Consider the following 57,671-nt stretch of genomic DNA (forward strand, 5'->3'; position numbering starts at 1 on the left):
CCATTAGCATCATCCCCCTCTAAATCATCATCACAATAGGCTTAATTTGTTGGTAGTCGGACACTGCATGCTGGATTTCCGCCTGCATCATGAGCTCAAATTACGTTAACACACATCGAATTTGTGTTTAAGATTCTAACATAAATAGTTTCTCTATCTTGAGTATTATTTGTGTAAGGAGAAACCAAAGGCAGATTTCCAGATTGAGCATCAGCCAAAGAACGATGGTAAGTTACAGTGTGAATATTGGAATCTTGAGTGCCTAAAATACCAGCAGTTTGCGATTCTAAATCAATAGATTGGGAAAAACCATTTCTTGCAGAACCATCAGAATTGTCATCACAAACCTCTAAATCATCTACAAAATTGGCAATTGGTACTGGGTTTACAACTAGATTAAAAGAAGTATGATCTGTAAAACAGCCAGTTGTATTATTTGTAACACGAACATAAATTGGTTGAGAATCGCGAATTGTATTTTCAAAAGGAGAAGTTAATTCGTCAATTCCTGCATTAGCATCAGTTTTAGATTCATGATAAGTTACAGTGAAATCAGTAGGATTTTGACCATTTAAAATGTCTGTTGTTTGCGATTCTAGATTAAAATATTGTACAATTCCGTTTGCAGTATCACCATCTAAAACGTCATCACATAATTCTAAATCTGGAACTATTTCAGCTGTTGGTACAGCATCAATTTGAAGATAAAATTCGCCTATTCCTTCACAATCATTATTAATTGTACTTAGAATTTTGTAAAAAATAGGGAATTGAATTCCGTTTGTAATATTGGTAACTTCGTTTTTAGTAATGTCGTTTCTAAAATTAGTAATATCAATTTCATTTAAAGAATTATCTCTATCATTTTCATTTTCATAAAAGAAAACTTCTGTATTTATTGGTGGATTTATACCATTTTCAATGGCAGTTTTGTCCAAATAAAAATTGGTGATATTATCTGTATCAGAATTGGCTGCAGTATCATTTCCATCAGCATCTAAAAAATCATCACAAACAGGAGGTTGAAGTTCGTTGTAAGAATTTCTGATAGTTTGTCCTACATTTATGGTTAATTCGCTTAATTCTGATGCACAAGAAAAATCAGAAATTACTTTTACATACACAGTTTCTGTAATATTTACTTGAACAGGATAGGAGGTAGGGTTTGCAATTAAATTTGCCCCAGCCATATCTTCATAATACTCAAAAGTAACATTAGCAGTTTCAGAAATGTTGTTTTCTGCCAAGGTTAAATTTACTGTGGTGTTTGTATCTGCAACTTCTATACACTGATTTAATTCTGGGTTTGGTTTTAAAATTGGTAAAGGATTTACAGTTAAGGTAATCGCGTTTGAAGTTTCTGTACAAGCATTACCAGTTCTGTTTAAAATTACTCTGTATTGATAATTATTATAACTTAATGGTGTATTTGTAAGCTGTAAATTATTAGAATTACTATTGTTATAAATTGCATTATCAGCAATAAGACTCCAAGTTGTGCCATCAGTAGAAACTTCCCATTGATATTGATCTGCAGTACTATTTATGGTGATAACATCTGTGTCGTTTTCACAGAAAATCACGTTTTCGAAAGGAGAAGTTATTTCTATTGGAGCATTTGTTATGTAATCTAAATTAGGACTTGTATAACCATCTGTATTGTTGATGATTTTTCCATTATCATTAACTGCAAAAGGAGTTGCGTCTAAAATTCCATCATCATTATTATCTGTAAAACCAGCTTCTGTAACATCATAACAGCTGTCATTATCAGCATCTAGTTCTACAAAATCAAAATCATTATCATTATCTGTGTTAGCAATAATATAATTTAATGAAAGTGTTTTAGCATCTGGAGTTGTTTCTAAATTATCAATTAATCCGTTTATACCAACAAGCGCGTTAGCGTTATCAATAATACCATCAAAATTGGTATCTAAATTATGTCCAGCTTCAGTAGAATCAAAAATTCCATCATTATCAGAATCTAAATCTATATAGTTTAAAATTCCATCATTATCAGAATCAATATTTAACATTCCAATAAACTTATCATCTAAACCATCTTGATTGGCATCTACCCCAGAAAGTGAACCCAATTCTAAATAGGCTTCATTAATATCAGGAATTCCATCATTATCAGAATCTAAATCGAATGCATCTTCAATATCATCATTATCTGAATCTTTTATAAAATTAGTTATTTTAAGACTACAAGACAATGAAGATTGGGTTGTGCCCTCATTATTATAATGTTCAAAAATAATTTCTTTAATATTATTAGCAAAAAAAGTGAAATCTGTGGTATTTGTTATTGTTGATGAAAAACTAAATCTTATTTCTGAGGATGAAAATTGTGTAACACCAGATTCGTAAATTCCATCAAAATTTGTGTCAATTAATAGAGAGGCATCAGTACTAATTAATGTAATATTTTTTGTGGCATCAGGCAGTCGTAAAATATAGTTTTCTTTATTGTTATTACTAGCTGTAGTTGTAGCAGCTCTCTCAAACTCAATATTAACTTTTTCAGAAAAAGTTAATGTATAACTATTAGAAGAAATAAGAGCAGGATTTACTGATGATGTAAAACTACTGTTAAAACCTCCAGAAAGTAAATTTGTTAAACCATCAGAATTACTCGACTGAAGGTTTCCTTCTATAGTAACTCCTTGCAATGCTGTGTTGCCAACTGGTTCTGGATTTGTAATATCTAGAAAATTTATGTCGGAATTTCCATTAGATTCATCAGAATTTAGAATTCCATCATTATCAATATCAACATCTAAATTATCTATTATACCATCATTATCATAATCATCTGGACAAATACTAACAGGTATTTCAATAGACTCAAAAGTAGTTCCAGTACAATCTATAGTACCAATTAAACGATATTTACCTGGTTCAGATTCTATGGGTTTGTAAGTATTGTTTGTACTTCTTACTTCCCAAGTTGAAGTAGTTTCATTATAATATTCCCATTTTATACTGTCGAATAAATCTGTGTTTGCAGATTCTAAAGTAAGGTTAGGAATGCAATTCCCTAAAGTAGAAACTGTGGTATTAAAATTAATTTCCGGAGCTGTTGGAAAACCAGAATAAAAACTACCAGAAGTTGCAGCTCCATTTACATTAAAATAAGCACAATAAAGTTCGTCACTACTATCTACAGATATATTTCCTGTTAGGTTGGTTACTTTGTAAGTTTCGTAATCTGCAATGCCATCATTGTCTATGTCTATTCCAAAAGGACCAGAAGTTGCAAAATTTGAGATCGGTAGAGAATTGATGTTTACAGTAGCATTTGCATTGGTTACAATGGTTACACCACCTGAAAATGTTACATTACCAATACTTTCTATGTTGGGTATATTGTCTACTTTTCCTCTGCTTTCGCAACTTAAAGGTGGTACAAAAAACATACCTTGGTTGGCTTCGCTTGTACTTGCACCCACTCCTTGATAAGCAAAAACAGGCTTAGAAGTTTTAACAAATAGGTTTCCATTTGATGTAAATTGATTTCCTTCTATTAAGCTATATTCACCTTTGTTTAGGGTTGTGCTTACACCATTTCCGTTAATACTAATAGTTGTATTATCTTCATGAGCCACAATAAGTACATTTTCCCAGCCATCATTTCCATCACCTTTTACAAAAATATAATCTGTACCTACTTTATCTAAACCAACAATTTGATCCATTCCATAATCTCTTCCTGTTCCATTATGAAAACTACCATTTGCAGAACCTGTGTTTACAACAATGTTTTTATCCGAAGAAATTAAAGTACCAATTAAACCATCTCTGTTTGTAATAACATCATCTGCACTTGTGGCTACAATATAACTTTCGCCTTCATTTAAAGTTACAGAAAACGGAAAAGCACCTGAATAATTTTTAATTTCTAAACCAGGTGTTATATCATCAAAAGTAACTTGAGTATTGTCTTCTGAAGCCATTACAGAAACAAAATTTAAGTAATTACTTTGCGGATTTTCATTAGTATACATACCTGCTCTAAAAGTTGTGCCTAATGCAGATGAACCTTTACTAACTAAGGCACCAGCTTGCGATCCACTACCAGCTAAAACTCGAATTGAAACGTAAATAACATCTGTTGCTTCTACTATATATCCTTTGTCTTTATGTACAGTTCCTGTTTGATTGGCATCTACAAAAAGTTGGCTATCTCCAGTAGCTATAAAAATTTCTTGTGGATTTGAGCTAGACACAATACCTGTAATATCAGTATCAGAACCAACTTGTTTTATGGTATAACTTACATCTTTATTACTTGGTGTAGATATATAAAAATATTGATTTTCAGGATTTGCATTTCCTTCTTCTGCATACGTTAAAGGTGGTATAAAATGCTTTTTACTTAATTGTGCATTTGCATCATTCAAATAAAATAAAGAAACAAAAATGACTAAAACTAAAAGTTTGGATTTCAATGAGTAATTATTTAATTAGGAATTATCTGCTAAAAATAATAAGAAATTAATAAAAAAGAATCATTCTTATTACAAACTTAGACCACAAACGTTCTAAATAGTTTAAAAAAAAATCATATACTTTTTAATGTATATGATTTTGTGTAAAATTATTAAATAAGATGTAATTCTTAATTAATGTGTTTTTTTATAATTCGGATTATAAATCTCTTTTTAATAATAATTTATAAGATAAATAAATGAATAAGAATGTCCAGAAAGAAACAATTAAAATGTTTGTAAAATCTACAGAATAACTTTTGGTAAAAGTCTCACCCATAGTATTTGCAGCAGATCTAACAGCACCTAATCTAGAAAAAGGTTCTTTAATTAAATTGGTCATAGATTCTAGAGGTAAAAACTGCATAAATTTATCTACAGTATTACTGGTGTGTTCATTTTCGTTAAACTGCCAAAAAAGATATCCTCTAAACATGTTTTCAATAATCAGCCAAACAAACATAGCTCCGATTGCAAAAGCAGAACGTTTAACTAAAATACCTAAGAATAAACCAAAAGAGAAAAAACCAACTAATTTTATAAAAAAAGCTAATAAATAATCTAAATCAGAAATAATTATGGCAAATTCATTATAATCTGAATACACTAAACCTAATACCAAAGAAACCACAAAAACAAAAACAGTAGAAACTGCTGCAAAAGCAATTACTGTATAAAATTTAGATAGTATGAATTCCTTTTTACTTAAACCATCTATTAGGTTTTGCTTTAGGGTTTTATAACTATATTCATTACTCATCATTGATACAATTACCAACAATAAAAAGAATTTTAAAATGGCAGCTACGTAAGTGTTAAAGTGCCATATATAAGGAAAATTAAAGATTCCTGCATCTGCTAAATGTAATTTAAAATTACCAAATTCAAATTTTATGGCAGCAATTAATGCAATTGATGTAAGCAAACCAAAGTAAATAATAGACAAAACTTTGCTTGCTCTATTGTACCTTAATTTATGAAATTCTATAGTAAGTAGTCTTAACATGACTTTATTTTTTTTTGATTAGTTGTTTTTTGTTAAATCCAAAAATTGTTGCTCTAAACTTGGTTTACGTTTTACTAAATGACTCAAAACAAAACCTTTATTAAATAAATCTTTATTAATTTCTGATGCTGATAAATTTTTACTTAACGTTGCAATTATTGTTTCATGATCTTTAGAAACCTTTAAAATTGAATCGTGATTTTCTAAAAATTCAATTAATTGCTCTTCTTTAGCTTCAACTTTAAGTTCTAATAAACCATTAGAGGATGTCATTTCATCTACTCTACCAGCGTATAATTTTACACCTTTTCTAATTACAACTACATGACTACAAACTTTTTCTACTTCGTCTAAAAGGTGAGAGGCTAACAAAATTGTAGTTCCATTAGCTGCAATTTTTTTAATGATTTCTCTAATTTCGTGAATTCCTTGCGGATCTAAACCATTTGTAGGTTCATCTAAAATTAATATTTCTGGGTCGTTTAACAAAGCAGATGCAATTGCCAAACGTTGTTTCATACCCAAAGAAAAAGTTTTAAACTTACTATCTCTTCTTTCAAAAAGATTTACTGTTGTTAGTTTCTCATTAATTTTTTCTGTTGATATTCCTTTTATTTTACAAATCAAAGCCAAATTCTGAGTAGCTGTCATGTAAGGATAAAAGTTAGGGCGTTCTATAATTGCACCAACTTTTTTTAAGGCTTCATGGGTAGATAGTTTTCCATCAAACCAAGAAAACTCGCCAGAAGTTCTGTTTACTACATTTAAGATTATACCTAAGGTTGTCGATTTTCCAGAGCCATTTGGACCTAGAATTCCGTAAACGTTTCCTTTTTGAATATCAAAAGAAAGATTATTTACAGCATGAACAGCTCCGTATTTTTTGTCTAAATTTTTAAGAGATAAGATTGTTTCCAAAGAAATTGATTTAGTCAGTTATAAAAAGTAAGACGACTAAAATACAATTTTGTTACGTAGAAAAACAGTTTTAAGTAGTACTAAGCAGTATTAAAATTTATGTTAAGTTTTAAATAGAGATGTATTCAATTAAATTTAACGATATTTAAATCCATAAACTTTCTGTAATTTATGATTCATAATGTCATTTGATGGAAAAACTTTCCATTTAATACCATCATTTTTTGATTTTAAAAATTTGATAAATTCTAAATATTCATTAGAATGCGCTACACTTGTAAATTTTAGTTTTTTTAATTCACCATTTATTTTATACTCAATTTTATTCTTTGTTGGGTTCTTTGAAGTAGAAATATATTCTATAGATAATAATTCAGAATATTCAATCGCAATTTTTCTATTTGTATAAAAAAAATCAATTTCAATTAATTCATCATTAAATTCAATTTCAAAAACATTTTTACGTTGATAAATTAAAATAGTAGCACAAACTGCCAAAGAAGAAAGTATTGTAATTATTTGAACTAAGATATTATCAATAGAATATAAGAAGCCAATTCCCATAGATATTATCATTATTGAAGCAAGAACAGATTGAAAAAAAGTAAAAGAAGAAGAAGAATTATATTTTTTCATTTATTGTTGTTAACAATGAACTTGATAATCAATACTCGTTAAAATCAAAATCATCAAAAATATCGAATTCATCATCATCTTCATCTTCTTCACCTTCTAATTTATCAGCAACAAATTCTTTTTCAGGTGCTTCTTCAGGAATTTCGCCAACAGTTAAAATAGTTTGTGGTAAATCGTCTCTTTTTTCTGATGAAATTTCAACTACATCAACATAAAACGTCCACATATTTAAAAAATCATAAACATAAATTAGTTTATCATTTTCTAGAGGTAAAGTTTCTTTTAAAATACAAGTTTGCATAGAAATAGCTTCGCCTGCTTCTGCCATATTAAACAACGGAATTTCATCACCTTGATTCCACTCATCATCAGTTTTATAAAAAGAGGCCATTTCTTGCCCTTCAAAACCAAAAGCAGTTGCAATTGAATTGTGTAAAACTTCTAAATTAATATGCTCATCAACCAAAATTGTTCTAATTACATCTTCTTTGGTGTCTAAGATAACTCGTATTTTGTACATATAATCGTTAAATATTGAGCTGCAAAAATACAATAAATTATGCTTATTTTTACATTCTTAATTATGCTTAAATGGATAAAGAAAAAACACTTATTACTTTAAATAATTTTAATAAAAATACTTTAATGGAAACTTTAGAAATAGAGTTTGTAGATGTGGGTTTAGATTTTGTAACTGCAAAAATGCCAGTAAATTCAAGGGTTTATCAGCCTTATGGTATTTTACATGGAGGTGCAACTGCAGCCTTAGCAGAAACTGTAGGTAGTTGTGCATCAGCTTTATTTGTAGATACAAAAACTAAAATTGTTAAAGGAATTGAGTTGAGTATTAACCACGTAAAAAGTGTTAAAGAAGGTTTTGTTTTTGGTATTGCAAAACCAATTCATAAAGGTAGAACTACACATTTATGGGAAATTAAAATTGTAGATGAAAAAGAGAACTTAATTTCTATTTGTAAACTTACCAATATTGTTTTAGACAAAAAGTAGTTGATGAGAATTTTTGATAAAGTGATACGTTATTATCACGAAAACTTACCTTTTGTAGTATATAGAAAACCCAATAAAAATACGATTTCTAGTTTTTTTATTGTTGATGATGAACTATATTTTACTAATAAATTTAAAGAATCTGGTTTTGTTTTTGCACCTTTTAATACAGATGAAAAATCCATTTTATTTCCTGTTGAAAAATCTGAATGCTTAACAGAAGAAATAGATTTAGAAATTGTTAATTCTGATGAAAACACTTTTTTTGTTGATGATAATTCCAAAGAAAATCATTTAAAGATTGTTGAAAAAACTATTGATAAAATAAAAAAATCGAATATAAAAAAGGTTGTAATTTCTAGAAAGGAGCTGGTTAATATCAGTAATTTTGATTTACTTGAAATTTATAAAAAACTTCTACAAAATTATAAAAATGCTTTTGTGTATTGTTGGTATCATCCAAAAGTTGGTTTGTGGTTTGGTGCAACACCAGAAACGCTTTTAAATATCGAAAATGATGTTTTTAAAACCATGTCTTTGGCTGGAACTCAGGTTGATAGAGGACAAGAAAAACCTCTTTGGAAAAGCAAAGAATTGGAAGAACAACAATTGGTTACCGATTTTATAGAACATCAATTGCATACAATTTCATCAAAATTAAAAATTGATAAAACTGAAACTGTAAAAGCAGGTAATTTACTCCATTTAAGAACCAGAGTAGAAGGGAAGCTTAGTGAAAAATCAGACTTAAAATCATTAATTAGAGCTTTACACCCAACACCTGCAGTTTGTGGTTTACCAAGAAATTTGGCAAAAGATTTTATTTTAGAAAACGAAAATTACGATAGAAGTTTTTATACTGGTTTTCTTGGTGAATTAAATTTGGATAAAAAATCATCACTTTTTGTGAATTTAAGATGTATGGCTATTAAAAATAAAACCGCTTCTATTTATATTGGTGGTGGAATTACAAAAGATAGTAAGGCAAAAAACGAGTGGCAAGAAACAGTTTCTAAGAGTAAAACAATGAAACGTGTGTTAAAATAAAAAACTGCAATCTTAAAAAAGATTGCAGTTTTTAAACGTGTAAATTGAATTTGAATTATATTTTTAAACTAACTAAATTTAAGAATTAACTTAAATTTTTAGTTAATTTTAAAATATTTTACTGTCTAAATATCATCAAAAGAAACATCTGTAAAACTCTGTGCAGAGTTTGTTTCTTCTGTAGTTGTGTTTTCTTCTTTTTTAAAGTCTTTTTGATGACGTTCGCTAATTACTTCATTACCTTTTTCTGTAATAATATAATCAGTTGCTTTTTTTAGCATTTCATGAAAATCAGAAAAATCTTCTTTATATAAATAAATTTTATGTTTTTGATAATGAAAAGATCCATCATCATGCGTAAATTTTTTACTTTCTGTAACAGTTAAATAATAATCGTCTGCTTTTGTAGCTCTTACATCAAAAAAATAGGTTCTTCTTCCTGCTCTTAATACTTGCGAAAAAATTTCCTCCTGTTCAACTCTCTCTGCCATAATCTTTTTTAAATAGTAGTTATTTTTTGTTTGTTATCTGTACAAATCTAACAAAATAATTAATGTAGCAATGTTAAACCTTAAAATTCTTTTTCTAAAAGTTGTTGTTCGTACAAATGTTTATAATATCCTTCTTGAGTTATAAGTTGATTGTGAGTTCCTTGTTGTATGATTTTACCATCATCTAATACAATAATTTTATCTGCATTTTTTGCTGATGAAACTCTGTGACTTATTATAAAAGTAGTTTTATTTTTAGACACTTTTTCTAAATTAGAAAGTATTTTTTCTTCTGTTTCTGTATCTACTGCTGATAAGCAATCATCAAAAATTAAAATTTTAGGATTTTTAATAATAGCTCTAGCAATAGAAACACGTTGTTTCTGTCCTCCAGAAAGTGTTACTCCACGTTCTCCTAAAATGGTATTATATCCGTTTTTAAAATCAGAAATATTACTGTGAATTACTGCATTTTTAGCAGCTTCAATAATTTCATTTTCAGTAGCATCTTCTTTCCCAAATTTAATATTATTACCAATTGTATCAGAAAACAAAAATGGATCTTGAGGTACAAAACCAATCTGGCTTCTAACATCATTTAAATTTGCTTTTTCAATTGGTTTGTCATCTAATAAAACTTCTCCTTTTGTGGTGTCATATAATCTAGAAATTAACTCAATAATTGTAGATTTACCAGAACCGGTTTTACCTAAAATAGCTAAAGTTTCACCAGAATTAACTGTAAAGTTGATATTTTTTAAAGCAGTAATATTAGTGTCATCATAAGTAAAAGTAACATCTTTAAAAGTTACTTTTCCGTAAATTTCTGTAGGTGTTTTGCTTTCGTTTTTAATTTCTGGTACTTGATCTAAGAACTCATTTATTCTTGCTTGAGATGCTTCTGCTTGTTGTACCATAGATGTAACCCAACCTACAACTGCAACTGGCCAAGTTAAAATGTTTACATACATAATAAACTCTATGATAACTCCAGATTTTATTTCGCCATTTATATATTGATTACCACCAACGTAAATTACAATTAAGTTGCTGATTCCGATTAAAAAAATCATTAAAGGAAAAAATAAAGCATTTGCTTTTTGTAGGTTGATGTTTTTTTCTTTGCTTAAATCTGAAATGGCATCAAAATCCTTAATAATTGAAGCTTCAATTCCATAAGATTTTACCACGTTTATCCCAGAAAAAAACTCTTGATTAAAAGTAGTTAGTTTCGATAAATATTGCTGAACTATTGTACTTCTTTTATGAATAACTCTACTTAAAATAAAGATAGAAATTGATAATAAAGGAAAAGGGATAAGTGTATATAAAGTAAGTTTTAAATCTACTCTAGCCATTTGTGTAAAACCGACTGCAAAAAGTACAATCATATTCATAGTGTACATTACAGCTGGCCCAACATACATTCTTACCTTACCTACATCTTCGCTAATTCTGTTCATTAAATCACCAGTTCTATTCTTTTTATAGAAATTAAGCGATAGTTTTTGGTATTGCTGATAGATTTCGTTTTTTAAATCGAATTCAATTAATCTAGAAGTTACAATAATTGTTTGCCTCATTAAAAAAGTAAAAAAACCACTTAAAAGAGCTAAACCAACAATTAAGAGCACATTCATTAACAGCGCCTCTTTAACAGTTGCTAAATCTGTAACAGAACCATTTAAATAATCTTCTACAGCGTTAAAAGATTCTTTTATTATTCTAGGTACTTGAAGCGCAAGTAGTTTAGATAAGACTGTTATTAACAATCCTGCTAAAATTCGCCATTTGTATTTAGAAAAATATTTGTTTAAATATTGTAATGCTTTCAAAAGAGAATTGAATTAAAAATAAAGCACGAATATACGAGAATCAGAAAGATATATTTTCTTAAAAAAGAATTAAAAAAGTAATGTTGAGAAACTAAATTAATACTACTTTTGCAAAGCAAATTAAAAAGCGATTTTAAGTTCTTTACAATGATTAACAGAAGACATATTCGAGTTAAAGTAATGCAATCTGTGTATGCTATACAACAATCTCATAATGACGATATTATTAGAGAAGAAAAGTTTTTAAAGCACAGTATTCTAAAAATGTACGATTTGTACGTTTTAAACTTTCAATTAATAATTGAAGTACAAAAACTAGCGGCAAAAAAAATAGCGCTTTCTAAAAAGAAAATTCTTGCTACTCAAGAAGATTTAAAGCCTAACACTAAATTTATAGACAATAAACTAATCAATCAACTTACTGAGAGTGTAAGTTTAGAGGGTTATGTTGAGTTAAATAAATTGAATAATTGGGAATTAGATGATGAATACGTAAAAATTATTTTTGATGAATTACAGAAAAGTGATTTATACAAGAAATATTTAAATACTGTTGATGATTCTTTTAAAGTAGACAAAGCTTTTGTAATCGATTTTTTTAAAGAAATTATAGCTCCTAACGAAAAGTTAGCAGAGTATTATGAAGATAAAATGATTTCTTGGGTAGATGATATACCATTTGTAAATACTTGGGTTGTTAAAACTTTAAGCAAGTGTAAGCAAGACAAAACCTTTATATTAAGTAGATTGTATAAAGATAAAGATGATGAAGAGTTTGTGTCTAAATTATTCAAAAAAACAGTTTTAAAACATAAAACTTACGAACAAGATATTACTGCAAAAACGCCAAATTGGGAAACTGATAGAATTGCAGATATAGATATGATTTTAATTAAAATGGCAATTACAGAGTTTGTAAGTTTTCCTTCAATACCAGTAAGAGTTACCATTAATGAATTTATAGAAATAGCTAAAGATTACTCAACAACTAAAAGTAGTTATTTTATAAATGGGGTTTTAGATAAAATATCTAAAGAGTTTACAAAAGACAAAAGAATTGTTAAAATAGGTAGAGGATTACTTTAAGATTAATCATTTAAACAAATATTTATTATTTTTACACAAATTTTAAGAATTATGAGAAAAATAACAATTTTATTCGCATTTATAGTTTCATCAAGTTTATATATTTCTTGTGATAAAGCAAACCCAAGTGCAAAGATTAATAAAGAAAATTTAGAAGTAGCAAAAACAAGAGATGTGGCTATTAAAAAAGGTGCAGCTTCAATTGCATTCGAAAACACAGAATTTGATTTCGGTACTGTAAATGAGGGAGAAGTTGTAGAAACTGTTTTTAAAGTTACTAACTCTGGTAAAACAGATTTAATTATTACTGATGCTAAAGTTACTTGTGGTTGTACAGTACCTGTTTGGCCTAAAAAACCTATTAAACCAGGAGAAACTGAAAACATACAAGTAAGATTTAATACAAGTGGTAAAAGAAATAGACAACAGAAAAATATTACTTTAATTACAAATACCGAAACTGGAAGAGAGATTTTAACTCTTAAAGGTATGGTAACACCAAAAGCAAAATCATAATTTAATTTTTATAATGGATTCAGGAACTTTAGCAAGTATGTTGCCATTCGTGGCAATGTTTATCGTCTTATATTTTTTTATTTTAAGACCACAAATTAACCGTCAAAAAAAGGAAAAGGCTTTTCAAGCTGAAATTAAAAAAGGAGCGAAAGTTATTACCACTAGTGGTATTCACGGTAAAATTATCGAGATAAATGCTAATGATAACACCATCACTTTAGAAACAGGGGCAGGTAAGATTAAATTTGAACGCTCTTCAATTTCTATGGAAATGAGTAAAAAACATACAGCACCAGCTAAAAAATAATATTTTATTACAATAAATAAAAGTGAGCTTTTTCTTTAATTAGAGAAAGCTCACTTTTTTGTTTACAAGCTTTTCAGTAGATTGCATTAAATTTAATTTAGGTGAAAACTTCAAAGAAAATACCAAAAACATTTATAACTTTTTTAATAATCTCATCATTAATTTGGTTATTAATTACGTTTTCTAAAGAATATAAATCCGTACTAACTTTTGCTGTAAACTATACAAATATTGCTCAAGATAAGTTATTACAAGAAACACCAATTAAAGAAATAGATATTGCAGTAAAAGCAACAGGTTTTAAGATTTTAAGATCTAAAATTAGAAATAAAATAATAGATTTAGATGCTTCTGTTTTAAAAAGGAAAAAGAATTCTAAATTTTATTTTTTACCCCAAAATCAAACGTTAAAAATTCAGAAACAATTAATCTCTGGTGTAGAATTACAAAAGATTATACAAGATACTATTTACTTAAATTTGGGTGTTTTAACCTCTAAAAAAGTGGCTTTACAACCAGAACTAGATATTAAATATCATATTGGTTATGATCTTTTGGGTGAAATTAGTTATCAACCAGATTCTATTGTTATTTCTGGACCAAAATCTCAATTAAAAAACATTAATCATCTTAAATTAAGTAAATTAGTTTTAAATGACGTTAAGGCAGATTTTAGCAAAGAAGTAAAAATATTAAATCCAGAAAAACAGAAAAAACTTAAATATAAAGTACTCAAAGCAACAATTTCTGGTAAAGTAGATAAGTTTACAGAAGGTAAATTGCAGGTGCCTTTTGATATTATAAATTTACCAGCAAATACAAACTTAACAACTTTAACAGAAAATATTGAAGTAGTTTTTGTGGTAGCTTTATCTAATTTTACAAAAGTTTCTAAAGCTTCTTTTAAAATTGAGTGTGATTATTCTATATCAGAAAAAAATAATTTAGGCTATTTAATACCTAAAGTTATTACAAAGCCAGATTTTTTAAAGAATATTAAAATTACGCCTACTAAAATTGATTTCTTAATTCAAAAATAAATGAAAATTGTTGGTTTAACTGGTGGTATTGGTAGTGGTAAAACTACAGTAGCAAATTTCTTTGCAGAAAATAAAAATGTTGCTATTTATATTGCTGATGTAGAAGCTAAAAAGTTGATGAATTCATCAGAAATCATCAAACAAAAATTAATTAAGAATTTTGGTAAAGATGCATACATTGATAATGTTTTAAATAGAAAGTTTATTGCTAACCTTGTTTTTAAAAATAAAGAAAAATTATCAGAATTAAATGCAATTGTACATCCAGAAGTAAAAAAACATTTTCAAGAGTTTATCAAAAAAAATAATGATAAAGATTATATTATCTATGAAAATGCCATTTTATTTGAAAGTAAAAGTAATTTATATTGCAATATTATTATAACTGTTTATGCAGATATAGATACTAAAATTAATAGAGTAATTTCTAGAGATTCATCTACTAAAAAAGAAGTATTAAATAGAATGCAAAATCAATGGAAAGACAATAAAAAAATAATACAATCTAACTATATTATTTTGAATAAAAATCTTGATGAAACTAAAATAAAAGTAAGCAAAATCCATCATATTTTAACAGTAAGCTTCTAAATCGTTAGTTAATTTGCAAGGTTATTGTTAAATAACTCTTAAATTCTCTTCATTTTTGTTAATCAACGTTAAAAACGCGAAGTGCAATTTTTTAATGACTTAACTTTGATTTATGGGCAAAAAAATGTTTGTGCTTATTGTTATTTTAATGAGCATTTCTTTAATAGGAATTATTGCTGTTCAGCTCTATTGGATTAACAATGCAGTAGAAAGCAGAAGAGAACAATTTAAAAACGATGTTCAGATTTCTTTGGGTAATGTTGCACAAAGAATTAATGAAAATGAAAGAGCTGCTTTAGAAAAGAAATATCAAGGTATTTTAGAAAGTACGGTTCTTGCAGATGAAGCTCAAATTAAAAATTTTCTATTTCAAGAAATAGATACAACAACAAATGAAAAGTTTACATACGGAGGTACAATTTTAGAAGAAAATTTTAAAATGCCAACTGACTTCTTAGATAATGATAGTATTATCGTTAAAAGGATTAATGTTAAAAATGATTTTTTTCAATCGAAATTAATTAAAGGTGCAGACAATCTATTTTCTACTACAGATGAAAAAAGATATTCTTTTACTAAAAGATTAAAAAGTATAGAAAAAAGTGAATTTGAAGAAATTTTTAGAAATCATAATAAATTAAAACCAATACAAAGTAGAGTTAGTAATAGAGAATTAAATGAAACAATAAAAGAAGAATTACAAAAAAGAAATATCATTTTAGATTTTAAATATGGTGTTTATAGTAATGATGGTTTAGCAACAAAATTAAAATCTGGTTATTATACAATAAATAAGGATGATAGCATTAAATATCCATTGTTTAGTGATGGAGAAGGTATCCCAGAATACTTGTTGCATATTTCGTTTCCATTAAAACACAAGCATATTTTATCTGGTATTTCTAATATATTATTACTGTCTTTATTTTTTATTTTTATAATTATTATTGCTTTTTCAAGTTCTTTGTATCAGTTAACAAAACAGAAAAAAATATCAGAAATTAAAACTGATTTTATAAATAATATGACACACGAATTTAAAACGCCAATAGCAACAATTAACTTGGCTTTAGATTCTATAAAAAACCCTAAAATTATTAGTGATAACGAAAAAGTTTTACGTTACATTAATATGATTAGAGATGAAAATAAAAGGATGCATACGCAAGTAGAAAATGTTTTGCGTATTTCTAGATTAGAAAAAAATCAATTAGATATAAGTAAAAGTGTAATTGATATTCATGATGTTATGGAAGACGCCATTAATCATGTTAGTTTATTAATCAAAGATAGAAATGGCTCTGTCAATACACATTTTGAGGCCATTGTTTCTGAAATATCTGGTAATGAATTTCATTTAACAAATGTTTTTGTTAATATTTTAGAAAACGGAATTAAATATACAGTTGGTGCACCAATAATTGATGTTTATACTGAAAGTACCAACAAGTTTTTTATAATTAAAGTAAAAGACCAAGGAATTGGAATGAGCAAAAATGTTCAAAAAAATGTTTTTGATAAATTTTATAGAGAACAAAAAGGAAATGTACATGATGTAAAAGGTCATGGTTTAGGCTTAGCCTATGTTAAAGAAATTGTAGAAAAACACCATGGTACAGTGTTTGTGGAAAGTGAAAAAGGAAAAGGAAGCATATTTACAGTGAAATTACCTTTAATTTAAAAGTTTAAAAATGGGAAGTAAAAAGATTTTATTAGTTGAGGATGATCCAAATTTTGGAACAGTCTTAAAAGATTATTTAGCGTTAAACGATTATAACGTTACGCATGCAAAAGATGGTATAGAGGGTTTAATTATGTTTAAAAACAGCGATTACGATTTATGTATTTTAGATGTAATGATGCCTCGTAAAGACGGTTTTTCTTTAGCACAAGACATTAGAGTAACAAACAAAGAAGTGCCAATTATATTCTTAACTGCAAAAACGTTAAAAGAAGATGTTTTAAAAGGTTATGCAGTAGGTGCAGATGATTATTTGAATAAACCTTTTGATTCTGAAGTATTATTGCACAAAATTAAAGCAATTTTACAAAGAAAAGAAACAGATAAATCTACTGAATCTGAACAGTTTGAGTTTGAAATTGGATCTTTTTTCTTTAACTCTAAATTACGTCATTTATCTGTTGGTAAAGATGGTGAGCCTAGTAAATTATCGCCAAAAGAAAGTAAATTGTTACGTATGTTAGCAATTCATAAAAATGATTTAATGCCAAGAGAATTAGCTCTTACAAAAATTTGGAGAGATGATAACTATTTTACTTCTAGAAGTATGGATGTTTATATTGCAAAATTACGTAAGTATTTAAAAGAAGATGAAAATGTTGAAATCTTAAATATACATGGAGAAGGGTTTAGATTGGTTGATAAATCATAGAAATTAGAATTACTTCCTCAAAATAATATAACTCAACTTAGTATTAAGTTGAGTTTTTTTGTATTTTTATAATATGGCAGAAATCATTAAAATATATAATGATAACCCAAATCAAAGAGCAATTGATAAGGTTGTAAGCATTCTAAAAAAAGGTGGTTTAATAATTTATCCTACAGATACTGTTTATGGATTAGGTTGCGATATTACCAATACAAAAGCTTTAGAAAAAATAGCCAAAATTAAAGGAGTGAAACTAGAAAAAGCCAATTTTTCTTTTGTTTGTAACGATTTAAGTCATTTGTCAGATTATATAAAACAGATAGATTCACCTACTTTTAAGCTATTAAAACGTGCTTTACCAGGTCCTTATACTTTTATTTTACCTGGTAGTAATAATTTGCCTAGAGCTTTTAAGAAAAGAAAAACAGTAGGTATTCGTATTCCAGATAATAATATTGCAAGAACTTTAGTTTCCTCATTAGGAAATCCAATTGTTTCTACATCTATAAGAGATGATGATGATATTTTAGAATATACCACAGACCCAGAATTGATTTATGAAAAATGGCAGAACCTAGTTGATGTTGTGGTAGATGGTGGTTATGGAGATAATTATGCTTCTACAATTATAGACTTAACAGATTCTGAACCAGAAGTTATTAGAGAAGGTAAAGGAAGTTTAAATATTCTTTAGGTTATTTTTTAAGTTGCAAAATTGTAAAGTTGCAAAGTAATAACGTTGTAAATTTGTTTATTTTTAGTTCTTTAGTAATTATCTTAAATTCTTAAACTCTTTTCTACCTAGAACAAAATATTGCCAAACAATACTCGTGTGCAAATTGTAATCTTGTTTTTTTTGCAATCGTTTACGTTTTTTTAAGAATTTAAAAAAGTTTCTGTAAAAACTAAAATGTGCTTTTAAAATAGCCCAAGTATGAATAGGTCTCAACTCAAAAATAAACTTAACACCAGCAATTCCATCTAAAACTAAACGAGAAAAAACAACAAACAGAAACCACTTTTTTGGTACATTTTTAACCACATTTAATAAACTATTCCTAAAATTTAAATAGGTTTTATGCGGATTTGTTTCTTGTAAAGTTGCACCACCAACATGGAAAATAGTAGAAGTACCAACATATTTTACTTTATAACCAATATTTTGAGTTCTCCAACACAAATCAATTTCTTCTTGATGGGCAAAATAATCTTCATCAAAACCACCTATTTTATGATAAATAGTTGAGCGAATAAATAGACAAGCACCTGAAGCCCAAAATATTTCTGAAATATCATTAAATTGATTTTCATTTGTTTCTAAATGATTAAAAACTCGGCCTCTACAATAAGGATAACCATATAAATCTATAAAGCCACCACCTGCACCTGCATATTCGAATTTAGATTTGTCTTTATAATCTAAAATTTTTGGTTGAATAATAGCCGTTTTTTCATCACTTTTAAAAACATCTAAAATAGGAGAGAGCCAATTTTTAGTAACTTCTACATCAGAATTAATTAGGCAATAAATATCTGCATTAATATTTTGCAAAGCATCATTATAACCTTTTGCATAACCACCATTTACAGCATTTTTAATAATTTTTACTGATGGGAAATTTGCTTTAATAAAAGAAATGGAAATATCTGTAGATGCATTATCTGCTACGTAAATTTCAGCTTCATTGGCACTAAAATTTACAATAGAGGGTAAGAACTGTTTTAGCAGTTTTTGGCCATTCCAATTTAATATTACGATTGCAGTTTTCAAGGTTGCAAAATTACATTTTAAAAATCAGTTAACTTCTAATTTTTACTTAATTATAAGTAGGAATTTCTTGCAAAAAAACATAGGTTTCTTTTTCAAAATCCATTTTGCAATAATAATGTTGCAAACCATTGGTAACTATTAAGTAATTTGCTTTTAATTTTAAGTTATAACGTGCAATCTGATCAAAAGTGTCTTGTGTAATTTTTATTTGTGGAGCTTTACATTCTACAATAATATCTGGTTCACCATTAGCATTAAAAACTAAGATGTCTGTTCTTTTTTTACGATTATTGATGGTTAATTGTTTTTCTAATGCAATTAAAGAAACTGGGTATTTTTTTTTATCAATTAAAAAAGAAACATAATGCTGACGAACCCATTCTTCTGGAGTTAATACAAAATACTTTTTTCTTAAATTATCAAAAATAAGCGTCTTATTTTCGCTACTTTTGAGTTTGAAATTATATGTAGGTAGATTGAGTTTTTGCAGCTTCATTACCACGAATATCACAAATAAAAATGATTTATAAAAAAGAAAGCTACGATATTGTTGGTACTTTATTTGAAGTCCATAATAATTTAGGTGGTGGTTTTTTAGAAGTTGTTTATAAAGATGCATTAGAATATGAATTAAAGAAGAAAAATATAAGTTTTGAAAGAGAAAAAGAATATGTAATTAATTATAAGGATGTTATTTTACCACATAAATTTTATGCTGATTTTGTAATTTTAGATAAAATAGTTTTAGAAATAAAATCAGTGAAAGAATTTCATCCAAAGCATATAGCTCAGTGTATTAATTATTTAAAAGTTTCTGGAAATAGATTATGTATTTTAGTTAATTTTCAAAATGAATCATTAGAATTCAAAAGAATTGTATTATGATTATCTTGCCACCAATTCACAAATTTTGTGATTTATAAAATGATTATTTATTGGTGAATTCGTGGCGAATAAAGTAAAAAAATAAATGAACGAAATAAGAACCATTGTTTCAGATATTAAAAAAGGTAACGTAAAACCCATATATTTTTTAATGGGAGAAGAACCTTATTATATTGATAAAATTTCTGATTATATTGAAGAAACTGTGTTAGATGAATCAGAAAAAGGATTTAATCAGCAAGTGTTGTATGGTAGAGATGCAAGTGTAGAAGATATTATCTCTTCTGCTAAACGATATCCTATGATGGCTGAAAAGCAAGTTTTAATTGTAAAAGAAGCACAAGATTTAAGTAGAACTATAGAAAAGTTGGTTTCTTATGCTCTAAACCCACAACCAACAACGGTTTTAGTAATTAATTACAAATATAAAAAATTAGACAAGCGAAAAAAACTACATAAAGCTATTGCAAAATCGGGTTTAATTTTTGAAAGTAAAAAGCTTTATGAAAATCAAGTTGCAGATTGGATTCGTAGAGTTTTAAGCGGAAAAAAATATCAAATAGAACCAAAAGCAGCTCAAATGTTGGTAGAATTTTTGGGTACAGACTTAAGTAAAATATCAAACGAATTAAGTAAGTTGATGTTAATTTTGCCTAAAGAAACCATTATTAATGATAAGCATATAGAAGAAAATATTGGTATTTCTAAAGACTTTAATAATTTCGAACTTCAGAAAGCAATTGGTGCTAAAGACGTAGTTAAGGCAAATAGAATTATTAATTATTTTGTTGAAAATCCGAAGAACAATCCAACAATAATGACCATTTCATTGTTAAATAATTTCTTTACAAAACTATTGCTTTTTCATGGTTTACAAGACAAATCTAAAAGTGCAGTTTCTAAAGCTTTAGGTGTTGGTTTTTATTTTATAGATGATTATTTTATGGCTGCAAGAAATTACCCAATGCGTAAAGTGGCACAAGTAATTGCTTTTTTAAGAGATGCAGATGTAAAAAGTAAAGGTGTAGGCGCAAACCAAACTCAAGGAGATATATTAAAAGAATTGTTATTTAAAATACTACATTAAAATGAAAAATATTTTTGAAAAAGAAGTTACAGATTCTGTAATAAAAAGAATAGAAAAATTATCAGTAGAAAGCCAACCAAATTGGGGTAAAATGTCAGTTGCACAAATGCTAGCTCATTGTTCTGTTACTTACGAAATGGTTTTTACAGATAAACACGCCAAGCCTAACCCTTTTGTAAAATTGATGTTAAAAGCATTTGTTAAAAAAGCGGTTGTGGGTACAAAACCTTATCCTAAAAATAGTAGAACTGCACCTCAATTTATTATTTCTGATGAAAAAGAGTTTCTTGTAGAGAAAAAAAGATTGATAGATTATATCAATAAAACTCAAGAATTAGGTGAAAATTATTTTGATGGTAAAGAATCGCTTTCTTTTGGTAAATTAACAAAAGAAGAATGGAATATTATGTTTTACAAGCATTTAGATCATCATTTAACGCAATTTGGAGTTTAATCTATTTTCGATCTAAAAAATCTTGATAAGCGTTTTGAGTAATTGCTTTTCCTAAAGAATCTAATGTAGAAGTTTTGCTACCTTCATCTAGAATTGGTTTTTTACTGATGTAATCGTAAATAAAAACACCTTCTTTAGAAATGGTTCCATAACCTTTATTAAAGATATAATGTGCATATTGTTTTTTAGATGTGTTAAAGATATTTTTACTAAAAATAAAATCTTTATTATCGCCATTTACTAAATCTAAAAGAGAATAAGAAAAATCTACTTGACTAGAAATAGCAGGAATTTCGATCCCTTTTTTGTTTAAAGCTCCACCCAACCAAAGCATAGGAATTCTGAATTTTTTTGGTGAAAAATATGGTCCAGTATGTTTTGGTGAACTGTGTCCATGATCAGACATTATTACAATTATTGTGTTTTTATACCAAGGTTGTTTTTTCGCAAATTCAACAAAATCACCAATGGTTTTATCTGTGTAATGATGTGCGCTTCTAAAAGTATTGTCATGTATATCATTACCAAACTTATACTCACCTTTAATGTCATAAGGCTCATGGCTAGATAAAGTTAAAGCAATATTAAAAAATGGTTCTTTTGGTGTTGTTGATAAATCTTTGGCCAATCTTTTCATAAAAACATCATCGTAAGCACCCCATTTAGAACTCCAATCTTTAGAATCAAAATCACTACCATCAACAAAATTTGTGATTCCAGCATTTCGTAAATAAGTATTCATATTCCCGAAATTTAAATCTCCACCATAATAAAAAGTTGTTTTGTAACCTAAATCTATCATTTTTTGAGGCAACATTGGTAAACTTCTAGTTTTATTGGGTGTTCGCATAATTCTTTCTATGGGTTGTGGATAATAACCACTTAAAACTGCAGGTATTCCCTTATCTGTTCTATCACCATTTGCATAGAAATTTGTGAATAAAATTCCTTCTTTAGATAGTCTATTTAAGTTAGGGGTAACATTAGGTTCACCACCTAAAGAACCAACAATTTTGGCAGGCAAACTTTCCCAAAGAATTAGAATTACATTTGGTTTATCAGTATTTAAAATAGAATCTATATTAGCATTTAAAAGTTGTTCTCTTCTTTCGCTTTCTATTTTTAGTGCTGTTTGTTCATCAAAATGTTTATAATAATTTATACCATCTGTTTTATGAGTTAATGTGTTGAAGAAATTCCAGATAAAATTTATTGCAGCATGATTTGCAAACATTTTATCAGAAAAATAGACATTACTTTGATTAATAGGTACTATTTGTAAACCACCTCTTACAGGTATTAATAATGATAAAGTTAGAATAAGAAAAACGGGTATTTCTAACCATTTACCAGAATCTATAAAACTGCTAAATTTCTTAATGTTTTTATTAAAAAGCTTAATAAAAATATAAGAAAATACAAACCAAGCTAATCCACCAGAAAACATTTGAAAATTAGATACTGTAGAGAGCATTAATTCTGGCGTATTTAAATAAGGTAGAATAGAAGTATCTAAACGTGTTCCCCAGGCTTGATACAGACCAGCATCAATCAATAATAATAAGTTTATAATTATGATTAAAACAATTGTATACCATTTTATAATATTTACAATTATATTTTTATTGATAAATATTGAGAAAATAACCAAGAAAAAAGGAATTATAGACAAATATGCAGCAAAAGATAAATCTAACCTTAAACCATATAAAAATGTTTTTAAAATGGTTAAAAAGCTAATTTCTTGAGTTTTATCAAAATAATAAGCTAGAAAAAATGTGCGTGCAAAAACAAAATATAGCACCCAAAAAATATAGTAGAAAACGTTTAACCTAGCTCTATTTAATAAATTTTTCAAAAGAATAATTTTTCACAAAAAAACAACATTATTTTATCGTAAAAAAAATATTAACAAAAAGTTATTCTGTAACCTTTAAACGAGCTTTAGCAGTTACAGAAACATCAGCATAATTATTATTCAAAAATTTTAAATAGCCAGTAATTGCAATCATTGCAGCATTATCAGTTGTGTATTCAAATTTAGGAATGTAAGTAGACCAACCAAAATGTTTTTCTGCCAATTGTAATCTTGCTCTAATTTCTGAATTTGCAGAAACTCCACCAGCAATTGCAATTCTTTTAATACCGGTTTTTTTAACGGCATTTTTTAATTTGTCCATTAAAATTTCTACAATTGTATATTGTATAGAAGCGCAAATATCATTCAAATTTTCTTCTATAAAGTTAGGATTAATTCGTTGTTGTTTTTGAATAAAATACAAAATACCTGTTTTTAAACCGCTAAAACTAAAATCTAAATCACCTACTTTTGGTTTGGTAAATGGGTAAGCTTTTGGGTTACCTAATTTTGCGTATTTGTCTATTAAAGGTCCTCCAGGATAAGCTAAGCCTAAAATTTTGGCAGATTTATCGAAAGCTTCTCCAACTGCATCATCTATAGTTTGCCCTAAAATTTCCATTTCAAAATGATTAGTAACTTTAACAATTTGTGTGTGGCCACCACTAATTGTTAAACAGATAAAAGGAAACTCTGGTATTTTACTGTTTTCTTCTTCAATAAAATGCGCTAAAATATGAGCTTGCATGTGATTTACATCTATTAACGGAATTTGTAAACCCAAAGCCAAAGATTTAGCAAAAGAGGTACCAACAAGTAAAGACCCCATTAAACCTGGGCCTTTGGTAAAAGCTATAGCAGATAATTGTTCTTTTGTAATATTAGCCTGCTCTAAAGCTTGTTGTACAACTGGCACAATATTTTGTTGATGTGCTCTAGAAGCTAATTCTGGAACAACACCTCCGTATTTTGAGTGTACTTCTTGGTTAGCAACAACATTACTTAAAACTTTTGCGTTACAGATTACAGATGCACTAGTATCATCGCAAGAAGATTCAATTGCTAAAATATATATGGATTTGTTCATGAATTCAGTTAAAGTATTGCAAAATTAAGTATAAATTTAGCTATGTTTTCAAATTTAATTATAGATATTTAATAGTTTATTAAATTTGCACGTTATTTGTAATAATTGGCAATATTTTTGCTGGTTAATTATATAGTTTTCAATTTTAAATAACAACTCTCATCAAAAATAAAGGAAAAATAATACTAAAATGGCTAGGGTACTTTGTACTCTTTTTATTGTTTATAAGTATTATACTTTCTATACCTGCTGTACAAACAAAAATAGGTAATTATTTAACTAATAAAGTTAATAAGGATTTTGGTACAGATTTAACTATTGAAAAAGTAGATCTATCTTTCTTAGGTAGTGTACAATTAAAAGGGGTTAAGATAAAAGATCATCATAAAGACACCTTAATTTATGTAAATAAGTTAAGTACTTCAATATTAAATGCAAAAAGAATTATAGATAGCGAAGTTAATTTAAAAAGTATTTCTTTAGATGATGCTTTTTTTTACATGAAAACTTATAAAGGAGAAGATGATGATAACCTTTCTGTTTTTATAGATTCTTTTGATGATGGTAAGCCTAAAGATTCTTTAGCTAATCCATTTATTTTAAGGTCATCAAATGTTTATGTAAATAATTTAAATTATAAAATTGTTGATGCAAGAAAGACAGATTCAGTAATCTATTTTGCAAAAAATGCAGGTGGTAATTTACAAGATTTGTCAATAGAAGGGCCAAACTTTTCTACAAACATTAGGGGTTTACATTTTACTGATAAATACGGATTAAAAATCACCAATTTAACTACTAATTTTGAGTACACTAAAACTGCAATGCATTTTTTAGAAACTACATTGCAAACCAAGAATACAGATATTAAAGCCAATATAGATTTTACTTACAAAAGAGAAGACCTAATAGATTTTAATAATAAAGTACAAATTAACGCGCAATTTAAAGATAGTAAAATAGCTATTCAAGACGTTAAAAAGTTTTATAACGAATTAAATGGTAATGATATACTTAGTTTAAAAAGCGGAAAAGTTAACGGAAAACTAAATAATTTTGAAGTAAAAAAATTAAACCTTTCTTCTAAAAAAGGATTGTTTATAAATGGAGATTTATCTTTTGTAAATGCCTTAAGAACAGAAAGAGGTTTTATTTTTGAAGGTGATTTAGCCAATTTAAGAGCAACTTACAAAGAGTTAAAAAATATTTTACCCAATGTATTAGGTAAAACTCTACCTACAGATTTTGAGAAACTTGGTAAGTTTAATTTAAAAGGTCATGTTAAAGTTACACCTGTTCAAATTCAGGCAGATGTTATTGTAAACTCTCAGATTGGTTCTACAATTTCAGATTTACAAATTGGTAATATAGATAATATTGACTATGCTACTTATAATGGAGAAATTGAGCTGCAAGATTTTAATATAGGTGTTTTTTTTAACGATCCATTATTTGGTAAAGTTTCTTTAAAAGGTGATGTAAATGGTAGTGGTTTTAAATTAGATAACATTAACACTAAATTTTTAGGAAACGTATCTGAATTTGAGTTTAAGAACTATAACTATAAAAATATTTCTGCAAATGGTTTGTACCAAAACAATAAGTTTGATGGTGAATTAAAAATTGATGATACCAATTTTAAAATGGACTTTAATGGTTTAGCAGATTTATCTAACGAAATAAATAAGTTCGATTTTAAATCAGATATTACTTATCTTAATTTAAAAGAAACCAACCTTTTTACTAGAGATAGTATAGCTAATTTAAAAGGTTTAATAGTCTTAGATGTAGAAGGTAATACTTTCGATGATATTGTTGGTAATGCTGTTTTTAAAGATGTGTATTATACCAATCAAAAAGAAGAATTTAGTTTTAAAGAGTTTAAAGTTTCATCATCTGTAAGAGATAGTATTAAAAGAATAGACTTAACATCAGAAGATATTGCAAATGGTTTTATAGAAGGTAAATTTACTTTTTCTGAAGTAGGTAGAGTAGCCCAAAATGCTTTGGGTAGTATTTATGCAAATTATCAACCTTTTGAGGTTAAACCTAATCAATTCTTAGATTTTAATTTTACCATTTACAATCAAGTTGTAAATGTGTTTTTTCCTGAAGTTTATATTGATGATAATACCAAGATTAAAGGTAAAATAGAATCTAATAAAAACCAATTAAAACTTACATTTTCATCGCCAAGAATAGATGTTTATGGTAATGAGTTAAAAGAAATTTTATTAAGAACAGACAATCAAAACCCTTTTTATAATTCGCATTTAACAGCATCAGAAGTAAATACAAAATATTATAAAGTATCTAAATTAAACTTACTTAATAAAACTCAAAATGATACTTTGTTTTTTAAGTCTGAATTTAATGGTGGATTAAAAAATAACGAAAACTTTAATTTAGATTTTTTCTATACTATAGATAAAGAAGAAAAATCTGTATTAGGTTTCGAAAAATCTACGTTTGTATTAAAAAATACAGCTTGGAAAATTAATCCTGATGAAAAAAATACAGATAAAATTACTTTTGATTTAAGTAATAACGAGTTTAATTTTAGCCAATTTAAATTAACATCAGGTCAACAAGAAATTAAATTTAAAGGAAATTTAAAAGGTGATTCTGAAAAGAAGTTTTTTGCTGATTTTACAAAGGTTAAATTACAAAGTTTTATGCCAGATATAGATAGTTTAGCATTAAAAGGTAAGGTTTCTGGTAATTTAGATTTTGTACAAAACGATAATATTTATCAACCAGAAGCAGTTTTAGTAATCAAAGATTTTGAAGTCAATAATTTTAATCAAGGAGAATTAGCTATTAATATTATTGGAGACAATTCTTACGAAAAATACAATGTAGATTTATCAATAAAAAATGATAAAGTAAAAAGTATTGCAGCAACAGGTGTTTTAGATTTTTCTAATAAAAGACCTATAATAGATTTAGAGGTGTTTTTAGAAGATTATCAATTAGAAGCATTTAGTCCCTTAGGTCAAGATGTAATTTCTTCTTTAAGAGGTAGTGTTTCAGGTAATTTTAATTTAAGAGGTTTTTTAGGGAACCCAGATATGGAAGGTAGTTTAACACTTAAAAACGCAGGTTTAAAATTCCCATATTTAAATATAGATTATGATTTTGATGGTTTGTCAGTTATAACTTTAGATCAACAATCGTTTATTTTAGAAGCTATAAATCTAGTAGACACAAAATATAAATCTAAAGGTAAATTTTTAGGAAGTATTACACATCAAAATTTTGAAAAATGGTTTTTAGATTTAGAAATAGACACTAACAATCTATTAGTTTTAGATACACAAAATACAGAAGAAGCATTGTATTATGGTACAGCTTTTATGGATGGTACAGCAAATATAACTGGTTTAACAGACCAATTAGATATTACTGTTAATGCAAAAACCAATGCAAATACAAAGTTTGTAGTTCCTTTAAAAGATGTTGAAACTGTAGATAGTTACAGTTTAATACATTTTAAAACAGACAAAATTAGTACAGAAGACAGGCAAAAGCAATTAGCAGAAGAAGCAGTAAAAAACTTATCTTTAAACATAGATATAGAGGTTACTAAAGATGCAGAAGCACAAGTTGTAATTGATGAAATTAATGGAAGTCAATTATCTGGTAGAGGCTCAGGGAATTTACAAATAAGAATAGATACAAGAGGTAAATTCGATATGTTTGGTGATTATATTATTGATAATGGAGTATATGATTTTAAATATGGAGGTATAATTAATAAACCATTTGTAATTCAAAAAGGAGGTACAGTTTCTTGGAGTGGTAACCCATATGAAGCTAATTTAGATGTTACAGCCATTTACACAGCAAAAGCTAATCCTGGAGTTTTATTAGAAAACTTTAATTCTAATAGAAAAGAAGAAATAGATTTAGTAACTAGAATTACTGGAGATTTATTTAATTCTAAACAAGAATTAGATATTCAACTAACAAATGTAGACCCAACCATAGCAAGTGAGTTAGAATTTATTTTAAATGATAATAATGTGAATGAAAAAACCACTCAGTTTATTTCATTATTAGCCTTTAATTCATTTAGAAACCCAGATAATGCTAGTTTCGATGTTAATAATACATTAACTAGTACTGCCTCAAGCGCAATTGCAGGCGCTTTTTCAAATTTATTAAATAGTCCTGATAGTAAATTTCAATTAGGTTTAGACTATCAACAAGGAGAAGTTAATGATATAGATCGATTAAATATAGATAATCAATTTGATTTATCTGTAAGCACACAAGTTAGTGAAAGAGTAATAATTAATGGTAAAGTAGGTGTACCTGTAGGTGCAGAAACTCAATCTAGTGTTGTTGGTGAGGTTAAGGTAGAAGTATTACTAAATACAGATGGTAACTTTAGAGGTATTATTTTTAATCGTCAAAACGAAATTCAGTACTCACAAGAAGAAGAAGGCTACACACAGGGTGTAGGTCTATCATATCAAGTTAATTTTAATACAATATCAGGTTTACTTACTAAAATTGGTTTAAAGAAGAAAGCCATAAACAAATCAGAAAATCTTGTAAAAAAAGATACTTTAAAACCTAAAAAGAATCAATTAATAAATTTTGAAGGGAATTAATCATTAACATTTCCGCAAAGATTTTATAACAATTACTTATCAAAAAAATGAAAACGATTTCGAGTCAGAATCTTTAATTTTCCTTTTAAAATAAGGGAGTTTAAGGCTATAACGTTTTCGTAACTTTATTATTTTAAATCATTAAAAAGAATTATTTTTACATCATAATAATATGAAAAAAATAAAAAAAATAGGCGTTTTAACTTCTGGAGGGGATTCTCCAGGTATGAACGCAGCAATCAGATCTGTTGTAAGAACTTGTGCTTTTTATAAAATAGAGTGTGCAGGTATTTATAGAGGATATCAAGGTATGATTGAAGGGGATTTTATAGAACTAAATGCACGTAGTGTAAAAGGTATAATCAATAAAGGAGGTACATTCTTAAAGTCTGCAAGGTCTAAAGAATTTATGACTAAAGAAGGTAGGCAGAAAGCTTTTGAGCAGTTACAAAAAGCAAAAATTGATGCTTTTGTTGTAATTGGTGGAGATGGTAGTTTCACTGGAGGGTTAGTTTTTAATCAAGAATTTGGTTTTCCAGTAATGGGTATTCCAGGAACTATAGATAATGATATAGAAGGTACTTCTCATACACTTGGTTACGATACAACATTAAATACAGTTGTAGATGTTATCGATAAAATTAGAGATACTGCATCATCACACAACAGACTTTTCTTTGTAGAGGTAATGGGTAGAGATGTAGGTCATATTGCATTAAATGCTGGTGTAGGTGCAGGTGCAGAAGAAATTTTAATACCAGAAGAAGATTTAGGATTAGAGCGTTTATTAGAATCTTTAAGAAGAAGTAAACAATCTGGTAAATCTTCTAGTATTGTAATTGTTGCTGAAGGTGATAAAACAGGTAAAAATGTTTTTGAATTAAAAGACTATGTAAACGAACATTTACCAGAATATGAAGTTAGAGTATCTGTTTTAGGTCATATGCAAAGAGGGGGGTCTCCTTCTTGTTTTGATCGCGTTTTAGCAAGTAGAATGGGTGTAAAGGCTGTAGAAAGTTTAATTGATGGTAAATCTAATTTAATGGTAGGTTTAATTAGCGATAAAATAACTGTTACACCATTAGAAAAAGCAATTAAAGGACAATCGAAAATAAATAAAGAATTAATACGAGTTTCAGATATAATGTCTGTATAACATAAATAACAAGAATAAGATGATTAAAATAGGAATTAACGGATTTGGTAGAATTGGTAGATTAGCATTCAGATCTGCAGTTAAAAGAGAAAATGTACAAGTAGTTGCAATAAATGATTTATTAGACGTAGATTATTTAGCTTATATGTTAAAATACGATTCAGTTCATGGTGCTTTTGATGGTACTGTAGAAGTTGCAGATGGTAAATTAATCGTTGATGGTAATGAAATTAGAATTTCTGCAGAAAGAAACCCAGCTGATTTAAAATGGGATGAAGTAGAAGCTGAATATGTTTTAGAATGTACTGGTATTTTCAAAAGCTTAGAGCAAGCTGATTTACACATACAAGGTGGAGCTAAAAAAGTAGCTATTTCTGCTCCTTCTGGAGATGCACCAATGTTTGTAATGGGGGTAAACCACACAAAATTACAAGCTTCAGATACTATCTTTTCTAACGCATCTTGTACAACAAACTGTTTAGCACCAATTGCTAAAGTTTTAAATGATAACTTCGGAATTGCAGAAGGTTTAATGACAACTGTTCACGCAGCAACTGCAACTCAAAAAACTGTAGATAGCCCTTCTAATAAAGATTGGAGAGGTGGTAGAGCTGCAATACACAATATTATACCTTCTTCTACAGGAGCTGCAAAAGCAGTAGGTAAAGTAATTCCTGAATTAAATGGTAAATTAACTGGTATGGCTTTTAGAGTACCAACTATGGATGTTTCTGTTGTAGATTTAACTGTAAAGTTAGAAAAAGGTGCTTCTTACGAAGAAGTAAAAGCAGCAATGAAATCTGCTTCAGAAAATGAAATGGCAGGTGTTTTAGGTTATACTGAAGAGTTAGTAGTTTCTCAAGATTTTGTTGGTGAAACTCGTACTTCTGTATTTGATGCAAATGCAGGTATTGCTTTAAATGATAACTTTGTAAAAGTTGTTTCTTGGTATGATAATGAAATCGGTTATTCAACTAAATTAGTAGATTTAGTAGAATATTCTGCATCATTATAAACAAAAATAATTATATAATTTTTAAGCCTAAGTGTAAGAAATTACACTTAGGCTTTTATTTTAAACTTAAATATGGAAATAGCAATTATAGCTCATGATGGCATGAAAGCAGAAATGGTTCAATTTTTAAATGAACACAAAGAAACATTACTTCAAAAAAGAATTCAATTAATTTCTACAGGTACAACAGGTTTAAAAGCAGAAAAAGCAGGGTTTAAGGTAACTAAGTTTTTGTCAGGCCCAATTGGTGGTGATGCTCAAATAGCAAGTAGAGTAGCAGAGGGTAAATGTAATATGGTTTTATTTTTTAGAGACCCACATGCAAAACATCCTCATGAACCAGATATTATTATGTTATTAAGAATTTGTGATGTACATAATGTGCCTTTAGCAACAAATCCTTCTACTGCAAATTTATTAATTAAAGCTATTTAATAGCAATTACGCTAATCTCTACATTTACAAATTTTGGTAAATTAGCTACTTCTACAGTTTCTCTGGCAGGTGCAGTTTCTTCATTAAAATAGCTTCCATAAATGGCGTTAATTTTAGCAAATTGATGCATATCAGCAATAAAAATAGAAGTTTTAATTACGTTATCAAAGGTCATTTCTGCAGCTTCTAAAACAGCTTTTACATTTTCCATTACTTGTTTGGTTTCATTTTCAATAGAATCTAAAACCAATTCACCACTTTCTGGGTTAATTGCAATTTGACCAGAAGTATATAAAGTATTTCCACTTAAAACTGCTTGATTGTATGGACCAATAGGAGCAGGAGCATACTTAGTTGTTATTATTTTTTTCATTTTTATGTAAGTTTAATATCTTTAAATATCAATTTAAATAAGGATAATAATAAAAGATTTTGAAGAAGTGTTTTATCTTATAATTAAAATAAAACTCTATCTGGTGGTTTGTTTTTATCCCATTTTAAATCAGATAGTGTAGATGATTTTACACCAATAAAAAAGGTGTAAGAAGAATTTGTACCAAAAGGAACCCAGTTAAAATTAAACTGCCAACTATCTAAATCTCTTGTAAAATTAAATCGAGAGAAAGAGAAAGCACCACCTTTAACATCATAACCAGAAGAGTAACCCACTTTCCATTTTGGTGATAATTCTATATTACCACTAAAACCTAAAGTATGCACACCAACTTCTCCAGGTTCTATACCATTATTACTATAATTAGCAGAATAGACTAAGTTTAAAGACCAAGGTATTTTAGCTCTATATAAGTCTGTTTTTGTAGTTCCTCCTTTTTCATTTTTTGCTGTAGTTCTTCTACCTTGATCATTTGTTGGGTCTATATTAGCACCCATTGTATCTGGAGGATTGTTAGCACCATTTCCATTTTTATCTTTATCATTCTCTTTCGATTTATCAAAATCAGTACTAGAAATAGAATAATTTGCGGTTAAATTTGCACTCGATAATCTAGGAAAAGAATTAAATTCATTAATTCTAACAGTACTTCCATCTACATCAATTGCTTGATAAGGATCTAAAGAACCAGTAAAGTTTAACGCTAATTTATCTTTAAATAAACGAGTACCAGCATTAAATGAAACATTAGACCAACGTAAACTATCAGCAGCAATATTATAAGACGAACTAAAATTTAAGTTGTTTAAGAGCATTACTTTTTCATCTTCTTCATCACTATCTGGGTCTTTGGGGGCTACTTTTGCCTCTAAAACATTATTTAAAGAGATCCCAATAGAATTACTTAATCCAGAGGATGGAGCTCCGTAAATTCCTTGATCAAAAATTGTGTATTCTTCAAAGTCAGTTGGGTCTGTACTTTGTTGTACTTCTTTAATAAATTTATCTTTAAAATCGGGTCTGTAAGAATATGAAATGGTAGGTCTAAAGGTATGTCTAATAGCTTTTAATCTTCCTTTTTTAAAGTTGAAAGTACCATAAATATTGGTAGATAAACTAACACCCATATTATATTCTCTATAGGTTTTAAAACCTCTTAAAGTATCAGTTACAACAACGTTACTAGTTTCATCATATTCTTTTTGAATATAATCAAATTGCCAAGTTTCTTCATAATTTGCACTTGGTGATAATGTAAAGTACTTAAAGGCTGTTATATTGGTGCTAGTACTTGTGCTGTGTTGTGCACCAGCTCTAGCTGTTTCAAACATTTTACTAGTTAAAAACTCATCATCTGTGGTGTTAATTAAATACTGACCTTGCATATTATAATTAAAACCTAATTTTTGAATAGGGTTATTTTTTATACCTCCTTTTCCTTGAAAAGGATAAAGTCTATTCATATTTAAAGTTAAAGAAGGCAAAGTCATAGTTATGCTTTCTGTATTTGTATTTTGTTGATGTGTAGCTGTAAGAGCCATATTAAAAGGTGTACCAACAAAAGTTTTACTATAATTTATAGATGAGTTAAAAGTATTATTTTGGGTTTGTGCTACATTATATTGGTTTAGAGATTCTCTAAAAAAGCTACTACTCCCCAAATTTACTGAGGCAGAAAACCTAGAATTAGGACTGGCTTTTGAGTCTTGACTATGGCTCCACCTTACATTAAAATTATTGCTTTTACTAAAATCATCAAAACCTCTAATACCACTAATAATATTTTCGAAATCAAAACTAAAAACACCACTAAATCTATAGCGTTTTACATAATTAGAGTTAGTTCTAATACCCCAACTACCATTAGCCCAAACATCTGCAGTAAGATTTAAATCTACATTATCATTAATTGCAAAATAGTAACCACCATTTTGTAAACCAACACCTCTGTTACTACTTCCTGTATCAAAAGATGGCATTAAAAAACCAGATGTACTTGTTTCTGTCATAGGGAAATAGGCAAAAGGCAATACAAGTGGTGTGGGTACATCTGCCAAAACTAAATTACTAAAACCAACAATAATCTTTTTTCCTGGTACTAATTTTGCTTTATCCGTTTTAATGTAGTAATCTGGCACTTCTTTTTCTGAAGTAGTAAATTTTATTTTTCTGATATAAATTGTAGAATCATTTACACGTTTTGTTTTTTCACCATAAGTAAACATTTCTCCTTGTTTGGTTTTTAAACCATAAATTAGAGCACGTTTACTTTTAAAGTTATACAATATAGAATCTTGTTCAGATTCTTGGCCACCTTGTTTAAAAACTGGTCTTTGTGCATAACCAGTACTATCTATAATCCCTTTTGCAAAAAGTGTATTTTTCTTATAATCAATAACAATTATACCAGCCTTTAAATCTATATCTGTATAAGTAATGTTGGCTTCGTTATATAAAGTTACTGTTTGGTCTTTAGCATTTTGAATTGTATAATCTTTTGCTACATGAACAATAATATCATCAATAGACTCTTTTGGTTTTAAAGAATCATTAACAACGGTATCTATTTGTTTTGTGAGTAAACTATCTTTTTTAAATTGAAAGATAGAATCTTTGTTAATTGTATTTAAAGAGTCTTTTTTCTTCGGATTAATCGTGTCTTTTACTACAGTAGGTATTACTATTTTTTCTTTGGATTTTATATCTTGTGAAAAACTATTCTTTATTACAAAGAAGCAGCAAAATAAAAGTAAGTATGATAGGTTTGTTTGCAATGCTATAAATACTATTTTTGTAGTGAGTAAAAGTATGGCTCAATATTTGAAACACAAAATTAATGAAGCCAAAATTAGTTAAAATTTATTGATGAATAATTTACATGCCCACAAATTTAATATCAACTTAAAAAATCTATTCTTTTTAGTCATTTCTTTGTTTGTTTTCTTGTCATCATCAATAATAAACGCACAAAAGGTATATACTATTGTAATAGATGCAGGTCATGGAGGTAAAGATCCTGGTAATTTAGGAAATGGTTATAAAGAAAAAGACATTGTTTTAAAAGTAGCGTTAATAGTTGGTAAAAGTTTATCTAAAGAAAAAGATATAAAAGTTATTTATACTAGAAAAGGAGATACTTATCCAGATCTTTGGAAAAGAGGTGAAATTGCAAATACAGCTAAAGCAGATTTGTTTGTTTCTATTCATTGCGATTCTCATACCTCTAATGCTTTTGGGGCAGGTACTTTTGTTTTAGGTTTAAGAGGTAATAAAAAAAACTTAGAAATTGCTAAAAGAGAAAATGCTTCAATTTTATTATACGAAGATAATTATAAAGAAAAATACAAAGGTTTTGACTCTAATTCTGCAGAATCTGTAATTGGTTTGTCGCTTTTACAAGAAGAAAATTTAGATAAAAGTTTAGAAATAGCCAGTTTAATTCAGAGTAATTTTGCCTATAAATTAAAACGTAATAATAGAAAGGTTAAACAAGATAATTTTCAAGTATTAAGAGAAACAATTATGCCAAGTGTTTTGGTAGAATTGGGTTTTTTAACCAATAAAAATGAAGGTAGATATTTAAATTCTTCTAAAGGACAACAACAAATGGGTAAAGCAATTGTAGATGCTTTAAAAAAATACATTAATAATTTAAAATTAAATACAGTTAACCAAGAAACATATAATAATATTAATGTAGATGTTGTAGAATTTAAAATTCAAATTGCTTCTGGTAAAAATAAAATACCTACAAAATCTTATAATTTTAAGGGTTTATCAAATATTCAGAGAGTGCAAGTTGGTAGTTATTACAAATATTATTATGGTGTAAGTAACTCATATAAAGAGGCTTTAAAATCTTTAAAGATTGCAAAACAAAAAGGATATAAATCAGCTTTTATGGTTGCTTTTAAAAATGGAGAAAAAGTTGCTGTACAAGATGTGTATAAAATGAATTAAATTTGATGGTAGCAACCAAAAATAATTAGTAATATTGTTAGTAAATTTCCAAATATGTCAAAAGAATTAAAAACCGGTATAATAGCTATTTTAATTGTAGTTGCTTTTTTTTGGGGCTATAATTTTTTAAAAGGCCATGATGTTTTTTCGCCCTCAGCAAGAGAGTTTATTGTAGAATATAATAATGTAGGTGGTTTAACAGAAGCAAGTCTAGTTACAATAAATGGTTTAAAAGTAGGACAAGTAGAAGATATTAATTTTAACAATAATCCTGGTAAAAAAGGAAAACTAGTTGTTAGATTCACTTTAGAAAATGATATTGAATTCTCTAAAGAAAGTATTGTAAAAATATATTCACCAAACCCATTATCTGGTTCTAATTTAGCAATTATACCAAGTTATGAAGGTGAACTTGCTGTTACATCAGATACTTTACAAGGAGAAATAAAAGCTGGCTTATTAACATCTATAGGAGAACGATTAGATCCCTTACAAACAAAATTAGAAAAAGTTATAGTAAGAGCAGATACTTTGTTTAGCGGAATAAATAAAGTTTTAAATGACGAAACTATTGTTGGTATAAACTCTTCAGTAACCAATTTAGCAGCAACTATTTATGAGTTAAGACAAGCTGTTACATCTGTTAACCATTTAGTTTCTGATAATAAAGAAAACTTAAAAATAACCTTAGAGAATGCAAAAAATATTACTGGTAACTTAAATAAACTTTCAGATAGTTTAACAACAGTTAACTTTAATCAAATTGTACAGAAAGCAGAAAATGCTGTAGACAATTTTAACGAATTATCAATTAAAATTAACTCAACAGATGGTACTATTGGTAGGTTAATTAATGATGATGACTTGTATAAAAATATGGAAGCAGCATCAAAAGAATTAGAACAGTTATTAAGAGATTTAAAAACAAATCCTAAGAGATATGTTCATTTTTCTTTATTTGGTAAAAAACCTAAAGAATACGTTCCTACAGCTCCAGATAGTTTGTTGTTTATCAAAGAATAATGTTATATTAATTTAATTTTTATAGAATGCAATATTTACCAAACATATTTTTTATTATCGTCTTAATTGCAGGTATTGGTTTTTTTGTGATGAATGTCAAAAAATTATCAAGAAACATCAAATTAGGGAAAGATGTAGATAGAACAGACAGAAAGTCTGAACGTTTAAAAAATATGATGATGATTGCTCTTGGGCAATCTAAAATGGTAAAAAGACCTTTTTCAGGATTTTTGCATATTATTGTTTATGTTGGTTTTATCATTATAAATATTGAGGTTTTAGAAATTATTATTGATGGTATTTTTGGCACACACAGAATTTTTCTTGGTGTTTTAGGCAATGCTTTTTATGGTTTTTTAATTGGTACTTTCGAGGTTTTAGCTGCTTTAGTTTTTATTGCAGTAGTTATCTTTTGGTTACGTAGAAATGTATCTAACATTAAACGTTTTTTAAGTAAAGAAATGAAAGGTTGGCCAAAAAATGATGGAAATTACATCCTTTATTTTGAAATGGTTTTAATGACCTTGTTTTTGGTGATGAATGCCACAGATCCAACATTTCAACAAGCAGGGATTGGAAATCCAATAAGTCAATTTGTTGCGCCCTTATTTAATGGTTTTTCTCCAGATACAATTCATGCAATTGAAAGAACTGCTTGGTGGATTCATATTTTAGGAATTTTAGTTTTCTTAAACTATTTATATTATTCAAAGCATTTACATATTTTATTGGCATTCCCAAATACATATTTTGCAAATTTAAATCCAAAAGGACAATTCAATAATTTAGAATCAGTTACTAACGAAGTTAAATTAATGATGGACCCTGATGCAGATCCTTATACAATGCCAGAAGAAGGAGCAGAAGAAACTGTGCCAGAAAAATTCGGTGCATCAGATGTTACAGATTTAAATTGGGTGCAATTATTAAACTCTTATACATGTACAGAATGTGGTAGATGTACATCATCTTGTCCTGCAAACTTAACTGGTAAAAAACTATCTCCTCGTAAAATTATGATGGATACAAGAGATCGTTTAGAAGAAGTTGGTAGAAATATTGATGCTAATAATGGTGTTTTTGTTGATGATAATAAGCAATTATTAAACGATTATATTTCTCCAGAAGAACTTTGGGCATGTACAAGTTGCAATGCTTGTGTAGAAGAATGCCCTGTAAACATAGACCCATTATCTATTATTATGGATATGAGAAGGTATTTAGTAATGGAACAAAGTGCTGCTCCACAAGAATTAAATATGATGATGACTAATGTTGAAAATAATGGAGCTCCTTGGCAATATAATCAACAAGACAGATTAAACTGGGCAAACGAAGAATAAACAATTTTTAATTAATAATTATCAATTACGAATTGTTTAAATTCATAATTCATAATTCAAAATTTGTAATTTATGATAGTACCAACAATGGCAGATATGATAGCTCAAGGCAAACAACCAGAAGTGTTGTTTTGGGTTGGTGCTGCAGGAAGTTATGATGATAGAGCAAAAAAAATAAGTAGAGCGTTTGTTAAAATATTACATCAAGCAAAAGTAGATTTTGCAGTTTTAGGCATTGAAGAAACTTCTACAGGAGATGCAGCAAAAAGAGCAGGAAACGAATTCTTGTTTCAAATGCAAGCCATGATGAATATTGAGGTTTTAAATGGTTATGAAGTTAAAAAAATTGTGACATGCGATCCGCACTCATTTAATACTTTAAAAAATGAATACCCTTCTTTAGGAGGTAAATACGAAGTATATCATCATACACAATTCATACAAAATTTAATATCAGAAGGTCGTTTAAATATAGATGATACTACTTTAAAAGGTAAAAGAGTTACGTTTCATGATCCTTGTTATTTAGGTAGAGCTAACGAAGTTTACGAATCTCCAAGAGATTTAATAAGAAGATTGGGCGTTAATTTAACAGAAATGAAACGTCATAAAGAAACTGCTTTATGCTGTGGTGCAGGAGGTGCACAAATGTTTAAAGATGCTGAGCCTGGTAACAAAGAAGTTAATGTTTTAAGAACAGAAGATGCTTTAAAAACCAAACCAAATATTATTGCAACAGGTTGCCCTTATTGCAATACTATGATGACAGATGGAATAAAATTTAAGGAAAAAGAAGCAGAAGTAGTTGTAAAGGATATTGCAGAGTTAATTGCAGAAGCTAATAATTTATAACCTTAATCATGCCAATAATAAAAGAAGAAGTACTTAATGAATTATACTCAGAATTAGATAAGTTAAAAATCGATAAAGAAAAACTACAGGCTGGTTTTGTAGATTTAAAACTAAAATCTAATCAAGAGAAAAAAGCAAATAGAAGAAATATTATTATTTTAATTATTGCAATCATTATACTTGTTTTTTTATCAATATTCCTTTACTCAAAGCATTCAAATGCACAATCTGTTTTAGAAACTAAAGAGCAAAAAATAGTTACTTTATTAAACCGAATAAATTCTGAACCAAAATCATCAGTTTTAAAATCTGCTGTTATTAATCCAGATGTAATTTATACCATTCAATTAGGCGTTTTCGAAAAATTAGATTTAGACATTAGTACAAAAGAAAATTTTAGTTTTAAAGAAATTGAAAATAAAAACAAACGAATTTATCAATTGGGAGTTTTTTCTAGTTACACAACAGCAACTTTATTTAAAGAAGAAATTAAAAAAATTGGTTTAGATGATGCTTTTATAGTACCATATAATAAAGAAAGTAACAGAATTGATATTAAAAAAGCTTTGGTTTTAAGCAACGAAGAATTTTATATTAAAGAGTAGTTTTTTATGACGAATTATTTTAAAAATGATTTAGTGTCAGAATTACCAGATATTACAAAAATTGAATTTAAGAAAATTGATAAAAGTTACTTTAAGGTAATTTTAATCAATTTTTTTTTAGTTATTGGTTTGTTTTTAGCTGGGTTAATTGTGTTGCATCAATTCGTTTTTCCAGATTATTTAAACGAATATATTTTATACCTATATCTGTTATTTACATTTCTTTTTTTGTTAATTTTTATTTTTGAAAAAATGAGTTTTTCTAAAAGAAAATATGCTTTAAGAGAAAAAGATATTTCTTATAAAGAAGGTTTAATTGTTAAAAAATTAACGACAGTACCTTTCTCTAGAATTCAACACGTAGAAACTGACGAAAAACCCTTTTCAAGATTATTTGGCTTGTCTTCTTTAAGTGTATACACAGCAGGCGATAGTAGTGATGATTTGGTAATAAAAGGCATTAAAAAAGAAACAGCTCTGCAAATCAAAGAATTTATAAGTATCAAGATTAATGAATAATTCTTTTGATTTTTCTTCTTTCTCAAAACAATCTCCAAAAGGAATTTTTGTTATTTACACAGCACTTATTTACAAGGTTTTAAAAGCAACTTGGCTATTGTTGTTTATTGTTTTTAAAGATTTCTCTGAGATATCAAGTTTTAATGTAAACTACATTTATGCAGGCTTTGTTTTTATTTTACTTTTTTTATTGATAAGAGCCATCTTAATTTATAAAAATTTCCAGTTTAAAATTAAAGATGATCATTTTATATTAAATCAAGGCATTTTAAAAAAAACGAATACAGCTATACCATTTCATAGAATTCAAAACATAAACTTTAAACAAAATATATTTCAGCAAATCATTAATGTTTATGAAGTTAGTATAGAAACTGCTGGAACAAGTAAAACCGAAATTTCTATTAAAGCACTATCCTTAGAAAAAGCAACAGCATTAAAAGAAATTATTGCTACAAATAAAGAATTTAATTCAGAAAATAATATAGAAACAGAAATAAAACCATTATTAAATATTGATGTTAAAGAATTGTTTAAAGTAAGTTTAACCGAAAATCACTTGCAAAACCTATTTCTATTTTTAGCACTATTAATTGGTTTTTTTCAGCAACTACAACAATTTACAGATAGCATTGGTAAAACAGAAACCTTAGATGGTTTTATAAAAGAAAATACTAATGCACTAACAACAAGTTTATTCTTAATATTTATACTATTAATTGCACTAATTGTAATTGCATTAATAACATCTTTTGTAAGAGTTTTCTTAGTGCATTTTAATTTAAAGGTATATTTAAAAGAAAACGCATACGAAATTAATCAAGGGTTATTTACCAAGAAATCTATTGTCTTAAAAAAGGGAAAGGTTCAGCATATTAGAATATCAACAAATCCTTTAAAACAATTAATAGGTATTTATTTTGTTACTTTTAAGCAAGCTGTAAGTGGTAAAACAAACAGTAAAAAGAAAGAAAAATTAATACGTATAGTTGGTTGTAAAAAAGATCAAATAGAAACAATAAAAAATAGTTTATTTCATTTTTCTGATGTAGAAAACAGTCTTAAAAAATTTCCTGATAATTATTATAAGAGAAGAATTTTTCTTTTCACTTTTTTATTTTTAATTATAGTTTACACAGCATTATATTTAACATTTTCTCGTATTGAAATCTTCTATTCTATTCTTTTAGTGATACCTATTGTTGTATTTTTGGTCTTTACAAAAGTAAAAAAACGCTTTTATAAAACCTCTGATTCTATGTTGTTGGTTGGTAAAGGTTTATTAGAAACTCACATTACTTATTTAGAAATTTTTAAAGTGCAAAATATTAAAATGAAGCAAACTATTTTTCAGAAAAGAAGCAATGTAGCAGATATAATCTTACAAACTGCTTCAGGTAAAATAAAAATTCCTTGTATTCCTTTTTCTGATGCCATAAATATTTATAATCACACTTTATACAAAGTAGAAAATACAAATAAAGAATGGATGTAAAAAGTTTTATAAAAGCAGCTCGTTTAAGAACTTTACCTTTATCTGTTTCAGGGATAATTGTGGGGAGTTTTTTAGGTCATTTTGAATATTTAAACTCTCCAGATGTTTTTAGTTGTTGTTTTGGATGCCCTTCAATTTTTCAATCTGAAATTTTCTGGCTAGCAATTCTAACCACAATAGGTTTTCAAGTATTATCTAACTTTGCCAATGATTATGGAGATGGAATTAAGGGATCAGACAAAAACAGAACAGGAGAAGCAAGAATGGTTTCTTCTGGTGCAATTACTCCTAAACAAATGAAAAGGGCAATGATAGTAACTACAATAATCACTTTAATTATTGCAATACTGTTAATATATGTTTCTTTTGGTAGTGAAAACTTTGGTTATTCTATTTTGTTTTTTTTACTTGGTATTGCCTCAATAACAGCAGCAATTAAATATACAGTTGGTAATTCAGCTTATGGTTATTCAGGTTTTGGAGATGTTTTTGTGTTTATTTTCTTCGGATTATTAAGCGTTGTGGGTTCGTATTTTTTATTTACAAAAAGTATCAACTTTACTATATTTTTACCAGCAATTTCAATAGGTTTATTAAGTACAGCTGTTTTAAATTTAAATAATTTAAGAGACAGAGAAGAAGACAAAAAGAATAATAAAAACACTTTAGTTGTTAAATTAGGTACTGAGAAAGCAAAAAAATATCATTATTGTTTAATTTTCGGATCTTTAATTTCAGCATTAACTTTTGTCTTTTTAACTTTTGAATCTGTTTATCAATTTGTATTTTTAATGGCTTTTATTCCGTTAATTAAAAATGTAAAAACAGTATCAGAAAATAAAATTCCTGCAGAACTAGATAAAGAATTAAAAAAAGTAGCATTAAGTACCTTTTTATTTGCAATTCTTTTCGGAATTACAAACACATTTTTTTAAAGTATAACAGATAAAATTAAGTATTATGAATATTCAGTTTTTAGGTCATTCTTGTTTTTCTATTCAAATAGAAGATATTTCTATTATTGTAGATCCTTTTATTACTGGTAATTCTTTAGCTTCTCATATTGATATAGCTACTTTAAAAGCAGATTATATTTTGTTAACCCATGCTCATCAAGACCATGTTTTAGATGTAGAGGCAATTGCAGAAAGAACAAAAGCTGTGATTGTATCTAATTATGAAATTGCCTTGTATTATGGTGCTAAAGATTTAAATGTATTTGCATTAAATCATGGAGGTACTTTTAAAGCAGATCAATTTTCGGCAAAATATGTAAATGCAATTCATACTTCTTCTTTTGCAGATGGAACTTATGGTGGTGAACCAGGAGGTTTTGTATTATCATCTAAAGAGAAAAATATTTATATTGCTGGTGACACAGCTTTAACTATGGATATGAAATTAATACCAATGTCATTTACGTTAGATGCCGCAATTTTACCAATTGGAGATACTTTTACAATGGGTGTAGAAGATGCAATTTTAGCAAGTAATTTAGTTGAGTGTAATATAGTAATTGGTTGTCATTTTAACACATTTCCGCCAATTGAGATTGATGTAAATAAAGCAAAAGAAAAATTTTTATCAAAAGAAAAAGAATTAATTATTTTAGAAATAGGAGAAGATAAAAACATTTAAATGAAAATTATAAAAATTATTTTAGGGATTATAACTGCCCTTACAATTGTATTTTTTGCAACAGGCTTATTTGTAAAAGAAACCAATTATACCACACAAGTTTCTGTAAATAAACCATTAGAAGAAGTTTTTACTACGTTTAATAATCAAGAGAATTTAAAAGAATGGATTCCAGAAATAAAATCTTTTGAGGTAATTAATGAAACTTTAGGCAGAACAGGTAATACCTATAAAATAGTAGTTGTAAATCAAGGTCAAGAAATTACCATGACAGAAAAAGTGATGGCTTACATACCAAATGAAAAAGTAACATTATTTTTTGATGCCGAAAATATGCTAAAAACAGACGATTACATTTTTACAACAGAAAATGAATTAACAACAGTTACTTTAAACTCTTCTTGCAGAAGTGATTCTTATATAATGTCTTGTTTGTTTCCATATTTTAAAGGCACTTTTAAAAGACAAGACCAAGATTATTTAAATAATTTTAAAAGTTTTGTAGAAAAACAATAATTTTATTTTGATAAAAGCTACCTACAAAAAATATATTCTCAATTTTAAAAATCCAAGTGGTACTTCTCGTGGAATTTTAAGAACAAAAGAAACTTGGTTTATCATTTTAAAGAAAGATGATAAAATAGGAATTGGAGAAACTGGGCTTTTTAGAGGTTTAAGTATAGATGATGTACCAAATTACGAAGAAAAACTAATTTGGGTTTGTAACAACATTAACAAAGGTTTAGATTTTTTATTGGCTGAAATGGCTCATTTCCCATCTATACAATTTGGTTTAGAACAAGCTTTTTTATCACTTAAAAATAATGATAAGTTTAACCTTTTTCCATCAGAATTTACCAATGGAAACAAAGCAATTTCTATAAATGGTTTAATTTGGATGGGGGAAAAGGCATTCATGAAAAACCAAATTAAAGAGAAATTAAAGTCAGGTTTTTCTTGCATTAAAATGAAAATTGGTGCTATTGATTTTGATGCTGAAATCGAATTATTAAAATCAATTAGAAAAGAGTTTTCTGCGGATGAAATTGAGTTAAGAGTTGATGCAAATGGAGCTTTTAATCCAGCAAATGCACTAGAGAAATTAAAAAGATTATCAGAATTAGAAATCCATTCTATTGAGCAACCCATTAAACAAGGTCAGCTTTTAGAAATGGCAACACTTTGCCAAAAATCACCTTTGCCTATTGCTTTAGATGAAGAGTTAATAGGTGTATTTTCATCCGAAGAAAAAAAGAAAATAATTAAAGAAATTAATCCTCAATATATTATTCTAAAACCAAGTTTAGTAGGTGGTTTTGCAGGTAGTACAGAATGGATTAAATTAGCAGAAGAAAATAAATCTGGTTGGTGGATTACTTCTGCTTTAGAAAGTAATATTGGCTTAAATGCAATTGCACAATTTACGTATACATTGCAAAATAATTTGCCTCAAGGTTTGGGTACAGGTGGTTTATTTACCAATAATTTTAATAGCCCACTAGAAGTTAAAAACGGAACATTACAATACAACCCATCTTTACATTGGAATTTTAATTTAGTTTAAAAAAACACTTATAATTTTGTGTGGTTTTAGCACAAATTCAGAAACTTAAAAACAAAAATGAACTACATACAACAAGGATATACAGGAAAATTAGGAATGTGGAAATACTTAATTATTCCTATTTTATTTTTTGGATTAATGGCATTAAATTTTTTAGCAATTTGGCTTTTAGATTTAGATGTAGAAAAAATAATGAAAGTAGAAATTGCTAAAAAAGGTGCAAATAGATTTTTGATAGAAAGTCTAGCACAATTTGCTGTAGGTTTGTTAGCTCTTTTAATTTGGGTAAAATTTATACATAAACAAACAATAACTTCTCTAACTACTTCAAGAAAAAAAATAGATTGGAAAAGAGTGTTTTTTGCTTTCTTTTTATGGGCGAGTATAACTACTATTTTTGTAGTAATAGATTTTAAAATGTCTCCAGAAAATTATCAATGGAATTTTGATTTAGATAAATTTTTAAATCTTGTTTTAATTGCAGTGCTTTTAATTCCTTTACAAACCAGTTTCGAAGAGTATTTTTTTAGAGGATATTTAATGCAGGGTTTGGGTATGGTTACTAAAAATAGATGGTTTCCATTAATTTCTACTTCTTTAGTTTTTGGCTTATTACACATTGCAAATCCAGAGGTAGCTAAATTGGGTTATGGTATTTTAGTTTATTACATTGGTACAGGTTTTTTCTTAGGTATTATAACATTAATGGACGAAGGTTTGGAGTTAGCCCTAGGTTTTCACGCAGCTAATAACTTAATTACAGCATTATTAGTAACTGCAGATTATACAGTTTTTCAAACAGATTCTTTACTAATAGATCTTTCAGAACCAGTTTTAGGTGCAGATGTATTTGTACCTGTTTTTGTAATTTTCCCTATATTAATGTTCATATTTGCTAAGGTTTATAAATGGCAAGATTGGAAAGAAAAATTAACAGGCAAAATAGAAAAACCAATTAATTTACAAGAAAATTACAGAGTTTTAGATGAAATTGGAGCAGAATAAATTTCATAAGAATTTTAAATTAAATGGAGTTTCATTTTCTTCTGTGGATGAAATTCTGAGCTTTTCTAAAAGTATTTCTGTTGATATTCATCTGTTTTTACAAAATTGGTTTTCTAATGAAATAGCAATTACTGTAAAAACTTCGGGTTCTACTGGTACTCCAAAATCAATTCAGCTTAAAAAAGAATTGATGATAAATTCTGCAAAAGCAACAGGTAATTATTTTAATTTACCCCAAAACACAAAAGCACTTTTATGTTTACCAATTGTTTATATAGCTGGTAAAATGATGCTGATTAGAGCCTTAACTTTAGGTTGGCAATTAGATGTTATCGAATCAAATTCAAATCCTTTAGAAATCATAAAAAATAAATATGATTTTTCTGCAATGGTGCCTTTACAAGTAGAAAATTCGATTTCTAAATTAAATTTGATAAAGCAATTAATTGTTGGTGGTGGAGTAGTATCAAATAGTTTACAAAACAAATTACAAACGGTTACCACTAATGTTTTCGCAACTTACGGAATGACAGAAACCATAACACATATTGCTGTTAAAAAGCTAAATAATTTTTCGAATAAGAACACTAATTTAGTAGAAAACCTGTTTTATGAAACTTTACCAAACGTAACCATTTATATTGATGAACGAAATTGTTTGGTAATAGATGCAAAAAAAGTATCCGAAGAAATTATTTTTACAAATGATGTAGTACAATTAATTTCTGATAACCATTTTAAATGGTTAGGTCGTTTTGACAATGTAATTAATTCTGGTGGCGTAAAATTACATCCAGAGAAAATTGAAGAAAAGTTATCTAAAATAATTACAAATCGTTTTTTTGTAACAGGAATTACTAATGAAAAATTAGGAGAAAAATTAATTCTAATAATTGAAGGAAATAAGCAAGAAGTTAGTTTCGAAAATTGTTCACTTTCAAAGTTCGAAAAACCCAAAGAAATTTATTTTGTTAGCAATTTCATAGAAACTGAAACAGGTAAAATCCAAAGAAAATTAACAATTCAACAAATATTACCCAATTAAATTCTATTGAAACATTAATTCAACTGTTAATTCGTCTAATAAACCATCAACTAAAAGGTTATTTTCTTCTTCAAATTTTTTGATTGCATTTAGTGTTTCAATTCTATAAACACCATCAATTTTAATTTTATGTCCTTTTTTCTTTAATTCTTTTTGTACTTCGTAAATTATAGCATTTTTAGAACCATTATATAATTTTAAATTTGAGTTATACAGATTCTTAATTTTAGAATTCTTTAATTTTTTAGTGTAAGATTCTAAATCCATTCCTTTTTCTTCTAAAAATTTAATTTCTTCATTTGTTAATCCATTTTCTTTAAGATGTAAAGAATTACCAAGTATAGCCTCATAATATTTAACTTTAGCTAATTTTTTAGCAAAATTATCTACAGCAAATTTAGTTTCTTCATCATCATCTTTAGGTGTTCTAACATCAATATTATTTGCAGACCATTGTAGCATTACATAGCTGTTTAAGTCTTCAATAGCTTCGTAATAATTATATAAAAGTTCTTTATTATAGTAAGTTTCATCTATTTTTTTATCACTTACATAATTAACATCTGGTGAATTATATCTTTTATATTGACTGTATTTTCCATAGCCAATAATTGCTACTATTATTAAAAGTAAAAAAATAATAATTTGTTTCATATGTTGGGGCTATATATTAAGTTCTTAACAAATGTATTAAAACTTTTTAGAAAAATATTGTTGTCGAAAAAGTTAATAAAAAAATCAAATGAGATAATTTAAAAAATACTTCTGTAATATCTTTGTTGATTAAAACCAGAAGAGTGTCAATAAAAGATAAGAAAAAGCATAAACATCGATTTTTAAGAAGATTTCTTAGAGTTTTACTTGGTTTCTTCATCTTTCTTTTTCTAATAGTTTTATTTATAAGAAGTCCTTGGGGGCAAAGTATAATTGTAAACAAAGCCACAAATTATATAGCTAACAAAACAAACACGGTTGTAGAAATTGATAAAGCTTTTATAACTTTTAATGGTAGTTTAGCTTTAGATGGTTTGTATTTAGAAGATAAAAAAGGAGACACTTTAATATATTCTAAATCTTTAAAAGCCAATTTACCAATTTGGGGCTTAATTAGAGGAACAAAATTAGGTGTAGATGATGTTGAATGGAATGGTTTAAAGGCAAATATTATTAGAAAAGATACAATTAATGGTTATAATTTTCAATTTTTAATTGATGCCTTAGTTACTCCAAATGCAACAGAATCAAATACTGTACAAACAGATACTATAACTACATCTCCAGAAATTGTTGTGGGTAGCTTAAATCTTAATGATTTTGATATTGTTTATACTGATATCCCTTTAGGGATAAAAAGTAGTTTTAAAATTGATGCTTTAGAAACTACAATAGAAACTATTGATGTTGAAAACATGATTTTTGAAACTGAAGAAATAAACCTTTCTGATGCAAAAATTGAATATATTCAAATGCCAGTTTTGCTTAATCCTACTGAAGAAGAAGTAGAGCTACCTAATTTATTCGCCAACCAAATTAATATAAAATATACAAGTCTTTTTTATGAAGATAAAGTAAATGAACTCACAACAAACGCAGATTTAGAAGATTTTGAGACAGATGCTTTAAGACTCAATTTAAAAGAATCAATTTTTGATATTAATTCATTAGCATTAAACAATTCTAAGATTAAAATTAACCTAAAAAACACTCAAGATTCAAGTTCTACTTCTAACTCTGAGTTTGAATGGCCAGAATTATTTGTAAATATTAATGATATTAGTTTACAAAACAATAATATTATTTATGCTGTTAATAATGATGAGATTAAAAATAATGTCTTTAATCAAAATGCAATTTCAGTTTCAGAATTTAATTTATTAGCAAATAGCATTAATTACGATAATAAAAAAGGAAGTTTAAATGTAGAGAGCTTCAATTTTAAAGAAAGTTCGGGTTTAAATTTAGATGAATTAAAATTTAAAGCGAATATTTCTGATAAAAAAATGAGTTTAAATAACTTCTTTTTTGATTTTGATAAAAATAAAGTTGCTGGTAATTTAAGCTTGAATTACACTTCATTATCAAGTTTTATTGATAATCCAGAAAATGTAAAAGTTGATTTAAATTTACCTATTATAAAGTTAAACTTAAATCCATTTTTAAATCTTCAACCAGACCTGAAAAATAATATTTACATAAATGCGCTAAGTAAAAAAACGATTACAGGTAAGTTTTTTGCAAACGGAAATTTATCAAAAATAAATATTAACAATAGTCAAATTAATTGGGGAAACACTACAAATATTATTGTTGATGGTATTGTTTTAAACCCTACAAACCCTGATAATTTACAACTTAATTTGCCTTCACTAAAAGCAACTACAACTAAAAAAGATCTTTTAAATTTTATAAATGAAAATGATTTTGGTATTCGATTACCAGAAAATATATCAATTGCTGGTAATGTAAATGGAGGTTTAAAAGATATAACTACAGAATTAAAATTAGACTCCTCTCAAGGAGCAATTGCGCTACAAGGAAAATATAATTCTAAAGAAACTATAAGTTTCGCAACAGAAATTAACATTGAAGATTATAAACTAAATGAGCTTTTAAAAAATGATCAATTAGGAGCTTTAAGTTTAAATATAAATGCTTCTGGTAATGGAGAAACCCTAAATAATTTAGATGCTTCTTTAAATGCAACTGTTACCGATTTTACTTTAAACAATTATAAAATTAAAGATGTTGCTTTAACTGGAGATTTTAAAAATGGAGTAGGAGAACTAACATCAAAATATAAGGATGATAATTTAAATTTCGATTTAAATGCATTAGTAGAATTAGACACTGTAAATACAGAAGCAAAAATTAATTTTAATATTATTGGAGCAGATTTAGGTGGCTTAAAATTAATGGACAGAAACATTAAAACGAGTTTGAATATAGATGCTAATTTTAATGGTAATTCAACTGATTATAAAACTGATCTAGAGATTGAAAATGGAGTTATTGTTTACGATAATAAAACATATTTATTAGGTAAAATTACTGCAAATGCTTTTACAAACAAAGATACAACAGCAGTTTCTGTTAAGAATAAGATGTTAAACTTAGAGTTAGAATCTAATACAGGTCCTCAGAGATTTACAACTGCATTACAAAAACATATATCAAGTTATTTTTATAGAGATGTAGTACTTACAGATACAATTTTAAACCCTGTTAATATTAAATTTAGAAGCAAAATTTCACAGACTCCTTTAATTAAAGATGTGTTTTTAGTAAATTTAAAAGATATAGATACCATAGATGTTGCTTTAGATTTTAATGAAGTAAAAAGAAAACTAGAAGCTAAAATTTCTGTGCCACATATAAATTATAATGGTAGTGAATTAGATAGTTTGGCATTTAAAATGCATACAGATAAAGAAAGTTTTAATTTTGAATTAGGTTTTAATGGCGTAAACGCAAACCCATTTAGAGTACCAAAAACAATAATTACAGGTAAACAAATAAATAATGAACTCAATTTAAAATTTGTTGGTAATGATAAAGGAAAAACCTTAATGAATGTTGGCGCAAAAATTACAGGAAGTCGTGAAAAGTTGGTTTTTTCTGTAGATCCAGAAAATTTAGTTTTAAACAATAGTATTTGGAATATTGCGAATGATAATAGCCTTATTTTAAGCAATAATAACTTATTGATTTTTAATAATTTTAAAATAAATAAAGGCAATCAATCTATAGAAATTACAGACAAAGTAGCCAATATAGAAAAAACACATATTGCAGTTAATTATAAAAATTTTAAAATTAGTGAGGTTTTAAACTACTTAAATCCTGATAAACAAATTGCAAACGGAATTTTAAATGGTAGTTTTATTTTAGAAGAACCTTTTAATGATACAGGTATTGTTGCTGATTTACAAGTAGATAAACTTAAAGTATTAAAAACAGATTTAGGTAAATTTTCTATTGATGCAAAATCTTTAGGAGGTAATAAATACGATTTTAAAGCCAATTTAAAAGAAGGTGATATTGATTTAGACTTAATAGGCGATTATGTTGTTGCAAATAATGATGCCAATTTAAATTTAAACATCAATTTAAATGAATTTAAAATGAATGCCTTAAACACACTTTCTTTAGGAGAAATTAAAGAAACAAGTGGTAGTTTTAATGGTAATTTTAAAGTAACAGGTACCACTTCTAGCCCTATATATAATGGAAATATAAACTTTAATAACGCAGATTTTAACATCACTAAATTAAATACAAAGTTCACTTTAAAGAATGAGAAGTTAACTTTAGATAATGATGGTTTGTATTTATCTAAATTCACCATTTTAGATGCTAAGAAAAACGCATTAGTATTATCTGGTAAAATCTTAACAGAAAGTTTTATCAACCCTAAGTTTGATTTAAAATTAACTGCGAAAAACTTTAGATTTCTAAATGCTGATAAAAAAGATAATCCTTCATTTTATGGTTTAGCAACATTTAATGCAAAAGCAGATTTAACAGGAGATTTACAAATACCAAAATTATCAGCAAATGTAACTGTAGGTTCAGATACAGATGTAACTTATGTTTTGCCTGCAACTTATGCAAGTGTAGAAAATAGAGATGATGTTGTGGTTTTTGTAAATAGAGAAAACCCAGATGCTATACTTACACAAACCGAAGAAAAATCTGCAACAATTACAGGGTTTGATATTTTTACAAAATTAAATATTAGTAAAGATGCTGCAATAACTGTTGTTATTGATGAGGAAACAGGAGATAATTTTAATGTTTCTGGAGAAGGAGAATTTCTTTTTAATATGGTGCCAAATGGTAGAATATCTTTAACAGGTACTTACGAAATTTCAGATGGCCATTATGAGTTAAATTTATATAGTTTAGTAAATAGAAGATTCAATCTAGTTCCTGGAGGACGAGTTTCTTGGTCAGGAGATCCTTTTGATGCAAATTTAGATGTTAGTGCTGTTTACAATATAGAAACAACTGCATCTGCTTTAATGGCATCTCAAATTTCTGATGAAGATGCATCTGTTCAAAATAAATTTAAACAGGTTTTACCATTTTATGTCTACTTAAATATTGATGGTAATCTATTACAGCCAGAAATATCTTTTAGTTTAGATATGCCAGAAGAAGAACAAGGTGCTGTAAGTGGCCAAGTTTATGGTAGAGTACAACAAGTAAATGAACAAGAAGAAGAATTAAATAAACAAGTTTTTTCATTATTAGTTTTAAATCGATTTTATCCAGATTCTGGAAGTGATGGTAGTTCTGGTGGTTTTGCAACAATTGCAAGAGACAATTTAAATGATGCTGTTTCTGGGCAATTAAATGCTTTTTCTGATAAAATTTTAGGAAATTCTGGTATAGAATTAAATTTCGATTTAAATAGTTATACAGATTATCAAGGTACATCTGCTACAGACAGAACACAATTGGGGGTTACTGCTCAGAAAAAACTATTTGATGATAGATTAACAGTTAGAGTAGGTAGTGATGTAGATATACAAGGTAGCAGCCAAACAGGTGAAGAAACACCTTTAATTGGTAATGTTAGCTTAGAATACAAACTTTCTGAAGATGGTAGATTTAGGCTAAAAGGATTTAGAAAAAGTGAGTTCGAAAATGTTATTGATGGGCAAACCATTGTAAACGGAATTGCGCTAATTTTTACCCAAGAATTTAACGAATTTAGAGCACTTTGGAACGCCATTTTTAAAGCTGAAAGTGATAAGGTTGAAAAAGAAAAAGCTTTAGCAGAAGAAAAATTAAGTGACAAAGAAGAAAAAACAAACAATAGTTTAGAAAAGAAAAAAAATTAATAATTGAAAAATTTGTTGAAAAATAGTGTCTTAGTTTTAGTGGTAACTTTTATGTTATACTCCTGCAGTATAAATAAATTTATACCAGAAGGTAAAAGATTATATACAGGTGCTACCATTAAAATGGATGCAGATTCTGCTGTGCCACAACCCAAAAAGCTAAAAGAAAACTTAACTCAAGTTTTAAGGCCAGAACCAAATTCAAAATTTTTAGGGATGCATTTGGGTTTGTATTACTATTATAAAAATCAGAAAGAGAAAACAAATTTTATTAATAGATGGCTATTTAAACAATTTGGTGAAGAACCTGTTTATCAATCTGATGTAGAGAATTTAGAAGTAGAAGAAATTTTATTAAATAGATTAGAAAACAATGGTTTTTTCTACAGCTCTGCAGCATCTTCTTTTACAGAATCAGAAAAAAGAGCTTCAATAGAATATCAACTAAAAGTAAAAGAGCCTTACACAATGGCTAATTATAAAGTAGATAGTTTTACGAAACCAATTTATAAAGAAATAAAAAAGCTAAGTTCAACATCGCCTTTTGAAAAAAATATGCGTTTTGATTTAGGTAATTTAAAATTAGAAAGACAAAGATTAGATAGCGAATTGAAAGATAAAGGGTATTATAATTTTAATAGTAATTTTTTAATTTTCGAAGCAGATACCAATCAATATAAAAATAAAAAATTCGACCTTTTTTTAAAGTTGAAAAAAGATGTGCCAGAAAAAGCAATAATTCCTTTTAAGGTTAAAACAATCAACGTTTATCCTAATTATAATTTAAGAGATTCTACTACTAATGAGCCAAATAGATTCGAAAATAAAAATTATTATCAGAATGAAGTTTTCTTTAAACCTAAATATTTAGATGATTTTATCACCTTAAAAGAAGGCGAATATTACAACCCAAATACATCAAAAAACACAGCAAGACGATTATCTACAATTGGTGCTTATAAATATGTAAACATTCAATACAAAGAAATAGATACTGTGGCCAATGATAATGAAGGTGCTTTAGAAGCCAACATATTCTTATCACCATTAACAAAACGTGCAATTCGTGCAGAATTACAAGCGGTTACAAAATCTAATAATTTTGCAGGGCCAACATTAGGTTTAGTTTTTAGTAATAGAAATGTTTTTGGTGGTGGAGAAACCCTAAATCTTAGTTCTAGTGTTGGTTATGAAACTCAAGTTTCTTCTGGTGATAATTCTGGTTTAAGTAGTTTAGAATTAGAATTAAAATCAGAATTAATTTTTCCTAGAGTTATTGCTCCTTTTTCTATTAATGAAGATTTTTTTGAGTATTCAATCCCAAAAACAAAAACCAGTTTAAGTGCAACATATTTAGATCGAAGTGAGCTGTATACATTGCTTTCTGGTACTGTACTTTTTGGTTATGTGTGGAATGCAAATAAATACATTACTTATGAGTTTAACCCTATTTCTGTAAATTATACCAGACTTTCTAATTCTACACCAGAGTTTGAACAAATTTTAGAAGATAATCCATTTTTATCGCAAAGTTTTGAGCAGCAATTTATTTCTGGTTTAACATTTTCATTTACTTATAACGAAATGTTGTCAGCAAATAAAACGCATCAATTTTATATGAATACTAATTTAGATGTTGCAGGGAGTTCGATAAGCTTACTTGCAAAAGAAACTACAGAAGGTGAACCAAAAGAGTTTTTAGGTTTAGAATATGCACAATATGCTAAAGCAGATGTGGATTTAAAATATCATTTTAATTTTGGGAATAATAAAGAGCAAACTTTGGCTGCAAGAATTTTTGCAGGTTATGGTTTAGCTTATGGTAATTCTGATGTAATCCCTTTTGTAAAACAATATTTTTCTGGAGGCCCTTATAGTGTTAGAGCTTTTAATACGCGTTCTTTAGGTCCTGGAACTTACTCTGGCACAGATAGTGAAAATAGCACAACATTTTTTGATAGATCAGGTAATATTCGTTTAGAAGCAAATATAGAATATCGTTTTCCTATTTATTCTTTCTTTAAAGGAGCATTTTTTGTTGATGCTGGTAATGTTTGGAATTCAGTAGAAAACCCAACATTTAATGGTACAGATAAATTTAGTTCTAATTTTATAAATGAGTTGGGTATGGGTGCAGGTTTTGGTTTAAGAATAGATGTACAAGGTTTTGTAATTCGTTTTGATTTGGCAGCACCTTTTCACGATCCTTCTTTACCAGAAGGTGAACGTTTAGATTTTAGAGTAGACGAACCCGTTTTTAACTTTGCAATTGGGTATTCGTTTTAAATAAAAGAGTAATAATTAAAAACCATGAGAAATTTTTTCGAGCTCATTATGGTTTATAATTTTAATGTCTTTACCTTTAAAAACTATAATTTCTTTCTTTTTTAAGTTTGATAATAAACGAATTGCAGATTCAGTAGCTGTACCAATTATGTTTGCGATATCTTCTCTAGAAAGTTGAATATCTAAAGTGCCTTCATTGGTCGTTCCGAATTTTTCTTCTAAATTTAGTAAAGCTTCTGCTAAACGTTGTTTAACCGTTTTTTGAGCCATATCAACAATCAGATTATCCGCATTTTTTAAAGAATTTGCCATAGTTTTTAAAACATCCATAGTAAAATTAGGATTCTTTTCTAAATCTCTAATAATTTCAGTTTTGGGTATAAAACAAATTTCTAAATCGTTTAAAGCAACAGCATTTAGGTTAGATACTTCATCAGAAATTAAACTTCTTTCTCCAATTAAATCTCCACGATGAACCAAGTTTACAATTTGATTTTTACCATTTTCACTCATTTTAGAAACCTTACAAATACCATCTTTAATACAAAAAACACCATTTATATGTTCACCTTCAACAAATAAAGGTTCACCTTTTTTTATAATTTTAGAAGTTTTACAAGCAGACATTCTTACTAATTCATCTTTAGAAAGATGTTTTAAAGAATTAAACTTACGTACAATACATTGTTCACATTTGCTCATTATATATATAATTTAGAACCTGTTGCAAGATAAAAAAAAGCTGATAAATATCATATTTTATCTATAATACTTATCAGAAATTTGTGGCAGGCAAAAAGAGTAAATATGAATACTACACTATGTTATCATTGTGGAGATTCTTGTAATGAAAATACAATAAAATTAGACGATAAAAACTTCTGTTGTAATGGTTGTAAAACTGTTTATGAAATTTTTTCTGAGAATGACTTAACTTGTTATTACGATTTTCAAGAAAACCCTGGTGCAATTCCTACTGAAATTCAAGGTAAATATGATTTTTTAGACAATAAAAAAATCATAGAAAAATTGTTGGAATTTAATGATGATAATACCCAAATTATAACCTTATACATACCTCATATACATTGTAGTTCTTGTATTTGGGTTTTAGAAAATTTAAACAAATTAAATCCTAAAATATCTACTTCTCAAGTAGATTTTCCAAAAAAAACAGTTCGTGTTTCTTACATTAGTAACTTAACATCACTTAAAGAAATAGTAATTTTATTAAGCTCAATTGGTTACGAACCTTATATAAGTTTAGAAGATTACGAAACAGGTAAAAAAAAGGTTGATAGAAGTTTAATATACAAATTAGGTATTGCAGGTTTTGCCTTTGGTAACGTAATGTTTCTGTCTTTTCCAGAATATTTTGAAGTGGATGGGTTTTGGTTAGAAAAGTATAAAAATATCTTTAGATGGTTAATGTTTGTCTTTTCTTTACCTGTAGTTTTTTACGCTGCAAACGATTATTTTATTTCTGCTTTTAAAGGTTTACGTTCTAAAATTTTAAATATTGATGTTCCTATTGCACTTGGTATTTCTGTACTTTTTATAAGAAGTTCAATCGAAATTATTTTCGATTTAGGAACTGGTTTTTTTGATAGTTTAACTGGTTTGGTTTTCTTTTTATTATTGGGTAAATTTTTTCAGCAAAAAACGTATAATTTCTTATCTTTTGAACGCGATTATAAATCGTATTTCCCAATAGCTGTCACAAGAATTTTATCAGATAAAAAAGAAGAAAATGTTCAGATTTATGATGTTAAAAAAGGAGATCGACTTTTAATTAGAAATCAAGAATTAATACCTGTAGACGGAATTTTAATCAACGGAAATGCACAAATAGATTACAGTTTTGTTACAGGAGAAGCAGAGCCAGTAACAAAAAAATCTGGTGATAAGTTATTTGCTGGTGGTAAACAATTATCTGGTGTTTTAGAAATGGAAGTTTTGTCTTCTGTTTCACAAAGCTATTTAACGCAATTATGGAGTAATGATGTTTTTAAAAATGATAAAACATCTTCATTTAAAACTTTAACAGATAAAATAAGTAAAAATTTTACGATTATAGTTTTATCAATAGCATTTTTAACAACTGTATTTTGGTTGTTTTTTGATGCTACCAAAGCTTTAAACGTTTTTACAGCTGTATTAATTATTGCTTGTCCTTGTGCAATAGCATTAGCAGCTCCTTTTACTTTAGGAAATTTATTACGCATTTTTGGTAAGCAAAAATTTTATTTAAAAAACGCAACTGTAATTGAACAATTAGCAAGTATAAATTCAATAATTTTTGATAAAACAGGTACCTTAACAACAAACAAAGAGAGTACAATTACTTATGATGGAACAC

The 57,671-nt window shown here is 27.4% G+C and carries 48 protein-coding genes (1 of these 48 running past the window's edge); 33 read left to right on the top strand and 15 right to left on the bottom strand.

Annotated features, from left to right (window positions below):
- Window positions 1-95 precede the first annotated feature (95 nt).
- The 5 genes from KO506_RS16395 to KO506_RS16415 form a co-directional block, all read right to left on the bottom strand.
- On the bottom strand, window positions 96-4,457 hold the full coding sequence (locus KO506_RS16395) for an IgGFc-binding protein (protein ID WP_215996013.1): 4,362 nt from the start codon (window positions 4,455-4,457) through the stop codon (window positions 96-98).
- A 199-nt stretch (window positions 4,458-4,656) separates the two neighbouring features.
- The gene (locus KO506_RS16400; protein ID WP_215996014.1) at window positions 4,657-5,502 is read right to left on the bottom strand and encodes an ABC transporter permease; all 846 of its coding nucleotides are present in this window, start codon (window positions 5,500-5,502) and stop codon (window positions 4,657-4,659) included.
- Between the two features lie 18 nt (window positions 5,503-5,520).
- The gene (locus KO506_RS16405) at window positions 5,521-6,420 is read right to left on the bottom strand and encodes an ABC transporter ATP-binding protein (protein ID WP_215996015.1); all 900 of its coding nucleotides are present in this window, start codon (window positions 6,418-6,420) and stop codon (window positions 5,521-5,523) included.
- 135 nt (window positions 6,421-6,555) lie between these two features.
- Window positions 6,556-7,056 carry a hypothetical protein gene (locus KO506_RS16410; protein WP_215996016.1) on the bottom strand — a complete coding sequence of 167 codons (501 nt, stop codon included), beginning with the start codon at window positions 7,054-7,056 and terminating at the stop codon, window positions 6,556-6,558.
- 28 nt (window positions 7,057-7,084) lie between these two features.
- A complete protein-coding gene (locus tag KO506_RS16415) occupies window positions 7,085-7,576 on the bottom strand; it encodes a plasmid pRiA4b ORF-3 family protein (protein ID WP_215996017.1) in 492 nt (163 codons plus the stop codon).
- Between the two features lie 71 nt (window positions 7,577-7,647).
- On the opposite strand from KO506_RS16415, the gene KO506_RS16420 reads away from it, so the two are divergent.
- Window positions 7,648-8,064, top strand: a complete 417-nt coding sequence (locus KO506_RS16420; RefSeq protein WP_215996018.1) for a PaaI family thioesterase — start codon at window positions 7,648-7,650, stop codon at window positions 8,062-8,064.
- 3 nt (window positions 8,065-8,067) lie between these two features.
- Entirely contained in the window at window positions 8,068-9,111 is a 1,044-nt protein-coding gene (locus KO506_RS16425) for a chorismate-binding protein (protein WP_215996019.1), read from the top strand.
- 125 nt (window positions 9,112-9,236) lie between these two features.
- Here KO506_RS16425 and KO506_RS16430 read toward each other — a convergent pair whose 3' ends face one another.
- Both KO506_RS16430 and KO506_RS16435 read right to left on the bottom strand, forming a co-directional pair.
- A complete protein-coding gene (locus tag KO506_RS16430; protein ID WP_215996020.1) occupies window positions 9,237-9,602 on the bottom strand; it encodes a PUR family DNA/RNA-binding protein in 366 nt (121 codons plus the stop codon).
- Window positions 9,603-9,682: 80 nt separating this feature from the next.
- Window positions 9,683-11,437 (bottom strand): ABC transporter ATP-binding protein, encoded by a 1,755-nt coding sequence (locus KO506_RS16435; protein ID WP_215996021.1) that lies wholly within the window; start codon window positions 11,435-11,437, stop codon window positions 9,683-9,685.
- A 147-nt stretch (window positions 11,438-11,584) separates the two neighbouring features.
- Between KO506_RS16435 and nusB the strand changes: the two genes are divergently transcribed.
- The 8 genes from nusB (at window position 11,585) to KO506_RS16475 (ending at window position 18,064) form a co-directional block, all read left to right on the top strand.
- Window positions 11,585-12,523 (top strand): transcription antitermination factor NusB, encoded by a 939-nt coding sequence (gene nusB, locus KO506_RS16440; RefSeq protein WP_215996022.1) that lies wholly within the window; start codon window positions 11,585-11,587, stop codon window positions 12,521-12,523.
- 51 nt (window positions 12,524-12,574) lie between these two features.
- Window positions 12,575-13,039 (top strand): DUF1573 domain-containing protein, encoded by a 465-nt coding sequence (locus KO506_RS16445; RefSeq protein WP_215996023.1) that lies wholly within the window; start codon window positions 12,575-12,577, stop codon window positions 13,037-13,039.
- A gap of 13 nt (window positions 13,040-13,052) precedes the next feature.
- The gene (gene yajC / locus KO506_RS16450) at window positions 13,053-13,346 is read left to right on the top strand and encodes a preprotein translocase subunit YajC (RefSeq protein ID WP_215996024.1); all 294 of its coding nucleotides are present in this window, start codon (window positions 13,053-13,055) and stop codon (window positions 13,344-13,346) included.
- Window positions 13,347-13,447: 101 nt separating this feature from the next.
- Window positions 13,448-14,386: a CdaR family protein gene (locus KO506_RS17230; protein ID WP_215996025.1), complete on the top strand. Its 939-nt coding sequence runs from the start codon at window positions 13,448-13,450 to the stop codon at window positions 14,384-14,386.
- Window positions 14,387-14,977: a dephospho-CoA kinase gene (gene coaE, locus KO506_RS16460; RefSeq protein ID WP_215996026.1), complete on the top strand. Its 591-nt coding sequence runs from the start codon at window positions 14,387-14,389 to the stop codon at window positions 14,975-14,977.
- A 112-nt stretch (window positions 14,978-15,089) separates the two neighbouring features.
- Window positions 15,090-16,658 carry a sensor histidine kinase gene (locus KO506_RS16465; RefSeq protein WP_215996027.1) on the top strand — a complete coding sequence of 523 codons (1,569 nt, stop codon included), beginning with the start codon at window positions 15,090-15,092 and terminating at the stop codon, window positions 16,656-16,658.
- A gap of 10 nt (window positions 16,659-16,668) precedes the next feature.
- A complete protein-coding gene (locus tag KO506_RS16470) occupies window positions 16,669-17,370 on the top strand; it encodes a response regulator transcription factor (RefSeq protein WP_215996028.1) in 702 nt (233 codons plus the stop codon).
- Between the two features lie 73 nt (window positions 17,371-17,443).
- Window positions 17,444-18,064 carry an L-threonylcarbamoyladenylate synthase gene (locus KO506_RS16475; protein WP_215996029.1) on the top strand — a complete coding sequence of 207 codons (621 nt, stop codon included), beginning with the start codon at window positions 17,444-17,446 and terminating at the stop codon, window positions 18,062-18,064.
- Between the two features lie 78 nt (window positions 18,065-18,142).
- On the opposite strand, the gene KO506_RS16480 is transcribed toward KO506_RS16475, so the two are convergent.
- Window positions 18,143-19,141 (bottom strand): glycosyltransferase family 2 protein, encoded by a 999-nt coding sequence (locus KO506_RS16480; RefSeq protein ID WP_215996030.1) that lies wholly within the window; start codon window positions 19,139-19,141, stop codon window positions 18,143-18,145.
- 46 nt (window positions 19,142-19,187) lie between these two features.
- Window positions 19,188-19,631: a type I restriction enzyme HsdR N-terminal domain-containing protein gene (locus tag KO506_RS16485; RefSeq protein WP_436836421.1), complete on the bottom strand. Its 444-nt coding sequence runs from the start codon at window positions 19,629-19,631 to the stop codon at window positions 19,188-19,190.
- Between the two features lie 29 nt (window positions 19,632-19,660).
- On the opposite strand from KO506_RS16485, the gene KO506_RS16490 reads away from it, so the two are divergent.
- The 3 genes from KO506_RS16490 to KO506_RS16500 all read left to right on the top strand — a co-directional run bounded on the left by KO506_RS16490 (window position 19,661) and on the right by KO506_RS16500 (window position 21,567).
- Window positions 19,661-20,026 (top strand): GxxExxY protein, encoded by a 366-nt coding sequence (locus KO506_RS16490; protein ID WP_215996032.1) that lies wholly within the window; start codon window positions 19,661-19,663, stop codon window positions 20,024-20,026.
- An 85-nt stretch (window positions 20,027-20,111) separates the two neighbouring features.
- Window positions 20,112-21,113 carry a DNA polymerase III subunit delta gene (gene holA / locus KO506_RS16495; protein WP_215996033.1) on the top strand — a complete coding sequence of 334 codons (1,002 nt, stop codon included), beginning with the start codon at window positions 20,112-20,114 and terminating at the stop codon, window positions 21,111-21,113.
- Between the two features lies 1 nt (window position 21,114).
- Complete coding sequence (locus tag KO506_RS16500; RefSeq protein ID WP_215996034.1) at window positions 21,115-21,567, top strand: DUF1569 domain-containing protein; 453 nt, start codon at window positions 21,115-21,117, stop codon at window positions 21,565-21,567.
- Between the two features lies 1 nt (window position 21,568).
- Here KO506_RS16500 and KO506_RS16505 read toward each other — a convergent pair whose 3' ends face one another.
- Together KO506_RS16505 and tsaD are read right to left on the bottom strand one after the other, a co-directional pair.
- Window positions 21,569-23,425 (bottom strand): LTA synthase family protein, encoded by a 1,857-nt coding sequence (locus KO506_RS16505; protein WP_215996035.1) that lies wholly within the window; start codon window positions 23,423-23,425, stop codon window positions 21,569-21,571.
- A gap of 61 nt (window positions 23,426-23,486) precedes the next feature.
- On the bottom strand, window positions 23,487-24,512 hold the full coding sequence (gene tsaD / locus KO506_RS16510; protein WP_215996036.1) for a tRNA (adenosine(37)-N6)-threonylcarbamoyltransferase complex transferase subunit TsaD: 1,026 nt from the start codon (window positions 24,510-24,512) through the stop codon (window positions 23,487-23,489).
- A 218-nt stretch (window positions 24,513-24,730) separates the two neighbouring features.
- Between tsaD and KO506_RS16515 the strand changes: the two genes are divergently transcribed.
- The 4 genes from KO506_RS16515 (at window position 24,731) to KO506_RS16530 (ending at window position 31,737) form a co-directional block, all read left to right on the top strand.
- On the top strand, window positions 24,731-29,131 hold the full coding sequence (locus tag KO506_RS16515) for a translocation/assembly module TamB domain-containing protein (RefSeq protein WP_252726898.1): 4,401 nt from the start codon (window positions 24,731-24,733) through the stop codon (window positions 29,129-29,131).
- Window positions 29,132-29,303: 172 nt separating this feature from the next.
- Window positions 29,304-30,287 (top strand): 6-phosphofructokinase, encoded by a 984-nt coding sequence (pfkA, locus tag KO506_RS16520; RefSeq protein WP_215996037.1) that lies wholly within the window; start codon window positions 29,304-29,306, stop codon window positions 30,285-30,287.
- Window positions 30,288-30,306: 19 nt separating this feature from the next.
- A complete protein-coding gene (gap, locus tag KO506_RS16525) occupies window positions 30,307-31,302 on the top strand; it encodes a type I glyceraldehyde-3-phosphate dehydrogenase (RefSeq protein ID WP_215996038.1) in 996 nt (331 codons plus the stop codon).
- 72 nt (window positions 31,303-31,374) lie between these two features.
- A complete protein-coding gene (locus KO506_RS16530) occupies window positions 31,375-31,737 on the top strand; it encodes a methylglyoxal synthase (protein ID WP_215996039.1) in 363 nt (120 codons plus the stop codon).
- Here the strand turns inward: KO506_RS16530 and KO506_RS16535 are convergent.
- Window positions 31,730-32,110, bottom strand: a complete 381-nt coding sequence (locus KO506_RS16535; protein ID WP_215996040.1) for a Rid family detoxifying hydrolase — start codon at window positions 32,108-32,110, stop codon at window positions 31,730-31,732. The two genes, KO506_RS16530 and KO506_RS16535, sit on opposite strands and share 8 nt — an antisense overlap.
- An 83-nt stretch (window positions 32,111-32,193) precedes the next feature.
- Window positions 32,194-34,905: a putative LPS assembly protein LptD gene (locus tag KO506_RS16540; protein WP_215996041.1), complete on the bottom strand. Its 2,712-nt coding sequence runs from the start codon at window positions 34,903-34,905 to the stop codon at window positions 32,194-32,196.
- 91 nt (window positions 34,906-34,996) lie between these two features.
- Between KO506_RS16540 and KO506_RS16545 the strand changes: the two genes are divergently transcribed.
- The 13 genes from KO506_RS16545 (at window position 34,997) to KO506_RS16605 (ending at window position 47,180) form a co-directional block, all read left to right on the top strand.
- A complete protein-coding gene (locus KO506_RS16545; protein WP_215996042.1) occupies window positions 34,997-36,091 on the top strand; it encodes an N-acetylmuramoyl-L-alanine amidase family protein in 1,095 nt (364 codons plus the stop codon).
- Between the two features lie 54 nt (window positions 36,092-36,145).
- Window positions 36,146-37,114 (top strand): MlaD family protein, encoded by a 969-nt coding sequence (locus KO506_RS16550; RefSeq protein ID WP_215996043.1) that lies wholly within the window; start codon window positions 36,146-36,148, stop codon window positions 37,112-37,114.
- 26 nt (window positions 37,115-37,140) lie between these two features.
- Window positions 37,141-38,457, top strand: coding sequence for a (Fe-S)-binding protein (locus KO506_RS16555; protein ID WP_215996044.1), 1,317 nt, complete (start codon window positions 37,141-37,143; stop codon window positions 38,455-38,457).
- A 72-nt stretch (window positions 38,458-38,529) separates the two neighbouring features.
- Window positions 38,530-39,309, top strand: coding sequence for a (Fe-S)-binding protein (locus tag KO506_RS16560; RefSeq protein ID WP_215996045.1), 780 nt, complete (start codon window positions 38,530-38,532; stop codon window positions 39,307-39,309).
- A gap of 8 nt (window positions 39,310-39,317) precedes the next feature.
- Window positions 39,318-39,914, top strand: a complete 597-nt coding sequence (locus KO506_RS16565) for a hypothetical protein (protein WP_215996046.1) — start codon at window positions 39,318-39,320, stop codon at window positions 39,912-39,914.
- A 6-nt stretch (window positions 39,915-39,920) separates the two neighbouring features.
- The gene (locus KO506_RS16570) at window positions 39,921-40,433 is read left to right on the top strand and encodes a PH domain-containing protein (RefSeq protein WP_215996047.1); all 513 of its coding nucleotides are present in this window, start codon (window positions 39,921-39,923) and stop codon (window positions 40,431-40,433) included.
- Window positions 40,426-41,928 carry a PH domain-containing protein gene (locus KO506_RS16575; protein WP_215996048.1) on the top strand — a complete coding sequence of 501 codons (1,503 nt, stop codon included), beginning with the start codon at window positions 40,426-40,428 and terminating at the stop codon, window positions 41,926-41,928. Before KO506_RS16570 ends, KO506_RS16575 begins: the two co-directional genes overlap by 8 nt.
- Complete coding sequence (menA, locus tag KO506_RS16580; RefSeq protein ID WP_215996049.1) at window positions 41,919-42,863, top strand: 1,4-dihydroxy-2-naphthoate octaprenyltransferase; 945 nt, start codon at window positions 41,919-41,921, stop codon at window positions 42,861-42,863. Before KO506_RS16575 ends, menA begins: the two co-directional genes overlap by 10 nt.
- A gap of 25 nt (window positions 42,864-42,888) precedes the next feature.
- Window positions 42,889-43,566: a metal-dependent hydrolase gene (locus tag KO506_RS16585; RefSeq protein WP_215996050.1), complete on the top strand. Its 678-nt coding sequence runs from the start codon at window positions 42,889-42,891 to the stop codon at window positions 43,564-43,566.
- Window positions 43,567-44,082: an SRPBCC family protein gene (locus KO506_RS16590; RefSeq protein ID WP_215996051.1), complete on the top strand. Its 516-nt coding sequence runs from the start codon at window positions 43,567-43,569 to the stop codon at window positions 44,080-44,082. It begins immediately after the preceding gene.
- Window positions 44,083-44,089: 7 nt separating this feature from the next.
- On the top strand, window positions 44,090-45,130 hold the full coding sequence (locus tag KO506_RS16595) for an o-succinylbenzoate synthase (protein ID WP_215996052.1): 1,041 nt from the start codon (window positions 44,090-44,092) through the stop codon (window positions 45,128-45,130).
- A 57-nt stretch (window positions 45,131-45,187) separates the two neighbouring features.
- The gene (locus KO506_RS16600) at window positions 45,188-46,135 is read left to right on the top strand and encodes a CPBP family intramembrane glutamic endopeptidase (protein WP_215996053.1); all 948 of its coding nucleotides are present in this window, start codon (window positions 45,188-45,190) and stop codon (window positions 46,133-46,135) included.
- Window positions 46,116-47,180 (top strand): AMP-binding protein, encoded by a 1,065-nt coding sequence (locus KO506_RS16605; protein ID WP_215996054.1) that lies wholly within the window; start codon window positions 46,116-46,118, stop codon window positions 47,178-47,180. Before KO506_RS16600 ends, KO506_RS16605 begins: the two co-directional genes overlap by 20 nt.
- A gap of 3 nt (window positions 47,181-47,183) precedes the next feature.
- Here KO506_RS16605 and KO506_RS16610 read toward each other — a convergent pair whose 3' ends face one another.
- Window positions 47,184-47,834: a peptidoglycan-binding domain-containing protein gene (locus KO506_RS16610; RefSeq protein WP_215996055.1), complete on the bottom strand. Its 651-nt coding sequence runs from the start codon at window positions 47,832-47,834 to the stop codon at window positions 47,184-47,186.
- A 143-nt stretch (window positions 47,835-47,977) separates the two neighbouring features.
- On the opposite strand from KO506_RS16610, the gene KO506_RS16615 reads away from it, so the two are divergent.
- Complete coding sequence (locus KO506_RS16615; protein ID WP_215996056.1) at window positions 47,978-53,026, top strand: translocation/assembly module TamB domain-containing protein; 5,049 nt, start codon at window positions 47,978-47,980, stop codon at window positions 53,024-53,026.
- A 51-nt stretch (window positions 53,027-53,077) separates the two neighbouring features.
- The gene (locus tag KO506_RS16620) at window positions 53,078-55,312 is read left to right on the top strand and encodes a BamA/TamA family outer membrane protein (protein ID WP_215996057.1); all 2,235 of its coding nucleotides are present in this window, start codon (window positions 53,078-53,080) and stop codon (window positions 55,310-55,312) included.
- Between the two features lie 15 nt (window positions 55,313-55,327).
- Here KO506_RS16620 and KO506_RS16625 read toward each other — a convergent pair whose 3' ends face one another.
- Complete coding sequence (locus KO506_RS16625; RefSeq protein WP_215996058.1) at window positions 55,328-56,014, bottom strand: Crp/Fnr family transcriptional regulator; 687 nt, start codon at window positions 56,012-56,014, stop codon at window positions 55,328-55,330.
- Window positions 56,015-56,119: 105 nt separating this feature from the next.
- Here KO506_RS16625 and KO506_RS16630 point away from each other — a divergent pair, with 105 nt between their 5' ends.
- Window positions 56,120-57,671, top strand: the 5' portion of a protein-coding gene (locus KO506_RS16630; RefSeq protein ID WP_215996059.1) for a heavy metal translocating P-type ATPase. Its footprint extends 842 nt past the window's final position; the window shows 1,552 of its 2,394 coding nt (coding positions 1-1,552); the start codon lies at window positions 56,120-56,122; its stop codon lies off the right edge, out of view.

The organism is Polaribacter vadi (assembly GCF_018861005.1).
GTDB lineage: Bacteria > Bacteroidota > Bacteroidia > Flavobacteriales > Flavobacteriaceae > Polaribacter > Polaribacter vadi_A.

Coding starts and splice junctions, on each gene's coding strand:
- KO506_RS16400 (WP_215996014.1), bottom strand. CDS start 5,502: ATGTTAAGACTACTTACTATAGAATTTCATAAATTAAGGTACAATAGA.
- KO506_RS16410 (WP_215996016.1), bottom strand. CDS start 7,056: ATGAAAAAATATAATTCTTCTTCTTCTTTTACTTTTTTTCAATCTGTT.
- KO506_RS16415 (WP_215996017.1), bottom strand. CDS start 7,576: ATGTACAAAATACGAGTTATCTTAGACACCAAAGAAGATGTAATTAGA.
- KO506_RS16420 (WP_215996018.1), top strand. CDS start 7,648: ATGGATAAAGAAAAAACACTTATTACTTTAAATAATTTTAATAAAAAT.
- KO506_RS16425 (WP_215996019.1), top strand. CDS start 8,068: ATGAGAATTTTTGATAAAGTGATACGTTATTATCACGAAAACTTACCT.
- KO506_RS16430 (WP_215996020.1), bottom strand. CDS start 9,602: ATGGCAGAGAGAGTTGAACAGGAGGAAATTTTTTCGCAAGTATTAAGA.
- nusB (WP_215996022.1), top strand. CDS start 11,585: ATGATTAACAGAAGACATATTCGAGTTAAAGTAATGCAATCTGTGTAT.
- KO506_RS16445 (WP_215996023.1), top strand. CDS start 12,575: ATGAGAAAAATAACAATTTTATTCGCATTTATAGTTTCATCAAGTTTA.
- yajC (WP_215996024.1), top strand. CDS start 13,053: ATGGATTCAGGAACTTTAGCAAGTATGTTGCCATTCGTGGCAATGTTT.
- coaE (WP_215996026.1), top strand. CDS start 14,387: ATGAAAATTGTTGGTTTAACTGGTGGTATTGGTAGTGGTAAAACTACA.
- KO506_RS16465 (WP_215996027.1), top strand. CDS start 15,090: ATGGGCAAAAAAATGTTTGTGCTTATTGTTATTTTAATGAGCATTTCT.
- KO506_RS16470 (WP_215996028.1), top strand. CDS start 16,669: ATGGGAAGTAAAAAGATTTTATTAGTTGAGGATGATCCAAATTTTGGA.
- KO506_RS16475 (WP_215996029.1), top strand. CDS start 17,444: ATGGCAGAAATCATTAAAATATATAATGATAACCCAAATCAAAGAGCA.
- KO506_RS16490 (WP_215996032.1), top strand. CDS start 19,661: ATGATTTATAAAAAAGAAAGCTACGATATTGTTGGTACTTTATTTGAA.
- holA (WP_215996033.1), top strand. CDS start 20,112: ATGAACGAAATAAGAACCATTGTTTCAGATATTAAAAAAGGTAACGTA.
- KO506_RS16500 (WP_215996034.1), top strand. CDS start 21,115: ATGAAAAATATTTTTGAAAAAGAAGTTACAGATTCTGTAATAAAAAGA.
- tsaD (WP_215996036.1), bottom strand. CDS start 24,512: ATGAACAAATCCATATATATTTTAGCAATTGAATCTTCTTGCGATGAT.
- pfkA (WP_215996037.1), top strand. CDS start 29,304: ATGAAAAAAATAAAAAAAATAGGCGTTTTAACTTCTGGAGGGGATTCT.
- gap (WP_215996038.1), top strand. CDS start 30,307: ATGATTAAAATAGGAATTAACGGATTTGGTAGAATTGGTAGATTAGCA.
- KO506_RS16530 (WP_215996039.1), top strand. CDS start 31,375: ATGGAAATAGCAATTATAGCTCATGATGGCATGAAAGCAGAAATGGTT.
- KO506_RS16535 (WP_215996040.1), bottom strand. CDS start 32,110: ATGAAAAAAATAATAACAACTAAGTATGCTCCTGCTCCTATTGGTCCA.
- KO506_RS16545 (WP_215996042.1), top strand. CDS start 34,997: ATGAATAATTTACATGCCCACAAATTTAATATCAACTTAAAAAATCTA.
- KO506_RS16550 (WP_215996043.1), top strand. CDS start 36,146: ATGTCAAAAGAATTAAAAACCGGTATAATAGCTATTTTAATTGTAGTT.
- KO506_RS16555 (WP_215996044.1), top strand. CDS start 37,141: ATGCAATATTTACCAAACATATTTTTTATTATCGTCTTAATTGCAGGT.
- KO506_RS16560 (WP_215996045.1), top strand. CDS start 38,530: ATGATAGTACCAACAATGGCAGATATGATAGCTCAAGGCAAACAACCA.
- KO506_RS16565 (WP_215996046.1), top strand. CDS start 39,318: ATGCCAATAATAAAAGAAGAAGTACTTAATGAATTATACTCAGAATTA.
- KO506_RS16570 (WP_215996047.1), top strand. CDS start 39,921: ATGACGAATTATTTTAAAAATGATTTAGTGTCAGAATTACCAGATATT.
- KO506_RS16575 (WP_215996048.1), top strand. CDS start 40,426: ATGAATAATTCTTTTGATTTTTCTTCTTTCTCAAAACAATCTCCAAAA.
- menA (WP_215996049.1), top strand. CDS start 41,919: ATGGATGTAAAAAGTTTTATAAAAGCAGCTCGTTTAAGAACTTTACCT.
- KO506_RS16585 (WP_215996050.1), top strand. CDS start 42,889: ATGAATATTCAGTTTTTAGGTCATTCTTGTTTTTCTATTCAAATAGAA.
- KO506_RS16590 (WP_215996051.1), top strand. CDS start 43,567: ATGAAAATTATAAAAATTATTTTAGGGATTATAACTGCCCTTACAATT.
- KO506_RS16600 (WP_215996053.1), top strand. CDS start 45,188: ATGAACTACATACAACAAGGATATACAGGAAAATTAGGAATGTGGAAA.
- KO506_RS16605 (WP_215996054.1), top strand. CDS start 46,116: ATGAAATTGGAGCAGAATAAATTTCATAAGAATTTTAAATTAAATGGA.
- KO506_RS16610 (WP_215996055.1), bottom strand. CDS start 47,834: ATGAAACAAATTATTATTTTTTTACTTTTAATAATAGTAGCAATTATT.
- KO506_RS16620 (WP_215996057.1), top strand. CDS start 53,078: ATGTTATACTCCTGCAGTATAAATAAATTTATACCAGAAGGTAAAAGA.
- KO506_RS16625 (WP_215996058.1), bottom strand. CDS start 56,014: ATGAGCAAATGTGAACAATGTATTGTACGTAAGTTTAATTCTTTAAAA.